Origin of the sequence: Bradyrhizobium semiaridum, from assembly GCF_020329505.1 — a bacterium.
Classification (GTDB): domain Bacteria; phylum Pseudomonadota; class Alphaproteobacteria; order Rhizobiales; family Xanthobacteraceae; genus Bradyrhizobium; species Bradyrhizobium semiaridum.
Window position 1 is genome coordinate 56,395 of the sequence record NZ_JAGKJJ010000012.1, and the last position, 56,123, is coordinate 112,517.

At 66.3% G+C, this 56,123-nt stretch carries 50 protein-coding genes, 2 tRNA genes and 1 pseudogene (2 of these 53 only partly in view); 27 read left to right on the forward strand and 26 right to left on the reverse strand.

Features of this window, described 5'->3' with window-relative positions; genetic code table 11:
* A protein-coding gene (locus tag J6500_RS16080) for a glutathione S-transferase family protein (RefSeq protein ID WP_225713674.1) crosses the window boundary here: on the forward strand, positions 1–115 show its 3' portion. 551 nt of this gene lie to the left of the window's left edge; the window shows 115 of its 666 coding nt (coding positions 552–666); its start codon lies beyond the left edge, outside the window; the stop codon is at positions 113–115.
* Between the two features lie 2 nt (positions 116–117).
* On the opposite strand, the gene J6500_RS16085 is transcribed toward J6500_RS16080, so the two are convergent.
* Complete coding sequence (locus J6500_RS16085) at positions 118–315, reverse strand: hypothetical protein (protein WP_225713675.1); 198 nt, start codon at positions 313–315, stop codon at positions 118–120.
* A gap of 116 nt (positions 316–431) precedes the next feature.
* On the opposite strand from J6500_RS16085, the gene J6500_RS16090 reads away from it, so the two are divergent.
* Positions 432–767, forward strand: coding sequence for a GIY-YIG nuclease family protein (locus tag J6500_RS16090; RefSeq protein WP_225713676.1), 336 nt, complete (start codon positions 432–434; stop codon positions 765–767).
* Between the two features lie 201 nt (positions 768–968).
* On the opposite strand, the gene J6500_RS16095 is transcribed toward J6500_RS16090, so the two are convergent.
* Positions 969–2,267 carry an MFS transporter gene (locus J6500_RS16095; protein ID WP_225713677.1) on the reverse strand — a complete coding sequence of 433 codons (1,299 nt, stop codon included), beginning with the start codon at positions 2,265–2,267 and terminating at the stop codon, positions 969–971.
* 145 nt (positions 2,268–2,412) lie between these two features.
* Positions 2,413–4,158, reverse strand: a complete 1,746-nt coding sequence (gene ggt / locus J6500_RS16100; RefSeq protein WP_225713678.1) for a gamma-glutamyltransferase — start codon at positions 4,156–4,158, stop codon at positions 2,413–2,415.
* A gap of 149 nt (positions 4,159–4,307) precedes the next feature.
* Between ggt and J6500_RS16105 the strand changes: the two genes are divergently transcribed.
* Positions 4,308–5,675: an MFS transporter gene (locus tag J6500_RS16105; RefSeq protein WP_225713679.1), complete on the forward strand. Its 1,368-nt coding sequence runs from the start codon at positions 4,308–4,310 to the stop codon at positions 5,673–5,675.
* Positions 5,676–5,723: 48 nt separating this feature from the next.
* On the opposite strand, the gene purH is transcribed toward J6500_RS16105, so the two are convergent.
* The 3 genes from purH to J6500_RS16120 form a co-directional block, all read right to left on the reverse strand.
* Entirely contained in the window at positions 5,724–7,316 is a 1,593-nt protein-coding gene (purH, locus tag J6500_RS16110) for a bifunctional phosphoribosylaminoimidazolecarboxamide formyltransferase/IMP cyclohydrolase (RefSeq protein WP_225713680.1), read from the reverse strand.
* A gap of 388 nt (positions 7,317–7,704) precedes the next feature.
* Positions 7,705–9,399, reverse strand: coding sequence for a heparinase II/III family protein (locus tag J6500_RS16115; RefSeq protein WP_225713809.1), 1,695 nt, complete (start codon positions 9,397–9,399; stop codon positions 7,705–7,707).
* Between the two features lie 177 nt (positions 9,400–9,576).
* Entirely contained in the window at positions 9,577–10,923 is a 1,347-nt protein-coding gene (locus J6500_RS16120) for an RsmB/NOP family class I SAM-dependent RNA methyltransferase (RefSeq protein ID WP_225713681.1), read from the reverse strand.
* Positions 10,924–11,101: 178 nt separating this feature from the next.
* Here J6500_RS16120 and J6500_RS16125 point away from each other — a divergent pair, with 178 nt between their 5' ends.
* The 3 genes from J6500_RS16125 (at position 11,102) to J6500_RS16135 (ending at position 13,551) form a co-directional block, all read left to right on the forward strand.
* Positions 11,102–11,323: a DUF1674 domain-containing protein gene (locus J6500_RS16125; protein ID WP_225713682.1), complete on the forward strand. Its 222-nt coding sequence runs from the start codon at positions 11,102–11,104 to the stop codon at positions 11,321–11,323.
* 70 nt (positions 11,324–11,393) lie between these two features.
* A complete protein-coding gene (locus J6500_RS16130; protein ID WP_225713683.1) occupies positions 11,394–12,002 on the forward strand; it encodes a thermonuclease family protein in 609 nt (202 codons plus the stop codon).
* A gap of 334 nt (positions 12,003–12,336) precedes the next feature.
* On the forward strand, positions 12,337–13,551 hold the full coding sequence (locus J6500_RS16135) for a PepSY-associated TM helix domain-containing protein (protein ID WP_225713684.1): 1,215 nt from the start codon (positions 12,337–12,339) through the stop codon (positions 13,549–13,551).
* A 14-nt stretch (positions 13,552–13,565) separates the two neighbouring features.
* On the opposite strand, the gene J6500_RS16140 is transcribed toward J6500_RS16135, so the two are convergent.
* Together J6500_RS16140 and acs are read right to left on the reverse strand one after the other, a co-directional pair.
* A complete protein-coding gene (locus J6500_RS16140; protein ID WP_225713685.1) occupies positions 13,566–14,081 on the reverse strand; it encodes a L,D-transpeptidase in 516 nt (171 codons plus the stop codon).
* Between the two features lie 322 nt (positions 14,082–14,403).
* Positions 14,404–16,356 (reverse strand): acetate--CoA ligase, encoded by a 1,953-nt coding sequence (gene acs, locus J6500_RS16145; protein ID WP_225713686.1) that lies wholly within the window; start codon positions 16,354–16,356, stop codon positions 14,404–14,406.
* 242 nt (positions 16,357–16,598) lie between these two features.
* On the opposite strand from acs, the gene J6500_RS32300 reads away from it, so the two are divergent.
* Together J6500_RS32300 and J6500_RS16155 are read left to right on the forward strand one after the other, a co-directional pair.
* Entirely contained in the window at positions 16,599–16,967 is a 369-nt protein-coding gene (locus J6500_RS32300) for a DUF2059 domain-containing protein (protein WP_249781518.1), read from the forward strand.
* 397 nt (positions 16,968–17,364) lie between these two features.
* Entirely contained in the window at positions 17,365–18,531 is a 1,167-nt protein-coding gene (locus J6500_RS16155; RefSeq protein ID WP_225713688.1) for a DNA topoisomerase IB, read from the forward strand.
* A gap of 135 nt (positions 18,532–18,666) precedes the next feature.
* Here the strand turns inward: J6500_RS16155 and J6500_RS16160 are convergent, their stop codons facing one another.
* The 3 genes from J6500_RS16160 to tsaD form a co-directional block, all read right to left on the reverse strand.
* A complete protein-coding gene (locus J6500_RS16160; protein WP_225713689.1) occupies positions 18,667–19,080 on the reverse strand; it encodes an EVE domain-containing protein in 414 nt (137 codons plus the stop codon).
* Positions 19,081–19,082: 2 nt separating this feature from the next.
* Complete coding sequence (locus J6500_RS16165; RefSeq protein WP_225713690.1) at positions 19,083–20,063, reverse strand: NAD(P)H-dependent glycerol-3-phosphate dehydrogenase; 981 nt, start codon at positions 20,061–20,063, stop codon at positions 19,083–19,085.
* 183 nt (positions 20,064–20,246) lie between these two features.
* Entirely contained in the window at positions 20,247–21,320 is a 1,074-nt protein-coding gene (gene tsaD, locus J6500_RS16170; protein ID WP_225713691.1) for a tRNA (adenosine(37)-N6)-threonylcarbamoyltransferase complex transferase subunit TsaD, read from the reverse strand.
* Positions 21,321–21,492: 172 nt separating this feature from the next.
* Between tsaD and J6500_RS16175 the strand changes: the two genes are divergently transcribed.
* The 4 genes from J6500_RS16175 to J6500_RS16190 all read left to right on the forward strand — a co-directional run bounded on the left by J6500_RS16175 (position 21,493) and on the right by J6500_RS16190 (position 25,533).
* Positions 21,493–22,236: a uroporphyrinogen-III synthase gene (locus J6500_RS16175; protein ID WP_225713692.1), complete on the forward strand. Its 744-nt coding sequence runs from the start codon at positions 21,493–21,495 to the stop codon at positions 22,234–22,236.
* Between the two features lie 115 nt (positions 22,237–22,351).
* Positions 22,352–23,590, forward strand: a complete 1,239-nt coding sequence (locus J6500_RS16180) for a COG4223 family protein (protein WP_225713693.1) — start codon at positions 22,352–22,354, stop codon at positions 23,588–23,590.
* A gap of 20 nt (positions 23,591–23,610) precedes the next feature.
* On the forward strand, positions 23,611–25,365 hold the full coding sequence (locus J6500_RS16185) for a heme biosynthesis protein HemY (RefSeq protein ID WP_225713694.1): 1,755 nt from the start codon (positions 23,611–23,613) through the stop codon (positions 25,363–25,365).
* 92 nt (positions 25,366–25,457) lie between these two features.
* Positions 25,458–25,533: transfer RNA gene (locus J6500_RS16190), tRNA-Thr, on the forward strand.
* A 169-nt stretch (positions 25,534–25,702) separates the two neighbouring features.
* Here the strand turns inward: J6500_RS16190 and J6500_RS16195 are convergent.
* Positions 25,703–26,767, reverse strand: a complete 1,065-nt coding sequence (locus J6500_RS16195) for a polysaccharide deacetylase family protein (protein ID WP_225713695.1) — start codon at positions 26,765–26,767, stop codon at positions 25,703–25,705.
* A 285-nt stretch (positions 26,768–27,052) separates the two neighbouring features.
* Here J6500_RS16195 and J6500_RS16200 point away from each other — a divergent pair, with 285 nt between their 5' ends.
* A complete protein-coding gene (locus J6500_RS16200) occupies positions 27,053–27,268 on the forward strand; it encodes a hypothetical protein (RefSeq protein WP_225713696.1) in 216 nt (71 codons plus the stop codon).
* Positions 27,269–27,293: 25 nt separating this feature from the next.
* Here the strand turns inward: J6500_RS16200 and J6500_RS16205 are convergent, their stop codons facing one another.
* Complete coding sequence (locus J6500_RS16205) at positions 27,294–28,982, reverse strand: MFS transporter (protein WP_225713697.1); 1,689 nt, start codon at positions 28,980–28,982, stop codon at positions 27,294–27,296.
* A 151-nt stretch (positions 28,983–29,133) separates the two neighbouring features.
* Between J6500_RS16205 and J6500_RS16210 the strand changes: the two genes are divergently transcribed.
* The 7 genes from J6500_RS16210 to J6500_RS16240 all read left to right on the forward strand — a co-directional run bounded on the left by J6500_RS16210 (position 29,134) and on the right by J6500_RS16240 (position 36,869).
* Positions 29,134–30,492: a hydrolase gene (locus tag J6500_RS16210; RefSeq protein WP_225713698.1), complete on the forward strand. Its 1,359-nt coding sequence runs from the start codon at positions 29,134–29,136 to the stop codon at positions 30,490–30,492.
* Between the two features lie 81 nt (positions 30,493–30,573).
* Positions 30,574–31,818: a cytochrome P450 gene (locus J6500_RS16215; protein WP_225713699.1), complete on the forward strand. Its 1,245-nt coding sequence runs from the start codon at positions 30,574–30,576 to the stop codon at positions 31,816–31,818.
* A 38-nt stretch (positions 31,819–31,856) separates the two neighbouring features.
* Positions 31,857–33,266, forward strand: a complete 1,410-nt coding sequence (locus J6500_RS16220; protein ID WP_225713700.1) for an adenylate/guanylate cyclase domain-containing protein — start codon at positions 31,857–31,859, stop codon at positions 33,264–33,266.
* A 130-nt stretch (positions 33,267–33,396) separates the two neighbouring features.
* Entirely contained in the window at positions 33,397–33,900 is a 504-nt protein-coding gene (locus J6500_RS16225; RefSeq protein ID WP_225713701.1) for a tellurite resistance TerB family protein, read from the forward strand.
* Between the two features lie 236 nt (positions 33,901–34,136).
* Complete coding sequence (locus J6500_RS16230; protein WP_225713702.1) at positions 34,137–34,916, forward strand: SDR family NAD(P)-dependent oxidoreductase; 780 nt, start codon at positions 34,137–34,139, stop codon at positions 34,914–34,916.
* 134 nt (positions 34,917–35,050) lie between these two features.
* A complete protein-coding gene (locus J6500_RS16235) occupies positions 35,051–35,842 on the forward strand; it encodes a glutamine amidotransferase (protein WP_225713703.1) in 792 nt (263 codons plus the stop codon).
* 217 nt (positions 35,843–36,059) lie between these two features.
* On the forward strand, positions 36,060–36,869 hold the full coding sequence (locus J6500_RS16240; protein WP_225713704.1) for an enoyl-CoA hydratase: 810 nt from the start codon (positions 36,060–36,062) through the stop codon (positions 36,867–36,869).
* A 136-nt stretch (positions 36,870–37,005) separates the two neighbouring features.
* Here the strand turns inward: J6500_RS16240 and J6500_RS16245 are convergent.
* Positions 37,006–37,081: transfer RNA gene (locus J6500_RS16245), tRNA-Ala, on the reverse strand.
* Between the two features lie 268 nt (positions 37,082–37,349).
* On the opposite strand from J6500_RS16245, the gene J6500_RS16250 reads away from it, so the two are divergent.
* From J6500_RS16250 to folD, 3 genes are read left to right on the forward strand one after another with little or no spacing between them, the layout of a single operon-like run.
* Positions 37,350–37,640, forward strand: coding sequence for a YggT family protein (locus tag J6500_RS16250; protein ID WP_225713705.1), 291 nt, complete (start codon positions 37,350–37,352; stop codon positions 37,638–37,640).
* 22 nt (positions 37,641–37,662) lie between these two features.
* The gene (locus J6500_RS16255; protein WP_225713706.1) at positions 37,663–37,989 is read left to right on the forward strand and encodes a DUF167 domain-containing protein; all 327 of its coding nucleotides are present in this window, start codon (positions 37,663–37,665) and stop codon (positions 37,987–37,989) included.
* A gap of 1 nt (position 37,990) precedes the next feature.
* On the forward strand, positions 37,991–38,875 hold the full coding sequence (folD, locus tag J6500_RS16260) for a bifunctional methylenetetrahydrofolate dehydrogenase/methenyltetrahydrofolate cyclohydrolase FolD (protein ID WP_225713707.1): 885 nt from the start codon (positions 37,991–37,993) through the stop codon (positions 38,873–38,875).
* Positions 38,876–39,117: 242 nt separating this feature from the next.
* Here the strand turns inward: folD and ppa are convergent, their stop codons facing one another.
* A complete protein-coding gene (gene ppa / locus J6500_RS16265) occupies positions 39,118–39,651 on the reverse strand; it encodes an inorganic diphosphatase (protein ID WP_225713708.1) in 534 nt (177 codons plus the stop codon).
* Between the two features lie 167 nt (positions 39,652–39,818).
* Positions 39,819–40,328, reverse strand: a complete 510-nt coding sequence (locus J6500_RS16270; protein WP_225713709.1) for a GNAT family N-acetyltransferase — start codon at positions 40,326–40,328, stop codon at positions 39,819–39,821.
* A gap of 373 nt (positions 40,329–40,701) precedes the next feature.
* On the opposite strand from J6500_RS16270, the gene J6500_RS16275 reads away from it, so the two are divergent.
* From J6500_RS16275 to J6500_RS16285, 3 genes and pseudogenes are all read left to right on the forward strand, one after another.
* Positions 40,702–41,169 (forward strand): DUF2269 family protein, encoded by a 468-nt coding sequence (locus J6500_RS16275; protein WP_225713710.1) that lies wholly within the window; start codon positions 40,702–40,704, stop codon positions 41,167–41,169.
* 7 nt (positions 41,170–41,176) lie between these two features.
* A pseudogene (locus J6500_RS16280) lies at positions 41,177–42,507 on the forward strand (SDR family oxidoreductase).
* Positions 42,508–42,554: 47 nt separating this feature from the next.
* On the forward strand, positions 42,555–42,962 hold the full coding sequence (locus J6500_RS16285; protein WP_225713711.1) for a thiol-disulfide oxidoreductase DCC family protein: 408 nt from the start codon (positions 42,555–42,557) through the stop codon (positions 42,960–42,962).
* 20 nt (positions 42,963–42,982) lie between these two features.
* Here the strand turns inward: J6500_RS16285 and J6500_RS16290 are convergent, their stop codons facing one another.
* The 10 genes from J6500_RS16290 to J6500_RS16335 form a co-directional block, all read right to left on the reverse strand.
* The gene (locus J6500_RS16290) at positions 42,983–44,227 is read right to left on the reverse strand and encodes a flavin monoamine oxidase family protein (protein ID WP_225713712.1); all 1,245 of its coding nucleotides are present in this window, start codon (positions 44,225–44,227) and stop codon (positions 42,983–42,985) included.
* Positions 44,228–44,328: 101 nt separating this feature from the next.
* A complete protein-coding gene (typA, locus tag J6500_RS16295; RefSeq protein WP_225713713.1) occupies positions 44,329–46,155 on the reverse strand; it encodes a translational GTPase TypA in 1,827 nt (608 codons plus the stop codon).
* Positions 46,156–46,446: 291 nt separating this feature from the next.
* The gene (locus tag J6500_RS16300; protein ID WP_225713714.1) at positions 46,447–46,608 is read right to left on the reverse strand and encodes a hypothetical protein; all 162 of its coding nucleotides are present in this window, start codon (positions 46,606–46,608) and stop codon (positions 46,447–46,449) included.
* Between the two features lie 94 nt (positions 46,609–46,702).
* Positions 46,703–46,954 carry a hypothetical protein gene (locus J6500_RS16305; RefSeq protein ID WP_225713715.1) on the reverse strand — a complete coding sequence of 84 codons (252 nt, stop codon included), beginning with the start codon at positions 46,952–46,954 and terminating at the stop codon, positions 46,703–46,705.
* Between the two features lie 19 nt (positions 46,955–46,973).
* Positions 46,974–47,255 carry a hypothetical protein gene (locus J6500_RS16310; protein WP_225713716.1) on the reverse strand — a complete coding sequence of 94 codons (282 nt, stop codon included), beginning with the start codon at positions 47,253–47,255 and terminating at the stop codon, positions 46,974–46,976.
* Positions 47,252–48,697: a radical SAM protein gene (locus tag J6500_RS16315; protein ID WP_225713717.1), complete on the reverse strand. Its 1,446-nt coding sequence runs from the start codon at positions 48,695–48,697 to the stop codon at positions 47,252–47,254. The genes J6500_RS16310 and J6500_RS16315 overlap by 4 nt, the downstream gene beginning before the upstream one ends.
* The gene (locus tag J6500_RS16320; RefSeq protein WP_225713718.1) at positions 48,678–49,397 is read right to left on the reverse strand and encodes a prolipoprotein diacylglyceryl transferase; all 720 of its coding nucleotides are present in this window, start codon (positions 49,395–49,397) and stop codon (positions 48,678–48,680) included. Before J6500_RS16320 ends, J6500_RS16315 begins: the two co-directional genes overlap by 20 nt.
* 198 nt (positions 49,398–49,595) lie before the next feature.
* Complete coding sequence (gene fdhF / locus J6500_RS16325; RefSeq protein WP_225713810.1) at positions 49,596–52,355, reverse strand: formate dehydrogenase subunit alpha; 2,760 nt, start codon at positions 52,353–52,355, stop codon at positions 49,596–49,598.
* A gap of 183 nt (positions 52,356–52,538) precedes the next feature.
* The gene (locus J6500_RS16330; protein ID WP_225713719.1) at positions 52,539–54,257 is read right to left on the reverse strand and encodes an NAD(P)H-dependent oxidoreductase subunit E; all 1,719 of its coding nucleotides are present in this window, start codon (positions 54,255–54,257) and stop codon (positions 52,539–52,541) included.
* A 209-nt stretch (positions 54,258–54,466) separates the two neighbouring features.
* Positions 54,467–55,720: a molybdopterin molybdotransferase MoeA gene (locus J6500_RS16335; RefSeq protein WP_225713720.1), complete on the reverse strand. Its 1,254-nt coding sequence runs from the start codon at positions 55,718–55,720 to the stop codon at positions 54,467–54,469.
* 172 nt (positions 55,721–55,892) lie between these two features.
* Between J6500_RS16335 and J6500_RS16340 the strand changes: the two genes are divergently transcribed.
* Positions 55,893–56,123 carry the 5' portion of a formate dehydrogenase accessory sulfurtransferase FdhD gene (locus J6500_RS16340; protein ID WP_225713721.1) on the forward strand. The gene runs 654 nt beyond the window's last position, so the window shows 231 of its 885 coding nt (coding positions 1–231); its start codon is at positions 55,893–55,895; the stop codon falls past the right edge of the window.

Here is a 56,123-nt window from a genome sequence, read left to right on the forward strand (position 1 = left end):
CGGCGGGCTCGAGGACGGCCATCCCAGATGCATCGCGTTCCTCGAACGGATTCACGCCCGCCCGGCCTATGCGCGGGCGCTGGAGAAGGGGGGACCGTACCAGGTCGGCCGGTAGGATCATCGCGGCAGCTCGACCAGCGGCAGCAGCCGCGAATCCGCCAGCGCCGCGGTGCGATGTCCGATGCCGGCGAGATAGGCCTCCGCCACCGCGAAGGCGAGGAACGCGCCGCGGCTCTTCTGCCGGATCAGCATTGCGCGGTCCCAGCGCTCGCCCTGCGGCCCGATCAGGAATGGGCCGCCTTCGCCCATGAACATGAGGTCGCCGCCGCTCCGCCGCAGCAAATCGGCAAGTGATGCAGCTTTTTACCCGGGTCTAATTGCTCTGTCAATAATACCTGGATATAAATGGCGACACACGAAAGGAAGCCGCCATGAAGACCGAAAGCCGCAGGCTTGCCATCGCCGACTACAAGAAGCGCCCGAGCGTCGCCGGCGTGTTCGCGATCCGCTGCCGCGCGAGCGGCGAGGTCTGGGTCGGGACGGCGCTCGACCTTGACAAGATCCAGAACCGCATCTGGTTCACGCTGCGGATGGGCGATCATCGCAACGCCGAGCTGCAGCACGCGTGGTCGGCGCATGGGGCGGCGAGCTTCACGCTCGAAACCCTCGAGCGCATCGAGGACGAGGAGCTCGCCTACGTCCGCGACACGCTGCTCAAGGAGCGCGTGCAGCACTGGCGCGCGGCGTTGAAGGCGGCGGCGGTGTAGTCGCGCTCTGCGCGATGTTGCGCGCCAGGGACCGCAACTGCCGGGCCCCCTCTCCCTTGTGGGAGAGGGTTGGGGATGAGGGTATCTCGGCGCGTCGTGCGGAGAGATACGCCTCACCCGGATCGCATTTCGCTTCGCTTCATGCGCTCCGGCCTCTCCCACAAGGGGGGAGGCGAGGTGGAGCAAGTGGCGCAGTTTTAACTACCCATCCGCATGCAGGACGCGGCCGCGCGTCTCCGGTAGCGCGTAGGCGGCGAGGAAGAACACGCCGTAGGCCGCCACCGCGAAGATCGCGATCGCATTCGCCAGCGACGTCGTGGTCGAGAGCGCGCCGACCAGGAACGGAAACAGCGCGCCGATGCCGCGGCCGAAATTGTAGCAGAAGCCCTGGCCGGAGCCGCGCAACCGGGTCGGGTAGAGCTCGGTCAGGAACGCGCCCATGCCGGAGAAATAGCCGGAGGCGAAGAAGCCGAGCGGGAAGCCCAGCACCCACAGCACCTCATTGGAAATCGGCAGCTGCGTGTAGAGCAGGACGACTGCGATGGCGCCGAGCGAGAAGATCAGGAACAGGTTGCGGCGGCCGATGCGGTCGGCGAGCCAGGCGCCGACCAGATAGCCGATGAACGAGCCGATGATCAGCGTCGCGAGATAGCCGGTCGAGCCGACCACCGACAGCTTGCGCTCGGTGGTGAGGAAGCGCGGCACCCAGAAGGTGACGGCGTAATAGCCGCCCTGCATGCCGGTGCCGACCAGCGAGGCAAGCAGCGTGGTCTTCAGGATCGGCCCCTGAAAGATCTCCCACAGCGCGGCGGGGCCGCTGCCCGAGCTCTGCTGCTTCGCCATGGTCGCGGCGGAAATTTCGGGCTCGGTGACGTAGCGGCGGAGATAGAACACCAAGAGCGCCGGCAGCGCGCCGATCACGAACATCCAGCGCCACGCGCTTTCCGCGGGCAGGATCGAGAACAGCACCGCCTGCGCCAACACCGCAAGGCCCCAGCCGACCGCCCATCCGGACTGCACCGAGCCGACCGCGCGGCCCCGATATTGCGGCCGGATCGCTTCGCCGATCAGCACCGCGCCGGCCGCCCATTCGCCGCCGAAGCCGAGCCCGAGCAGTGCGCGGGCGATCAAGAGCTGGTCGAAATTCTGCACCACGGCGCAGACCAGCGAGAAGAACGAGAACCAGATGATGGTGATCTGCAGCGTCTTCACCCGCCCGATGCGGTCGGAAAAATAGCCGCCGAGCCAGCCGCCGACGGCGGACGCCAGCAGCGTCACCGTGCCCGCAAGGCCCGCGGTGCCGGCATCGACCTTCCACAATGTGATGATGGTGCCGATGACGAGCGGATAGATCATGAAATCCATGCCGTCGAGCGTCCAGCCCGAGGCGCAGGCCCAGAAGGTGTGCCGCTCCTTGTTGTTCATGTCGCGATAGAAGGCGAGGAGGCTGGTGTCCTCGATCTCGGCGACTTCGATCGGTTTGGATTCGGTCGTGCTCATGCGCGTTCCCGGTGATTTCGTCACCAGCTCTTGAAACACGCGGCCGGCTGTGCGCGAAGGCCGGCAACTTAGCGCGATGCACGGGGAGGGCAAAGGCGCAATCGCGCCGTGCCCACCCCGCGGGCGTTCATTCGGCAAACTGCACTTATTGCCCGGCGGCTTGCGAGCCGCGCGTGCGCGGATCGGGCGCGCCGAGCAGGCCGTTCGGCGTGACGAGGATCGAGTTGGCCGAGGAGTAGCCGAGCGGCTCGACCAGCTTGTGGCCCTTCTCCTTCAACTCGGTGAGCACCTCGTCGGGAAAGCCGCGTTCGATGCGGACCTCGTCGGGCAGCCATTGGTGATGCACCCGCGGCGCCGCCACGGCGGCGGCGATGTCCATCTTGTAGTCGATCATGTCGACGACGATCTGGGTCACCGCCGAGATGATGCGGCTGCCGCCGGGCGAGCCCGTCACCAGCACGACCTTGCCGTCCTTGAGCACGATGGTCGGCGACATCGACGACAGCGGACGCTTGCCGGGGCCCGGCAGGTTGGCCTCGAAGCCGACCAGGCCGAAGGCGTTGGCGGCGCCCGGTGCGGCGGTGAAATCGTCGAGCTCGTTGTTGAGCAGCACGCCGGTGCCCTCGGCCACCAGGCCGACGCCGTAGGGGAAGTTCAGCGTGTAGGTGTTGCTGACCGCGTTGCCCATGGCATCGACCACGGAATAGTGCGTGGTGTTGTCGCCCTCGCGCGGCGGCTTCGCGTTCTGCACGTCGGTCCACGGCGTGGCGCGGGCCAGATCGATGGTCGCGCGCTGCTTGGCGGCGTAATCCTTCGCGATCAAGAGCTGCGTCGGCGCATCGACGAAAGCGGGGTCGCCGAGATAGCGCGCGCGATCGGCATAGGCGCGCTTCATCGCCTCGAGCATCACATGCAGCGAAGCCGCCGAGCCCTGCTTGTAGTCCGACATCGGAAATCCCTCGAGGATGTTGAGGATCTCCAGCAGCACGACGCCGCCGGAGGACGGCTGCGGCATCGAGACGACGTCATAGCCGCGGTAGCTGCCGCGGATCGGCGTGCGGATCACCGGCTGATAGGCTTTCAGATCGTCCGACGTGATGATGCCGCCGGCGTTGCCGATGCCCTTGACCAGCTTGTCGGCGACCGCGCCCTCATAGAAGCCGCGCGGACCCTGCTCGGCGATCGCCGTCAGCACGGCTGCGAGATCCCCCTGGATCAGCCGGTCGCCCTCGCGCAGCGGCGCGCCGTCGGCACGGGAGAAGCTCTTGGCGGAATTCGGCCAGCGCGACATGCGGCGGTACATGTCGCCCAGCGTATCCGATATGTCGTCGGTGACGATGAAGCCGTCGCGCGCCAGTTCGATCGCAGGCTTGAGAATTTCCGCCAGGGTGAAATGTCCGGAACCGTATTTCTGCAGCGCCAGCGCGAGGCCCGCGACCGTGCCGGGCACGCCGATGGCGAGCGCGGAATTGCGCGACTTGTCGGGATCGGGCTTGCCCTCGGCGCCGAGGAACATGTCGCGCGTCGCGGCCTGCGGCGCGGTCTCACGATAGTCGATCGCGATGTCCTCATTGCTCTTGGCCAGATGAATCACCATGAAGCCGCCGCCGCCGATATTGCCGGCGCGCGGATAGGTCACCGCCATCGCAAAGCCGGTGGCGACCGCAGCGTCGACCGCGTTGCCGCCCTGCCGCAGGATGTCGGCGCCGACCTCAGCGGCGAGCCGCTCCTGCGCCACCACCATGCCGTTTTCGGCAAAGACGCTGCGCAGCGCATCGGCAGCGGGCGGCGCGTAGAAGCGGCGCTGTTCCTGGCTGAACGCCGGTACGGACAGACCAGTCAGAAGCAGCGCGGCAAACAGCCGCCGCGATATCATTGCCGTCAGCGCCATCGAAAGTCCGCCTTGTCTGGGAGTCCTGCCCTGTTCATCACCGGTGTGACATTTGCAAAACAAGCTCATGCTATATGGGAACGAGTCGGACAGGCAAAACGCCTGTTTGTGAGACGGCTTGGGGACTTTCCTTGGCAATGACAGCGACAATGCAAGCCGATACCGGTCACGCGAAGGCCTATCCGGGCCGCGCCGCCGTCGTCAGCTGGATCTTCTTCGATTGGGCCGCACAGCCATACTTCACGCTGATCACGACCTTCGTCTTCGCGCCCTATTTCGCGGCGTTCGTCGCGCCGGATCCGGCGAGCGGGCAGGCGCTATGGGGCTTTGCCACCGCCGCCGCGGGGCTTGCGATCGCGCTGCTGTCGCCGGTGCTGGGTGCGATCGCCGATGCCAGCGGCCGGCGCAAGCCGTGGATCGCGGGCTTCGGTGCGCTGCTGGTGATCGGTGCCAGTGCGATGTGGATCGGCAAGCCGGGCAATCCCGATGTCATCCCGGCGCTGCTGCTCGCCTATGCGATCGCCAGCGTCGGCGTCGAGTTCGCCACCGTATTCAACAATGCGATGATGCCGACGCTGGTGCCGCCGGACAAGATCGGGCGCCTGTCCGGCACTGGCTGGGCCACGGGCTATGTCGGCGGCATCTTGAGTCTCGTCCTGGTGCTCGGCTTCCTCGCCGCCAATGCCGCGACCGGCCGCACCCTGTTTGGCCTGACGCCGCTGTTCGGGCTCGATCCCGTCACGCATGCCGGCGACCGCATCACCGGACCGCTGACCGGGCTGTGGTTCGTGATCTTCGTGGCGCCGCTGTTCCTGTTCACGCCGGATTATCCGGCCAAGCGGCCGATCCGCGAGGCGCTCGGCGAGGGGCTGCGCGAATTGCGCGGGTCGCTCGCGAGCCTGCCGCAGCAGAAATCGATGGCGCGGTTTCTCTTGGCCAACATGATCTACACCGACGGGCTGATCTCGCTGTTCGCGTTCGGCGGCATCTATGCCGCCGGCACCTTCGGCTGGGACACCATCCGCATCGGCAGCTTCGGCATCATCCTTGCAATCGCCGGCACGTTCGGTGCCTGGCTCGGCGGCAAGCTCGACGATGCGCTGGGGCCGAAGCGCGTGATCGCCGGAAGTCTCTCGATCCTGTTGCTTGCGGTCATCGTGATCCTGACGGTGAACAAGGATTCCATCCTGTTCATTCCGGTCGCGCCGCCGGTACCGGGCGGTCCGCTGTTCGCCGGCGCTGCCGAACGCGCCTACATCGTATTGGGCTGCCTGATCGGCGCTGCCGGCGGACCGATGCAGGCGGCCTCGCGCACGCTCCTCATTCGCCTGGCGCCGAAGGATCGCATCGGACAGTATTTCGGCCTGTTCGCGCTGACCGGAAAAGTGACGTCGTTCATTGGTCCGCTGCTGATCGGCGCGATCACGGCCGCCACCGCGAGCCAAAAGGCCGGCATGGCGGTGCTGGTGGTGTTCTTCCTGCTCGGGCTGGCGCTGCTGGCCCGGGTGCGGGCGTAACCACGACCTCGTCGTCCCGGCCTTCGCCGGGACGACGATGTTGAGACGTCAGTGCCGGAAATGCCTGGTGCCGGTGAACACCATGGCGATGCCGTGCTCGTCGGCGGCCTTGATCACCTCGTCGTCGCGCATCGAGCCGCCGGGCTGGATCACCGCGGTGGCGCCGGCCTCGATGCAGGCCAGCATGCCGTCGGCGAACGGGAAGAACGCATCGGAAGCGACTACCGAGCCCTTGGTCAGCGGCTCGGCGAGCTTCAGCTCGGCCGCCGCATCCAGCGCCTTGCGCGCGGCGATGCGCGCCGAATCGACCCGGCTCATCTGACCGGCGCCGATGCCGACGGTGGCGAGGTCCTTGGCGTAGATGATGGTGTTCGACTTGACGTGTTTTGCAACCCGGAAGGCGAATTTCAGGTCGCGCAGCTCGGCATCGGTCGGAGCGCGCTTGGTCGCGACCTTGATGTCCATGTCGTCGACCACGGCATTGTCGCGGCTCTGCACCAGCAGGCCGCCGGCGACGGTCTTGGCGGTGAGCCCGACCGCGCGCGGATTCGGCAGACCGCCGGCCAGCAGAAGCCGCAGATTGCGCCGGCCGGCGATGATCGCGATCGCCTCCTCCGTCGCGTCGGGCGCGATGATCACCTCGGTGAAGATGCCGATCATGGCGCGTGCCGCTTCCGCGTCGAGCGTGCGGTTGACGGCGATGATGCCGCCATAGGCCGAGGTGGAATCGCAGGCCAGCGCGCTGCGGTAGGCGGTGGCGAGATCGGGCCCCTCGGCGACGCCGCAGGGGTTGGCGTGCTTGACGATGACGCAGGCCGCAGTGCGCTGCGGATCGAACTCGCCGACGCATTCATAGGCGGCGTCGGTGTCGTTGATGTTGTTGTAGGACAGTTCCTTGCCCTGCAGCTGGCGCGCGGTGGCGACGCCCGGCCGCTTCTCCGGCGTGGCGTAGAATGCCGCGGTCTGGTGCGGGTTCTCGCCGTAGCGTAGCGACTGGATCAGCTTGCCGCCGAAAGCGCGGAAGTCCGGCGCCGTGGTGTCGAGCTGCACGGCAAACCAGTTCGAGATCGCGGCGTCATAGGCCGCGGTGCGCGCATAGGCCTTCGCGGCGAGCCGCCGGCGCAGCCCGAGCGAGGTCGCGCCCTTGTGCGCGGTGAGCTCCTCGAGCACGGCGGAATAGTCGCTCGCCTCGACCACGACGGCGACGTCGTCATGGTTCTTGGCCGCGGCGCGGATCATCGCGGGGCCGCCGATGTCGATGTTCTCGATGCACTCCTCGAAGGGCGCGCCTTTGTCGACGGTAGCCTCGAACGGGTAGAGATTGACGACCAGGAGATCGATCGGCGCGATGCCGTGCGCGGCCATCGCCGATGCATGCTCCTTGTTGTCGCGGATCGCGAGCAGGCCGCCATGCACCTTCGGATGCAGCGTCTTGACCCGGCCGTCCATCATCTCGGGAAAGCCGGTCAGTTCGGAGACGTCCTTCACCTTCAGCCCGGCCGCCGCGATCGCCTTGGCGGTGCCGCCGGTCGAGACCAGCTCGACGCCATGGTCGGACAGCGCCTTGGCGAAATCGAGCAGTCCGGTCTTGTCGGAAACGGACAACAGAGCGCGGGTCACGCGGCGAAGCTGTTCGGTCATCTTGGAAAATCCCTGGCTGTTAAGGCAGCCGGGTAGCATGGTTTGGCGGGGACCGAAACCGGTTCCGGACGCCGATTCGCCGGAAATTACTCGGTAATTCTGCCCAAATTTCTGCGCGCCACACCCCTCGCCGTCATCCGAGAGGGCGTGAAGCTTTGTCCTCACCCACCGCTGTCATCGCCCGGCCTGTGCGCAATTGGGCACATGGACCGGGCGACCCAGTACGCCGCGGCCTATCGGCTGAATAACGACTGTCTCTGGAATACTGGCGCCCGGTCAAGCCGGGCGACGACACCGAGCAAGTTGAGCAAGCCAACCCCGGCCGCGCCGCCGGCTCCTTTGCATGGGGTTGTTTTCGCCATTTTGGCCGCGCCCCTGGGCGCCGTCGCTACAGCGGCAGTTCCGGCTCGCGGCGGGCGTTGCGGCGGGCGTTGGTGGCGGCGGCGGAGGTCGAGGAGCGCACAAAACTCCAGCGGACGGTGGAGGCCTGGCGTGCGTCCTGCCGGATCACGATCTGGGAGGTGCGGCGCGGGCCGTCATTGCCGGCGAGGAACACGCTGTCTTCGAGCTCGACCTTGTCGTCCATCGCCTCGAAGGTCCAGACGTCGCGGTTCGGCAGCACCAGCATGACGCCGCGTGCGTCCGACAGCCGACTCGCCTTGACCGACGGATGCAAATGGAAGCGCAGCGCGAAATCGGCGTCGCCGCCCTTGATCCGGCCGCTCGCGGCGGCCGGCGCCAGCGTGTCCTCGCCCTCGAGATGCATGCCGTCGCGCGACAGCACCAGCGCGCGGCGATGGATCACGCCGAAGCGGGACAGATAGCCGTCATGCGAGGCGGTCAGCATGTCGCCGTCGCTGATCGCCTCGCGATAGCTCTCGACCTTGCCGGGCCCGCTGGTGATCGGCGCGCCGCGCAGCAGGCGCTTCATCGCCGACAGCTCGACAAACTGGCACGACGAGGTATCGTGATAGGTCAGCGTCGAATGCGCCGCCGTCGAGCGCGCGAACGGCCGCCAATTGTCGCGGCCCGTCGACGGCATGCCGCAATTGACCACGATGCGGCTGGTGCCGGAGGAGAACTCGAACGACAGGCAGCCGGCATGCGCGTCCGTGCTGACGCTCGGCGGCGGCGGCGGGCCGGTGTCGACGATCAGCGTACTCGCGCCGGCGTCGAGCCGTTGGAAGCCGGTGTGCGGCATGCTCGCCATCGGCACGCCGCGGGTGTCGTCATAGGCGAGCAGCGTCGCGACGAGGTCGGACGGCGCCGTGCTCATGCCGTTGAACAGCGCGAAGCTGCCGTCGCCATGCCGGAAGAAGCGCAGCATCGGCATCATGCGGTCGATCGCGTTGAGCAGCGCCGGCGGCGGCGCGATGTTGCGCGCGGCAAAGGTCTGCCGCAGCGGCAACAGATCGCTGAGCAGCTCGACCAGCGCGCCGGGATTGCGCGAGATGTGGCCGCCATCGGGCAGGATCTGGCGCTGCAGCTCGTCCGACAGGCGGCGCGTGGCCGTCTTGATGTTGCGGGCCTGATTGGCGAGGCAGAGCGAGGCGTAGCACAGCGCGATCAGCACCTGCAGGCGCGGCACGCCGTCATTGTCGAGCGTGGAGTAGCGCAGATATTTGATCTCGCGCGCCAGCCCGCGCAGATATTTGCGGTAGAATTTTCCGTCGGTGTCGCCGAGCACCAGGGGTGCCTGCGACAGCAGCGAGATCACGCGGCGCGCGCGGACGTCGGCGCGGCGCTCGAGCGGCCGGCGGCGCGCCTGATTGGAGATCCAGTCGTCGACCAGCGAGCGGGCGTTGGCGCGGGTCAGCGCGGTGTCGGCGGCGCGCAGATGGCGCAGCCAGCCGAAGCCGAGCAGGGCGGCTTCCCAATCCTCCGAGGGCGGCTCCAGATCGAAGATCGAGCGGCCATGGCAGGTGACGATCTTGCCGGCGAAGACGAATCGCCCGGCATAGATCTCGGCAGCCCGGGTGGCGTCGGCGGTCCTGAGGTCGTGCGGGGCGATGATCAGCCGGTCGGTGCGCCCCGGCCACAGCCGCGACAGCGCCATCGTGCTGCCGCTAGCGCGCGCGATCATGCTGCGCGCGAAGCGGCCAGCAATCAGCGTCGAGATGCGTCTGCTCTGAGCGACCGACACGCCAAACCTTGCGGGGAGGAGATTTTCAACGAATCCTTATTTAATCCGGAAACGCGCCCAAGACACCCTCTTGAAACGCCGCGAATCACTCTGAGCGTACAAGACGCAAGTTTAAAATCAGGATTTAACCAGTCTCGCGGCGTAAAATCCATCCAGCCCGCCCAGCCGCGGGTCGGCGTGGGGCAAATGGCTGGGCAGGGTGCGCAGGTCACCATCGGCGGTGATGATCTCGTCGAGGCCGGCGACCTCGCCTTTCTCGACCGGCGCACGGCGCAGGCCTGGCTCGGTGGCCAGCAGCGCCGAGATCGCCTGCTCGCCTTCCTCCGGCTCGAGCGAGCAGGTGCAGTAGACCAGCGTGCCGCCGGGCTTGAGCAACTCGGTGGCCTTCTGCAGCAGCCGCTTCTGCAGCGCCGACAGCGCCGCGATGTCGGCCTCGTGGCGCAGCCAGGCCACGTCGGGGTGACGGCGGATGGTGCCGGTCGAGGTGCAGGGCGCGTCGACCAGGATACCGTCGAAGCCCTCGGCCGGTGCGGGCCATTCGGCCGCATCGGCAACTACGGCTTCGGCCTGCAGCGACAGGCGGGTGAGGTTGTCGCGCAGCCGCGCCATCCGCGCCGGCGAGCGGTCGATGGCGGTGACGCGCGCACCGGCGAGCGCAAGCTGCGCGGTCTTGCCGCCCGGCGCCGCGCAGAGATCGGCGACCGCCTTGTCCTTGATGTCGCCGAGCAGCCGCGCCGGCAGCGCCGCGGCGGCGTCCTGCACCCACCATTGGCCTTCGGCGAAGCCCGGCAGCATGGTCACGGAACCCTGCAGCAGCGTGCGCACGGTTCCCGTCGGCAGCGTCTCGCCATGCAGCCGGCTCGCCCATTGCGGCGCATCCGACTTCACCGTGAGGTCGAGAGACGGTTCGTGGCCGAGCGCGAGCGCCATCTCGCGCGCGGTCGCCTCGCCGTAATGCGCGATCCAGCGCGCCAGCATCCATTGCGGCAGGTCGAGCGTCTGCTGCTTGATCTCTTCCACCAGACCATGGCCCTCGCGCGCACAGCGGCGCAGCACCGCGTTGACCAGCCCGGCATATTTCGCCGCGCGCCGGTCCGACTGCACCAGCCGCACCGAGAGATCGACCGCGGCATGGTCGGGCACGTCCATCCAGAGGATCTGCGCCGCGCCGATCAACAGCGCGCTCTGCGCGCGCGGCGCATCGGTCGGGATGCCGCGATCGAGCAGCCGTGACAGCAGATGGCCGAGCGTGCCGAGCCGGCGCAGGATGGTCGACACCAGCCGCCGCATCAACGCGCGGTCGCGATCGGGAAGCGATTTCAATCCGGGATGCGCGCCGGCGCCGTCGAGCTGGTCGTCGAGCGTGCGATGCTTGTGCAGCACGCCGTCGAGGATGTCGGCCGCAATGCGTCGTGCCGCGAGACCGGGCACTTCGGATGGAACTGCAAATCTTGAAGGAGGCATGAAGCGGAGATATCTCGAAAGGTGCTGAGTTACATTCGGCTCATGCCCGTGACTGAAAAACACCTCTGGCACGCGAATATGCCAAATGTAAGAATCGCTCTGTGATATCGTGTGATTGTGATGCCGCCCGTTGCGCGCCCACATCGAGATACGTAAAGCGCAGCCGGAAAGTTTTGCCATGAGCGACAAATCTTCATCGCCGCCTGATCCCGCTCCGCGCAAGCCGCTGACGCCGGCCGCGCAGCGCGCGCTCGCCGAGGCCGACGAACGGCGCAAGGCCGCCGAGGCGGCAGCCGCGCAGAACGCCGCCGAGCGGCCCAAGGAATATCAAGGTCCGAAAGGGCCGGAACCGACGCGCTACGGCGATTGGGAAACCAAGGGGATCGCGTCGGACTTCTGAGGCCTTGTTTCTGAAGCCCAATTTCCGGGGCCTTGCCTGACGGCGCGACTCAGGGCCCTATTCGGGGAATATGTCCCCATACGAGAGAACAAATGCCTATCGTCCGCCGCGACGTCCGCCCTTCGGGCGGTCGTCGTTTCGCGGCTCGATCTGGGGCCGGCGTTTCTCGTCGGCGCTGCCATGGGTGTTCGTGCTCGGGATCGCCGCCCGCAGCATGCTGCCGATCCGGCAATGGGTGCATTGGCCGTCGCACTGGCCCGGTGGCCGGTCTCAAGATACCGATGTGATCTGGCAGCGCGCGGGCACGTCCAACGCCCGGCTCCCCATCGACGTGATCAGGACGATCGACGGCGACACGTTCGATGCGCGCGTGCATCTGCCTCAGGGCGAGGATGTGACGGCGCGCGTCCGGCTGCGCGGCATCGATGCGCCGGAGCTGAAGGCATCCTGTGCGCGCGAGCTGCGGATGGCCGAGGCGGCGACATCGGCGTTGCGCGATCTGCTCCGCCAGGGCGATGTCGCGATCTACAATATCGGTCCCGACAAATACGGCCGCGTCCTTGCCGACGTCGCGACGAAGCGGACCGACAGCGTCTCGGCCGCGATGCTCGCCGCGGGCCAGGCGCGCGCCTACAACGGCGGTCACCGCTTCGGCTGGTGCACGAACGCCGGACGGTAAGTGGGCCGTGGATTCTGAAGCCGGAGTTGGAAGAAGGCGAAGCTTGCCCGCCGGCGTCGCATTACCTCGTGTGTCGAGATAGGTTCTTCGACGTATTCCAGCACAGGGCTGCTGGCGGCGGACAGCCGCTGAGCTAAAGCATGATCCGGAAAAGTGCGACGCGGTTTTCCGGAAGGATCATGCTCAAACAAAGAGCCAAACATCTCGGCCGGCAGGCGCAGGTTTTTGACGGCTCGGGCTGTGGGGTGCGGCATTCCGCATCGGCACCGCGAGGCGTCCAGAACCGCCGCAATATGATAGCGACGCTGCGCTATCGCTGGTGAATGAGGTTGGAATGACGCGTGCGGCGCTGCGACGTTGGTTCTGGGTGCACAAATGGTCGAGCCTGGTGTGCACGCTGTTTCTGCTGCTGGTCTGCGTCACCGGCCTGCCGCTGGTGGTTCGTGACGAATTGTCCGACCTGTTCGACAACGGGCTGCCCTACGCCGAGGTGGCCCCGGGCACGCCCCGGATCAGCTTCGACAAGATCGTGGCCGCGAGCCGCCAGATGTATCCTGGCGAGGTCATCACCTCGATGTTCGAGGATGAGCACGAGCCGAACATAACGGTGCTGATGGCCTCGTCCTGGGAGGCGTTCAAGGCCAATCCGCGCATCATGCATTCGATCAGGTTCGACGCGCATACCGGCAAGGTGCTCAAGGAGGCGAAGCCGTTCGACCAGGACAACGGCTTCTTCACGCTGATGCTGCGGCTTCATAAGGACATGTTCGCCGGGCTTCCCGGCGAACTGTTCCTCGGATTGATGACGACGCTGTTCGTCGCCGCCCTGGTGTCGGGGACCGTGATCTACAGCCCGTTCATGCGGCGGCTCGACTTCGGCACGGTGCGGTCAGGCCGATCTCCACGCCTCAAATGGCTCGATCTGCACAATCTGCTCGGTGTCGTCGCGCTGGGCTGGATGCTGGTGGTCGGCGTCACCGGCATCATCAACGATCTGTCGACGCCGCTGTTCGCGCTGTGGCAGAAGACCGACGTCAAGGCGATGCTCGACAAGGTGCAGGACCGGCCGATCACCGACGTGTCGGAGCTGAGCTCGCAGCAGGCCGCGCTCGATACCGCCAGGGCGGCGCTGCCCGACAAGCTCGCCGGCGGCGTGGTGTTTCCCGGCTCGCCGTTCGGCACGCCCTATCACTACGTGATCTGGACCAGGGGCAAGGAGCCGCTGACCTCCCGGCTGTTCAGTCCTGCGCTGGTCGATGCGCGCACCGGCGCGTTCGTCGCCGAGGTCGAGATGCCCTGGTACCTGCAGGCGCTCGAGCTGTCGCGGCCGCTGCATTTCGGTGATTACGGCGGCATGCCGCTCAAGATCATCTGGATTCTGCTCGATCTCGTGACCATCGTGGTGCTGGTCAGCGGCCTGTATCTGTGGCTGTCGCGCCGCTCGTCGCCGATTGGGGCCGCCGAGCAGGACCTGATCGCAAGCCACGCCGCGCGCGTGCAGGCTGGCAAAACAAAAGCCGCGCACGGGCGCGGCCTTTTCATCGCATGATGTTCCGCGTGTGATCAGCGGGTGACGATGACGGTCGTGCCGACCGGGACGCGCTGGTAGAGATCGGTGATGTCGGAGTTCAGCATGCGGATGCAGCCGTAGGAGACGAAGCCGCCGACCGATCCCGGAACATTGGTGCCGTGGATCGCGTACTCGCCGCCGGCCAGCGTCATCGCGGCGACGCCCATCGGGTTGCGCGGCGAACCGCCGGGGATCACGTCCGGCATGCTCGGCTTGTCGCGCTTCACTTCGGCGGGCGGCGACCAGGCCGGGTTGAGGTATTTGCCGTCGATTTTGGTGGTGCCGGCCCACTGCTTGCCGGCCTTGCCGACGCCGACCGGGTAACGCATCGCATGGCCGGAATCGAGAATGAGATAGAGCCGCCGTTCGGTGGTCTTCACCACGATGGTGCCGGGCGAGTAGGTCTCGCCGCGCAGTCCCACCATTTCCGGCCGCGCCTCGGCCGCCGACGACATCAAGATACCTGCGCCGATGGTGGCAGCCAGTGCCACCGCAGTCCTCACCGACATCAATCTACTCCACTGCCCAACAGCTCCCGCAAGGGAGCCAAAAACGAAGCTCCAGAGCCCTGAAAAACCGGGCCTGCCGGTCTCGCCTACGCAATATTAACTGCATGGCCTAACGGGATGGTTGCCACGCAGTCGGCGAGAGACGTTGTGATGCCGGGAAGAAAGGAAATGCTCGGATTAAAGTAAATGACTTGAAAACAACACTTCGCCGGAAACGCGCCGCGGCCGCGCGATGCCTCTGACAATCCCGTGAAAAGCATCAGGGCCGCGGCGATTGTCGCGCGCGGCCCTGTCCTGCAATCCGATATTGATCGGCCCGCCGTTACGCCGGTGCGCCCTTCTTGTTCTGCCGGTTGTGCACGAGGTCGTCGACCACGGCCGGGTCGGCCAGCGTCGAGGTATCGCCGAGGCTGGACGGATCGTCCTCGGCGATCTTGCGCAGGATGCGGCGCATGATCTTGCCGGAGCGGGTCTTCGGCAGGCCGGGCGCGAACTGGATCAGGTCCGGCGAAGCGATCGGGCCGATGTCCTTGCGAACCCAGGCGACCAGTTCCTTGCGCAGCGCCTCGGTCGGCTCGGTGCCCTTCATCAGCGTCACGTAAGCATAGATGCCCTGGCCCTTGATGTCGTGCGGGTAGCCGACCACGGCGGCTTCCGATACCGCCTCATGCGCCACCAGCGAGCTTTCGACCTCGGCGGTACCCATGCGGTGGCCGGAGACGTTGATGACGTCGTCGACGCGGCCAGTGATCCAGTAATAGCCGTCGGCGTCGCGCCGGCAGCCGTCGCCGGTGAAGTACTTGTTCTTGTAGGTCGAGAAATAGGTCTGCTCGAAGCGGGCATGGTCGCCGTAGACCGTGCGCATCTGGCCCGGCCAGGAGCGCGTCAGGCAGAGATTGCCCGAGGTCTCGCCGTCCAGCGTCTTGCCGTCGGCGTCGACGATCTCAGGCACCACGCCGAAGAACGGCCGCGTCGCCGATCCCGGCTTGAGTTTTGTGGCGCCGGGCAGCGGCGTGATCAGAATGCCGCCGGTCTCGGTCTGCCACCAGGTGTCGACGATCGGGCAGCGGTCATCGCCGACCACGCGGTGATACCACTCCCAGGCCTCCGGATTGATCGGCTCGCCGACCGAGCCGAGCAGCCGCAGCGACGCGCGCGAGGTCTTCTTCACCGGCTCGTCGCCCGATTGCATCAGCGCGCGGATCGCGGTCGGCGCGGTGTAGAAGATGTTGACCTTGTGCTTGTCGATGACCTGCCAGAAGCGGGAGTTGTCCGGGTAGTTCGGCACGCCCTCGAACATCAGCGTGGTCGCGCCGTTGGCGAGCGGCCCATAGAGGATGTAGCTGTGGCCGGTGACCCAGCCGACGTCGGCGGTGCACCAGTAGATGTCGCCGTCGTGATAGTCGAAGACGTATTGGTGCGTCATCGACGCGAACACGAGGTAGCCGCCCGAGGTGTGCAGCACGCCCTTCGGCGTGCCGGTCGAGCCCGAGGTGTAGAGGATGAACAGCGGATCTTCCGCGTTCATCGGCTCGCACGGGCATTCAGTGGTCACCATCTCGGCCGCGTCGTGATACCAGAGGTCGCGCGTCGGGTTCATGTCGACCTTGCCGCCGGTGCGCTTCACCACCACGACCCAATCGACGCCGCCGGTTTTGGCGATGGCAGCATCGACATTGGCCTTCAGCGGCACCTTCTTGCCGCCGCGCAGGCCCTCGTCGGCGGTGATGACCACCTTGGAGTCGCAGTCCTTAATGCGCTGGGCGAGGCTGTCGGGCGAAAAGCCGCCGAACACCACCGAGTGGATCGCGCCGATCCGCGCGCAGGCCAGCATCGCGTACGCGGCTTCCGGGATCATCGGCAGATAGATCGTGACGCGGTCGCCCTTCTTGACGTTCCGCGTGCGCAGGATGTTGGCCATCTTGCAGACTTCGTCGTGCAGCTGCCGGTAGGTGATGTGGCGGGATTCGGAGGGATCGTCGCCCTCCCAGATGATCGCGGTCTGGTCGCCGCGTTTGTCGAGGTGGCGGTCGATGCAGTTCCAGGCGACGTTCAGCTCGCCGTCCTCGAACCATTTGATCGAGACGTTGCCGGGCGCATAGGAGACGTTCTCGATCTTGGTGAAGGGCTTGATCCAGTCGATCCGCTTGCCATGCTCGGCCCAGAAGCCATTGGGGTCCTTGACCGAGCGCGCGTACATCTCGCGATATTTGGCGTCATCGATATAGGCGCGCTTGGCCCAATCGGCCGACACGTCATAGATCTTCTCGGACATCGTTTCCTCCACTCATTGCCGATCGCACGCAGCGCGCCGGCAAGCTCTCTTGATCATTGGCGAATTATGCGTTGCCGCGTTCCGGCCCGGCAAGGAAAAAGGACTGTCACTTTCGTCGCGTAGAGACTGCCGGTTCGTCGCACCGGCGTCAGCATGTGATAAGACGGCTTACCGCAACGCATCGACCAGAGAAACCTATGCGCCATCGCCTTGCCCGGGTCACTCGTCTCTTGGTCGTAGTCATGTCGCTGTCGGCGCCATTCGCCCGTGCCCAGACCGCGGCACCGGCGCCTTCACCGGAGGCGCTGGCCGTCGCGAAGGAATTTGTCACCACCATGCACCTCGTCGACCAGTTCAAGGCGCTGATGCCGTCGATCATGAACAGCCTGAAGCCGGCGATCGTCCAGGGCCGCAACAATGTCGAGCAGGACTACGATGCCCTGATACCGGCGCTGCTCAATGGCTTCCAGGCGCGGTTCAGCGAATTGTCCCGAGGCCATCGCCATCGTCTACGCCAACAACTTCACCCCGGACGATTTGCGCGGCCTGATCACCTTCTACAAGAGCCCGGTCGGCAGAAACTGCTCGAGAAGACGCCCGCGGTGACGTAGCAATCGCTGCTGGCGGGCAGAAGTTCGGCCAGTCGGTGGCCGTGGAACTGCGGCAGCGGATCATCGAGGAACTGCGCAAGAAAGGCCACAATATCTGACCGGACCCTGCTGGCTCCCTAGCCGGTCGCGGCGTGAAATCGCCGCAGGGAAGGCCCGCTGGGTTGGTCATCGGAAGCGGCGCCAGCCGTCAATTTCCCGTGTCGGAGAGGCCAGCTTCAAAAGGTTAGCGGGCGAATGGCACCCATGAAAGGTAATTAGAAACCTTTAATGACTGATTCGCGACTCGCAATATCGGACGAGACCCCCTAAATCGCCTCCCCGAGGGCACGGCCCCGCCGGAACGAAGCCCAACTCAGAGGCATTACCCGGAGAAACAGGAACAAGGCGTCTTGCGGAGATGATGGATCAGCAGAACATCGCGGCTGTGCGGCCCGAGTCCGCCGATCCTTCTGTCGCTTTGGCAAAGGCGCTCGGCCAATGGCCCCCGAAGCGGCCGCGGTCGCCCGCAGCGATCAAGCTCGACGCGCCCGCCGCCATCAAAACTTCCGTCGAAGAGCTCGCGCGCGACCTCGGCCTGCGGCTCGGCGACCAGAACGAGCTGACGATCCGCCGCGTCAAGCGTGGCAAGACATATTCATTCGTTCGCGCCAACGGCTCGCGGATCCGCGATGCCCGCACCATCCGCCGGCTGCATGCGATGGCGATGCCGCCGGCCTATCGCCGGGTACGTTACTCCACCGATCCGAACACGCATCTGCAGGCGGTCGGCCTCGATGCCGCCGGCCGTTTGCAATATCGCTACCACGCCGACTGGGAGAAGGTCCGCGAGCAACGCAAGGCGCATCGTCTTGCCAAGCTGGTGGCCGCGCTGCCGAAGATCCGGCGCAAGGTCTCGGCCTTCCTGTCGGGCGACGAGCCGACGCGCGAATTCGCGCTGTCGGCGGTGATCGAATTGATCGCTCGCACCGCGATCCGCCCCGGCAATGAATCCTACGCTCGCCTCAACGGCACCCGCGGCGCCACCACGCTCTTGAAGTCCAACGTCACGCTGGAAGACGACTCTCTGGTGCTGACCTTCAAGGCGAAAGGCGGCAAGGCGGTGCGCAAGGAATGCGACGCCGCCAAGCTGGTGCGCGCGATCGGCATCCTGCGCGGCGTGCCGGGCAAGCGCATGTTCCAGTATTACGACCGCTCCGGCGTCGTGCGCGCCGCCTCGACCACCGCGGTGAACGCGTTCCTGCGTGAGATCGCCGGCATCAAGATCTCGCTGAAGGATTTCCGCACCCTGATGGCGTCTGCGGTCGTCGTGGAATCGCTGTCGCGGATCACGCCGGCGACCAGCCAGCGCGGCCGCAAGCGCCAGGTGCTGGACGCAATCCGCGCCGCCGCCGACCAGCTCTCCAACACCCCGGCGATCTGCCGCAAGAGCTACGTCCACGACACCATCGTCACCGCCTTCGAGGACGGCATCCTCGAACGTTTTGCCGCGACGATGGGCGGCTACCGCACGCAGTCCAAGCGCGAGCAATTGCTGGCGCAGGTGGTGATGGCGGCGGGAGCGTAAGAGCTGTCGTCCCGGCGAAGGCCGGGACCCATAACCACAGCCCTGCGTGATTAGAACTGGCCGTGGCCACAGCTTGTTTCAGCAATCGACATTTGGGGTAATGGGTCCCGGCCTTCGCCGGGACGACGGTGGACTCTACAGCCCGCCCATCTTGCAGACCGTCTTCCACTCGTCGGCCGTCACCGGCTGCACCGACAGCCGCGAATATTTCACCAGCGCCATGTCGGCGAGGTTCTTGTCGGCCTTGATCGCGGCCATCGTCACCGGCGTCTTCAGCGGCTTGTCGGCCTTGATGTCGACGCAGACGAACTTGCCGGTCTTGTCGGTCGGGTCGGGATAGGCCTCCTTGATGACCTCGGCGATGCCGACGATCTCCTTGCCCTCGTTAGAGTGATAGAAGAACGCCTTGTCGCCCTTCTTCATGTTGACGAGATTCTGCCGCGCCGTGAAGTTGCGCACGCCGGTCCAGGCTTCGCCCTTCGCGCCCTTGGCGACCTGCTGGTCCCACGACCAGACCGAAGGTTCGGATTTCACCAGCCAGTACGCCATCGTCATTCCTCCGCCTTGAACGGCCGCGTCAGCAGCCCCTCGATCGCGGCATCGATCGTCAGCCTGTTCGCCAGGATCGCCGCGACCGCGTTTGATACCGGCATATCGACGTTTTGCGAAGCGGCGAGCTCGCACAAGACCGGCGCCGTGAAGGCGCCCTCGGCGAGCTTGCCGACCGGCGCCGGCTCGCCGCGGCCGAGTGCGCGGCCGAGTGCGAAATTGCGCGATTGCGCGGTCGAACAGCTGAGCAGCAGATCGCCCAATCCCGACAGGCCGGCGAGGGTCTCGGCGCGGGCGCCGCAGGCGCGGCCGAGCCGGGCTAGCTCGCTGAAGCCGCGCGTGGTCAGCGCCGCCAGCGCCGAGGCGCCGAGGTCGCGGCCGACCACGATGCCGGCGGCGATCGCCAGCACGTTCTTCGCCGCGCCGCCGATCTCGACGCCGCGCACATCGGTCGAGTGATAGGGCCGAAAAGTCGCCGAGCCCAGCGCCTGCACCAGTTCACGCGCCAGTGCCTCGTCCTTGGTCGCCAGCGTCACGGCGGTCGGCAATCCGCGCGCGACGTCATCGGCAAAGCTCGGTCCCGACAGGATCGCGGCCACGGCGCGGGACGCGGCTTCGGCGATCACCTCGGTCATGAATTTGTGCGTGCCATGCTCGATGCCCTTGGCGCAGGCAATGACAGGCGTGCCCGGCTTGAGATGCGGTGCGAGGTGGCCGACCGCGGCGCGCAGATGCTGCGCCGGCGTCGCGGCAAGAATGATGTCGGCATGCGCGGCGGCCGCGATATCCGACGTCACGGTGATTGCAGCATCGAGCCGGACGCCGGCGAGCTTCGGATTGATCCGCGTCGCCTCGACCTGCGCCGCATGCGCGGCGTTGCGCGCGTAGAACGTGACGCTGCGTCCGGCGCGCGCCGCGACATCGGCCAGCGCCGTGCCCCAGGCGCCGGCTCCGATCACGCTGACGGAATTGTACGCGGGCATTGCGGGACTCTATCGGACTCCCTCGCCCCGCTTTTGCGGGGGGAGGATTGGGGCGAGGGGCTGTATCCGCGAGTACCGTCCGTGCGGTGAGTCCCCCTCACCCGGATTGCTGCGCAATCCGACCTCTCCCCGCAGGCGGGGCGAGGTGAGGCGGCGTCTGTGGCGCGCTCCGTAATGCATCGCTCAATATCCCGCGCGGCTATTGGCGTAGCCGGCCGGCGCCTTCGCGTTGGCATCGAGCAGCCAGCGGGCGCGCGGCGGGGCTTCCATCGTGTCGGTGAGGCCGAGGGCCATCCGTTCGGCGCCGGCCCACGCGATCATCGCGCCATTGTCGGTGCACAGCGCCGGCGGCGGGATGATCAGCGTGGTCTGCGCCTTTGCCGCGACATCCTGCAGCGCGCTGCGGATGGCGTGGTTGGCGGCGACGCCGCCGGCGGCGACCAGCGCGCGCGGCGTGCCGAACTGCTCCTGAAACAGCTTGAGCCCGACACTCAGCCGGTCGGCGGTCGATTCCAGCACCGCGGCCTGGAAGCTCGCGCAGAGATCGCTGATGTCCTGCGGCTCCAGCGGCGTCAGCCGGCTGGCTTCGTTGCGGACCGCCGTCTTCAATCCCGACAGCGAGAAGTTCGCGTCCGGACGGCCGAGCATCGGGCGCGGAAAGGCAAAGCGCTGGGCGTCGCCGCCCTCCGCCGCGCGCTCGACCTGCGGCCCGCCCGGATAGGGCAGCGACAGCATCTTGGCCACCTTGTCGAACGCTTCGCCCATCGCATCGTCGACCGTGGTGCCGAGCCGCACATATTGTCCGACACCGACCACGGCGACGATCTGGGTGTGGCCGCCCGAGGCGAGGAACAGGCAATAGGGAAACGCCAGCGCGCAGGTGAGGCGCGGCGTCAGCGCATGCGCCTCGAGATGGTTCACCGCGATCAACGGCGTGTCGTGCACCATCGCGATCGCCTTCGCGGTGGTCAGCCCGACGATCACGCCGCCGATCAGGCCGGGCCCTGCCGCGGCGGCGACCGCCGAGAGCTCGGCGTAACCGACGCCGGCCTCCTTCATCGCGCTGTCGACGATGCCGTCGAGCAGGTCGACATGAGCGCGCGCCGCGATCTCCGGCACCACGCCGCCGAAGCGGGCGTGCTCGGCGGTCTGCGAGCGCACGACATTGGAGAGGATCTTGCCCGAGCCGTCGGCCTGGCGCTCGACCACCGCCGCTGCGGTTTCATCGCAGGTGGTCTCGATCCCCAATACCAGCATCGATGCTTCGTTACCCAATATCGGCCCTTGTGCTACCAGCATGATCCCCGGAACCGATTTCCGACACGATCGTGCTCAATGACAGAGAAGTGTCCCTTCCGGGGTAGCATTGCGAGGTCGCAAAGTGCAATCGGTAGCGAATCTCCGTTTCGCACGGCTGGAGTTCTGACCGTTGCCCGTCCTCGTCACGCGCCCGCATCCCGATAATGAGGCGACGCTCGCGGCCTTGCGCGCGCGGGGCATCGAGGCGTTGTCGGCGCCAGTGCTGCGCTTCGAACCCCTGCCGTTCCACGACGACGACGCCGATGCCGATTATGACGCGGTCATCCTGACCAGCGCCAATGCGCTGCGCGCGGGTGACCTCGCGGGCAGCCGGCTATTGCGATTGCCGCTGTTCGCAGTCGGCGGCCACACCGCCGATGCCGCGCGCGCCGCCGGGTTCGGCGAGGTGATCGTGGGCACGGGCGACGCGGTCGCGCTGCGTGACCTCGTGCTGGCCCGCGTCGAGGCGGGCAAACTGAACAAGGCCGCGACGCTGCTCTATCTCGCCGGCGCCGACCTTTCGCGCGACCTCGCCGGCGAGCTCGGCGCCAAAGGCTTGACCGTGGTCACCCACACCACCTACCGGATGGTCCCAATCGCCAGCCTGCCGGGCGAGATCAGCGACGCCTTCATGGCCAACCGGATCACGGCGGTGCTGCATTATTCTCGCCGGAGCGCGCGGGCGTTCCTCGATGCCATCCGGGCCGGGGGACTGGAGATCTCGGCGCTGGCGCTGCCGCAATGCTGCATCTCGGCCGCCGTCGCCGCCGTGCTGCATGACGCCGGCGCCACCCAGGTGGTGGTGGCGGCGCAGCCGGACGAAACGGCCCTGCTGGATGCGCTGCTCCGCGCCCTGCGGCCGCCATCGGCATGATTCTTTCGTTTGAACATGATGTTAGCCAATGCCCTGTTTTTCGGAACGTGCTCTAAGAACGCGGGCCGATTCTGCTAGGATGTGCGCGTGCCAATGGTTTTGAGGACTTCCCGCGATGGCTGAAGAAGGGCCCGAGAACAAAGGACCGCTGCCGGATTCCCGGCCCAAGCGCGCGCCGCCGACCATCGACCTCGAGGCGACCACGGTCTCCACGGAGGCTGCGAAGGCAGACGAGCCCACAGAAGCGGCGGAGCCATCCGCGGACACCGCGGCCGCGGGCGCGCCCGAGGCCGCGCCTCAGGCCGAGGCCGAGCCGCAAAGGGAACCGCAGCCCGAAACCGTTTCCGCCACACCGGAATTCGAGCCGACGCGGCCGGTGTCGCCCTGGGTGATTGCGCCGGTATCCGGTGCGGTGGCGGCAGCGCTGGTGATCGGGGTCGGCTGGCTGCTCGGCTGGCCCGCGGTGCAGCCTGTGACCGCGCCGCAGAGCAATGCCGCCGCGATCGACGAACTCACCGGCCGGATCGCCGGCCTCGAAGCCAGGCTCGCCAGGCCGCCGGGCGATCCGGCGGCTGCGCGGCTGGAGGCGGTGGACAAGGCGGTCGCAACGCTGCGCAGCGAGCTTGCGGCGACGCGCGCGCAAACCGACAAGCTCGCCGCCGCTGCCAATGCGCCACGCGACGGTACGGCCGCGCCCGACCTCTCCGGCATCACCACGCGCATCGACCGGATCGAAGCCGCGGTGAAGGCGCAGAACGCCGAGATCGCCAAGCAGAACGGCAGGATTGCGGATGCCAAGGCTGATGTGAAGGCCGCTGATGCGAAGGCCGACGATGTGCCGCTGCGCCGCGTCGTCGCCGCATCGCTGCTCGACGTCGCGGTCCGCCATGGCGATCCCTTCGCCTCCACGCTCGCGGCCGCGAAGGCGCTCGCCGACAATCCCGATGCGCTGAAGCCGCTCGATGCTTTCGCGGCGTCCGGCGTGCCGAATGCGAATGCGCTGTGCCGCGAGCTGATCGAGATCGTTCCGAAGCTGATGCCGCCGGCGCAGGATCCGGCGACCACCGGCGCGGGGCTGGTCGATCGGTTGCAGGCCGGCGCGTCAAAACTGATCCGGATCGAGCGCATCGACGGCAGCGGCACCGATCGCGGCAGCGTCGTCGCGCGCGTGACATCGGCGGCCGTGCATAATGATCTCGCGTTGACCGAGCGCGAATTGAAGTCGCTGCCGCCGGCCGATCGCACGGCGGCGCAGCCCTGGCTCGACAAGGTGGATGCGCGCCGTGCGGCGCTCGGCGCCTCCAGGACATTCGCCGACAACGCGATGGCGGCGCTCGCCGCGGTCAATCAGTAGGTTCTCGCAGTAGGTCGTTGATGATCCGGATCGTTCTGTTTCTGCTGTTGATCGCGCTGGTTGGCGGAGGCGCGGCCTGGCTGGCCGATCAGCCCGGGGATCTCGTGCTGGCATGGGGCGACCTGCGCCTGACCTCCAAGCAGCCGCTGTTCCTGCTCGCCCTTGTCCTCGTGGTGGCGATCCTTGCCGGGGCGATCCTGCACGCGCTGTGGAAGGTGCCGGGCTATATCCGCCGTAACAGGCGCGAGCGGCTGCACGCCCGCGGCCGCCGCGCCATCACGCAAGGCCTGCTCGCGATCGGCCACGGCGATTCCACCTCCGCGCGCGCGCATGCCGAGACGGCGCGGCGTCACGCCGGCAGCGATCCGCTGACCCTGCTGCTGCACGCGCAATCGGCGCAGCTCGACGGCGACCGCGAGGCGGCGCAGCGCGCCTTCCGCGCCATGGCCGAGCGCGAGGACACGCGGCTGCTCGGCCTGCGCGGCCTGTTCATCGAGGCCCAGCGCGCCGACGATCCGGTCACCGCCGTGATGGTTGCCGAGGAAGCGCTGCGGCTGGCGCCGTCCTCGACCTGGGCCTCGCATGCGGTGCTCGGCTTCTGCTGCGCCAAGGGCGACTGGGCCGGCGCGCTGTCGATCATCGACAACAACCATTCGTCGGGACTGATCGACAAGGCGGCCTATCGCCGCCAGCGCGGCGTGCTGCTCGCGGCGCGCGCGCTGGAGCTGGAAACCGTCGACCGCGATCTGTCGCGCGAGAGCGCGATGGAGGCGGTCAAGCTGGCGCCGACGCTGATTCCGGCCGCAGTGCTCGCATCGAAGTTCGAGAGCGAGGCGCATCAGGTGCGCCGCGCGATGCGCATCGTCGAGACCGCGTGGCTGGCGCAGCCGCATCCCGATCTCGCCGACGCCTACGCTCATGTGCGGCTCGGCGACTCGGCGCGGCAGCGCCTGGTGCGGGTCGAGACGTTGGCAGCCAAGACGCCGGGCCATATCGAGGGCGCGCTGGCGATCGCGCGCGCGGCGATCGACGCCTCGGACTTCGCCAAGGCACGCGCGGCGCTGGAGCCGTTCATCGCCGCGCCGACCCAGCGCGTCGCGCTCTTGATGGCCGAGATCGAGCGCACCGAGCATGGCGACAGCGGCCGGGCGCGGGCGTGGACCTTGCGCGCGGTGCGCGCGCTGCACGATCCGGCCTGGACCGCCGACGGCTACGTCTCCGACCGCTGGCGGCCGGTGTCGCCGGTCTCCGGCCGGCTCGACGCCTTCCAGTGGCAGACCCCGGTCGCGGCCTTGCCGTCCGACAAGGCCAGCGCGATCGAGCCGTCGCCTTTCGAGGAGGCGATGCTGGCCCCGCGCCGCGTCGAGCCGCCCAAGGAGGAGGTTACCGGCGCGCCGCCGGTCCCGGCGCCACAGCCGGTTGAGCCGGTGGTCGAGGCGAAGCCGGCCGAGCCCGCAGTGGCCGTTCAGGACAATGCCCCGGCGCCCACCGCCTTCGACGCCGAGCCGGTCCCGGCCGAACCGGTCGCCCCGCCCGAGCCCGCTCCGCCGCGGTCCGAATCCGCGCCCCGGCCGGCGGCCCCGCTGTTCCGCTCCCGCACCGACCTGCCCAAAGCCGCGCCGGCGCCGATCCCCGCCGTGATCCCCATCGTCCGCGCCCCCGACGACCCCGGCGTCGACGAGGACGGCCCGCCGGACGAATTCGCGGAACAAATCGGCCCGCCGAAGGCCCAGATGGGCGGCTGGCGCGGATTCCTGTCACGTTTGGGGAGTTGAATCCAGGCTCGTCCGGGCCGGCTTTTCCTTGCCAATCGGGCCCACGCCCGATATCAGGTGGCGCGCGTGACCAGGCACGCGCCGAACGGTTCGCCGCAATAGCTCAGTTGGTAGAGCACGTCATTCGTAATGACGGGGTCGGGGGTTCGAGTCCCTCTTGCGGCACCAGTTTGTGATCGAATTGAACTCAAGCATCGCTGACGGTCTTCTCGCGACTTCATACCTGTCGCGAAGCGCTTCGTTGAAGTCCCACTCCTCACAGGCACGAGAAAAAGCGCCCCTGGACTTAATCCAGAGGCGCTCGCTCATTGATCAGTGATGTAGCGAAACTGCCGCCCTAATCCGCCACCGTCTGGATCACGCTCCCCACCGGCCGCGCCGCGGCGGTCGGTACCTTCTCGTTCTTCACCATCATCGCGTCGTATTCGGGCAGCGTCTCCAGCTGGGTCTTCGCTTTCATCCAGACCACCTTGTAGCCGCCGGCCTTCAGCTTGCGCAGCAGGGTCGGCAGGGCTTGCGCGGTGTGCTTTTGCAGGTCGTGCATCAGGATGATGCCCTTGTGCTCCTTGTCGAGCTTGGTCATCACGTTGTTGATCACCTCGTCCGCGTTCTTCGACTTGAAGTCGTTGGAATCGACGTCGACCGAGAACATCGCGATGTTGCGGCTGCCGAGATAGGCGGTGGTGGCCGGCGTGTGCGCCAGCGCCGGGAAGCGGAAGAACGGCGCGGGGTTGGCGCCGAGGGCGAGTTTGACCGCGCTAAAACCCTTCTCGATCTCGTCCTTGGCCTGCTGCTCGGTGATCTTCTTGCCGGCGAGGTGGGCGTGCGACCAGGTGTGGGCGCCGATGGTGTGGCCGGCGGCTGCTACCTGGCGCAGGATGTCCGGGTGATAGGTGGTGTGCAGGCCGATCGGGAAGAACACCGCCTTGGTGCATTCGTCGGCCAGCGCCTTCAGCACGGCGGGGGTGGTCGGCCACGGACCGTCGTCGAAGGTCAGCACGACCTCCTTCTCGGTCAGGAAGTCATACTGCTTGTACTGCAGGAAGCCGAAGCCGGGGCCGCCATTGGTGTCGACTACGACGGTGCGGCTGATGCCGAGCGCATCGGGATTGTTGCAGGCCGCTTTCGGCGCCGCCGCGATCGGGGCGGGTGCCGGAACCGGGGCTGCCGCAGGGGCCGGAGCCGCTGCCGCGGTGTTCTCGGCGCGCTTCGACGACAGCGCGGCCGTGACCTCGACATCAGCCGGCTTGGCCGCCGTGGCGGGAAGCTGATCGGCCGCACGAGCCGCCGTGGTCTGGGGAGGCGCCGCGTCGGCACGCGGGGACGAGGTCCAGTACCACACTCCGGCGATCATGACCGCCGCAACAACACTGGCCAGCATCAGGCCCAACGCATTACGCATCGCTACACACTCTCTCCGGAAACCTAGGGATACGCCACAGCCGTAACGACTGATTAGTGCCAACAAGGTCTTAACGTGGTCCCAACAAGTCGCCGGAACGACCAAGAAAAAGCGCATTGCAGCACCATGTCGGCATGCATCTGCGACGACGAGCCGCAGAGCCGTCCCAGCCTGGGAGATCGGCGGGAACCTTGCCGGCCATTGCGCGGTTTCAAGCATTCTTCAACGCGCTGAAACGCTATAGAACCGGCGGCGTATTCATTAGAGGCTGTTAGAGGTTTTGCGATGACCCGATTCCTGCTTGCCGTCATTCCCCTCGTCCTGGTGGCGTCGGCCGCCTCAGCGCAGCAGCAGGGGCGCGATGCCTGCACCCGTGACGCGTCGCGGTTCTGCCGCCCCGTCCTCAATAACGGCGATCAGGCTGTGCTGGCCTGCCTGCAGCAGCATCGCGGCCGCCTCAGCAAGGGTTGCCAGAAGACGCTGGCCGATAACGGGCAGTAAATCCCACCCCCAAGTCGTTCCGGGTTTAGTGCGACGCGCCGGAGTGACCTGCTGCGGACGCGACCACCGGGATCACCTCCTTGGCGGCGCGGTCCGGGGTCTCGTCCTTCCAGCGCACCGATCCGAACGGCCGCTCCAGCATCCGGCGCACCCGCACCGGCTCGGTGCCGATGTGGAAGGCGATCGCCTTCTGGTGCAGCTCGCGCTCGGACTGGGTGGCGCGGTTGCGCTGGCGCAGGAAGTCGAGCCAGGTCGGGCAGTGATAGCGCTCCGTCCATAGTTCGGGATCGGCGATGTCGCGCGCGATCGACCAGCCATAGGCGCCGTTGCGCTGCCGGGAGAGCTGCACGTCCTGCATCACATTGTGAAAGGCGCGGGCATTGTCCTGCGCGACACGGTATTCGATCTCGACGACCAGCGGGCCGCTGCGCGCCGTCAGCTGCAACTGCACTTCGGGATCGGCCAGATCCTCGGTCGCATCCTCGTTGCGGGCACCGATCCGCGGCATGCGGAGCCAGACGCCGAGCAGCGGCAACAGCAGCATCAGGCCCGCGGAGATCAACAGCGCGACCTCGACGCCGGCGAGGTCGGTGATGCGGCCCCAGCCCCAGCTGCCGATCGCGATGCCGCCGGCGATCGCGGCCTGGAACGCAGCGAGCGAGCGGCCTGCGACCCAGCGCGGCGCCGACAGCTGCACGCCGATATTGAACAGCGCGATCGCCAGCATCCAGGCCGCGCCGGCGACGACCAGCGCGGCCGCGGTGATGACCGGTTCCTTGCTGACGGCAACCGCCGCGATCGCGGCGCCCATCGCCAGCGCGCAGGCCCGCACCGCGGCCTCGCCGCTGAGCCGGCTCCTGATCTCGCTGATATTGAGCGCGCCGACCACCGCGCCCATGCCGAACGCGCCCAGCATGATGCCGTAGGTCTGCGCGCCGCCATGCAAGAGATCGCGCGCCACCAGTGGCATCAGCGCCGAGACCGAGCCGCCGATGATGCCGGTCACCATGGTGCGGGTCAGCACGATCTTGATCGACGGCGAATTGGCGATGTAGCGCACGCCGGAGACGATGGCGCGATTAAGCCGCTCGCGGGGCAGTCGCGACGGTTCGGTGACCCGGTTCCACAGGAACAGCACGACCAGAAGCGGCAGATACAGCACGGCATTGGCCGCGAACGCCGCCACCGCGCCGGCGGATGCGACCACGATGCCGCCGATCGCCGGCCCGAAACTGCGCGCGATGTTGTAGCTGATGCCGTTGAGCGCGACCGCGGCGGGCAGCGTCTCGGCCGGCACCTGCTCGCTGACCGAGGACTGCCAGGCCGGGCCGAACAGCGCCATGCCGCTGCCGACGACGAAGCACAGGGCTAGCAGGAGATTCGGCGTCACCAGGTTGAACCAGGCCAGCACCGTCAGCACGGTGGCGCCGGTCAGCGCGATCACCAGCGATACCATCGAGACCACGCGGCGGTCATGCATGTCGGCGATCGCGCCGCCCGGCATCGAGATCAGCATCACCGGCAGCATCAGGGCGGTCTGCACCAGCGCGACCTTGTCGGCCTCCGACGTCATCTGCGTCATCGCCCAGGCGGCGCCGACGCCCTGGATCAGGATGCCGAGGTTGGAGAGCAGGCTGGCCAGCCAGATCCGTCTGAAGATTGAGTGCCGCAACGGTGCAGTGATACTGTCGGTGCGTTTCCGCGGTTCGGTCATATCCGGTTCCGTTTGGCCTGCTATGGCTTTGGTCATGCTTCCGGCCGAAACAACTGATGCCCGCGAAACGCGTGCCCTGTCCAGCAATTACGGTATTGTTTGCCGCGGTAGGACACAGCTAAAGCACTGAAAGGCTTGGGGAAGGGGACCAATGGCGCTGACGCGGCGGAGAATCTTGCAAGGCGCGGGTGCGCTGTCCTTGGTCGCTGGCCGCCTTGCGGCTCCGGCGCTGGCGCAGACGCCGGCCGGCGAGGTTCCGCCGATCCTGTTCGTGCACGGCAATGGCGACCATGCGGCGCTCTGGATCACGACACTCTGGCGGATGGAATCCTGCGGCGTGCCGCGCGAGCGGATGTTTGCGATCAATTTCACCGACCCGCTGGCGCGGACCGACGACAGGGTCGCGCAGGCCAACCGTTCCTCGACCGAGGATGCGCGCCGCGAGCTTGGCGAGGCGATCAGGGAGCTGAAGCAGAAGACCGGCGCCGCGCGCGTCGCGCTGGTCGGCAATTCACGCGGCGGCAACGCGATACGCAATGTGATCAGGAACGGCGGCGGCGGTGACGTCAGCCACGCCGTGTTGTGCGGCACGCCGAACCACGGCATCTATGCCTGGGACGATGGGCTCGGCAACGAATTCAACGGCCGCGGCCCGTTCCTGCACGGCCTCAACGCGGGAGACAGCGAGGTGACCGCGGGCACCGCGTTCCTGACGCTGCGCAGCGACGGGCTCGACAAATTCGCGCAAGGTGACGGCCGCTTCGTCGGCAAGCCCGGCGTGCCGACCAACGTCACCGCGGAAGGCCCGGCGTTGAAGGGCGCCACCAATTTGGTGCTCGGCGCGGTCGACCATCGCGAGACCGCATTCCATCCGCGCGCCTTCCGCGAGATCTACAAGTTCATCGTCGGCCGCGAGCCGCCGCGGATCGACATCGTGCCGGAGGCGGCGGTGAGGCTGAGCGGCCTCGTCACCGGCCTGCCCGAGGGCGTGCCGACCAATCGCCCGGTCTCCGGCGCCACCGTCGACGTCTATTACCTGTCCGCCGAGACTGGCGAACGCCTGGGCGGGCCGCTGCACTCCTCGCAGACCGGCGCCGATGGCCGCTGGGGGCCGGCGCAGGTCGATCCGTCCTGGCCGCTCGAATTCGTGCTCACGTCGCCCGGCGCGGTGACGACGCACATCTATCGCTCGCCGTTCCCGCGCTCGTCCGACATTGTGCACCTGCGTCCGGCGCGGCCGCTCGGGCAGGCCGATGCCGGTGCGGGCGCCGTGTTGCTGATGTCGCGGCCGCGCGGCTATTTCGGCCTGCCACGCGATATCGTGCTGTTCGACGGCAAGGAGCCCACCGACGTGAAGACGGGTGTGCCGACCGATTCGATGACGACGCTGCGGCTTGCCGCGGCCGAAGCCGGCCGTCCGGTGGCCGCGATCTTCAACCAGGAGCGCATCGTGATGCGGGCCTGGCCGGCCGCGGAAAACCGGATTGCGATCGCGGAGTTGACCTACTAGCTGTTGTAAGGGTCCGCGCGCCCTTTTGGCGCCGGGATCGCGTGGTCGGATCGGCCGTCGCGTGAGCTGGAAGCGAGGACCATGAGCATAGCCGAAGTCTACGACATCACGGTCACGCGGCGCCCACTGGTGCCGCCGACTCCGCCGCGCGCGCCCGACAATTACGAGAACTACACGCGTACGCCGGCCGGCCTCCGCGTGCTGCGGCCGATGCTGGGCGAGGGGCTATTGATCGCCGAGGGCCGCGCCTGGAAGCATCAGCGCCGCACCCTGGCGCCGGCCTTCACGCCGCGCGCGGTGACGACGCTCGAGCCTTACATGATCGCGGCGATCGACGAGACGATCGCGAAGCTGAAGGCCACAGGCGGCGGCGCGGTCGATCTGCGCGAGGCGATGCAGCGCATGACGCTCGAGATCGCCGCCCGCACCATGTTCTCGTTCGGCATGGATCGCCATGGCGCCGCGCTGCGCGACTTCGTGATGGAGTATGGCGAGACGCTGGCGCGGCCGCATATGCTCGACCTGCTGCTGCCGCTGAACTGGCCGACCCCGCAGGATTTCAGGCGCGCCCGCTTCCGCAAGCGCTGGACCGCGTTCGTCGGGAAGCTGATGGCGGAGCGCCGCGCCGCCGGCAAGGACGACAACGCCCCGGCCCGCGACCTGTTCGACCTGATGGGCGCGGCGCATGATCCCGAAACCGGCGAGGCCTTCACCGACGCGCAACTCGGCGACCAGGTCGCGACCATGATCCTGGCCGGCCATGAGACGACGGCGACCGCGCTGTTTTGGGCGCTCTATCTGCTGGCGCTGGATCCCGCGACGCAGGAGCAATTGGCGGCGGAGGTCAGGGGCGTGGCAACGTCCGGCGCGCTCGAGGCAGCTGGCGCGCTAGACATCGAGCGGCTGAAATTCACCCGCGCCGTGATCGACGAGACCATGCGGCTCTATCCGCCCGCGTTCCTGATCGCGCGCGCGGCCGCAGGCCCGGACACCATCGCAGGCCGTTCGGTCCGCAAGGGCGACGTCATCCTGATCGCGCCGTGGCTGCTGCATCGGCATGAAAAACTGTGGCGGGAGCCCAACGCCTTCGTGCCGGCGCGCTTCATGACGGGAGCGCCGCCGGACCGCTTCGCCTATCTGCCGTTCGGCGTCGGACCGCGCATCTGCATCGGCGCGCACTTCGCGCTGGTCGAGGCTACGCTGGCGCTGGCGAAGATCATCGGAGCTTTTCGCGTCGCGCTGGCGGACAAGGAGCCGGTGATCCCGATCGGCGTCGTCACCACGCAGCCGAACCGTTCGCCGGTGTTCACGATCAAGCCGAGGTAAGCGAGACCTGCTTCCATGCCTCTCACGCCAGGTGCTTCATGAGCGACATTCAGGCCCAGTTTTCGGTGTTGCGGCAGACCGCGGATCCCGCCGTCGCCGACGCCATCGCACATCTGATGGAGAAGGGCGAGGACCACGAGCTGAACCGGGTCAACGTGCTCGATTTCGCCAAGCACAAGGGACTCGACGAGGAGCGGGTGATCTCCGGCTTCCTGCATGCCTCGAGGCTCGGCCTGTTCGACCTGACCTGGAATGTGCTGTGTCCCGGTTGCGGTGGCGTGCTCGATGCGCATGCGACGCTGAAATCGCTGCGCAATGACGATTATCAATGCGGCCTCTGCGCCTGCGGCTATGAAGCCTCAGTCGACGAGCAGGTCGAGGTGGCCTTCACGGTGAGCCCGCGGGTCCGCCGCATCGCCGCGCACGATCCGCACACGCTGCCGATCTGGGACTACTACAAGCAGATCTTCTGGAGCTCCGGCATCGACTTCAACAAGGAGTCCTTCGACGAACTGTCGCAGGAGGTGGTGCTCGACGCGCTCGAACTGCCGGCCGGCGAGAAGGCGGTGCTGTCGCTGAACCTGCCGAAGGAATTCATCATCGTGTTCGAGCCGGTGACGCATTCGGCGCAATTCATCGACGTGCAGGGCGAGCCGACCAAGGAGCGCCAGCATCTGTCGCTGATGTACAACAAGGTGCATGCGCCGGTCGGCAACATGACGTTGCGTCCGGGCCCCTTGAGGCTGTCGCTCGACAACCAGGCCGGGGTGCGCGCGCTGCCGTCGGTGTTCATCGCCGCCGATGCGCTGCATCATCTGATCGGCAAGCGAAAGCCGTTCCTCACCGCTAAGCGCATCCTGAGCAACCAGACTTTCCGCGACGTCTACAAGGCCGACAATCTCAATCTCGACCAGCGGCTCAAGATCACCTCGCTGACCTTCCTGTTCACCGACCTCAAGGGATCGACCGCGCTCTATGAACGGGTCGGCGATCTCGCCGCGTTCGATCTGGTGCGTGCGCATTTCCACGCGCTGCTCGACATCATCGCCTCCGAGCGCGGCGCCGTGGTGAAGACGATCGGCGACGCCGTGATGGCGACGTTCGTCCGTCCCGAACATGCGCTGGCCGCGGGCTTGCGCATGCGTGCGGCGATGAAGACGCTCAACGACGAGCGCGGCAAGCAGGACCTGATCGTCAAGATCGGCATCCACGAAGGTCCCTGCCTCGCGGTGATGCTGAACGAGCGGCAGGACTATTTCGGCCAGACCGTGAATATCGCAGCACGGGTGCAGAGCCTGTCGACCTCGCAGGAGATCCACCTCACCCAGCCGGTGATCGCCTCGCCCGAAGTCACCGGCATCCTGGAGCGGGCCTCGATCAAGCCGATCCAGAAGGAAGCGGCGCTGCGCGGCATCGCCGACAAGATGGTGGTGTACGAAATACCGTGATTGCGGCGAGAGTGGCTAGATTGCCGCAGATTGCCGAAACGTAATGCAGCTGCGGCAACTAGCGCCGATTGCGCCGGTTCTGCTTCCACGCCATATAGATTTGCATCAGGCCCACTGCATAGAGACACCAATGCTCGACGGACTGCGCCAATTCATTGCCGATATCGTCTCCCCGGATCCGCAGACCGACCGGGCGTTCGACGACAACGATTACCGGCTGGCGGCGACCGCGCTGCTGGTCCATGTCGTGTCGCTGGACGGCGAGCCGACGCCTGCGGAGAAGCTCAAGCTGCACAGCCTGATCGAAAGCCGTTTCCAGCTCGATCGCGGCACCGCCGACAAATTGATCGCGTCCGCCATGCGGGTCGAGGGCGAGGCGGTCGATCTCTATCACTTTACCAGCGTGATCATGCGCTCCGTGAATGAGGAGGGCCGGCTGCGTATCGTCGAGATGATGTGGGAGTTGGTCTTTGCCGACGGCCAGGTCAGTGAGTTCGAGGACAATGTGGTCTGGCGCGCCGCCGATCTGCTCGGCATTTCCTCGCGCGACCGCATCGATCTCAAGCATCGCGTCGCCGAGAAACAGGCGGCACTGCCGAAAGGTCCGTGGGGCACGGCCGACGCGGCGATCTGACACGCCAGGTCGCGCCCACGCGCCGCGGTCGTGCCACCATCAGATATGAAGAAACTTTAATATCCGGCATCACTTGCCGCGATTGTGGGCGATCGGCCTGAAAATCCGGCGTTTCACCTCGAAATCCGCGCGGCCGCGGCTGTCGACAAGCTTACGGACGGCTTGCGTCCCACCGCATGCCTATGCTCTCGTCGCGGCCGTTGGGACCTCTCCGGAATTTGAACAAGAGCTTGGACGTGAGCGAGCGTGTGACGCTGATAACTGGGGCATCGGCGGGCATCGGCGCCGAGCTGGTACGCGTGTTCGCATCGCATGGTCATCGTGTGGCGCTGGTGGCGCGGCGCGCCGATCGCCTCAAGGCGCTGGCGGACGAGCTGAGCGGCAAGGGCAGTGCGTCGCCGATCGTGATCCCCTGCGATCTCCAAGAGCCGGACGCCGGCGAAAGAATCGCACAAGCCCTGACCGAGGCCGGGGTCGAGGTCGAATACCTCGTCAACAATGCCGGCTTCGGCCTGTTCGGCCTCGCCGTCACGCGCGACCGCGCCGAGCAGCTCAACATCATCACGGTCAATATCCGCGCACTGACCGACCTGACGCTGCGCTTCGCCGACCAGCTGATCCGTCATCGCGGCGGCATCCTCAATCTCGGCTCGATCGCCGGCTTTCTGCCAGGACCCGGCATGGCGGTTTATTATGCCAGCAAGGCCTATGTGCTGTCGTTCTCCGAAGCGATGCGCTGCGAGCTGGCGCCGCAGGGCGTGCGCGTCACTGTGGTGTGCCCGGGCCCGGTGCCGTCCGAGTTCCAGGAGCGCGCCGGCTTTGCGCCCGGGTTCGATTCCGCGATCCTCAACGTCGCGGCCGATGAGATCGCCCGCCAGGCCTATCGCGGGCTGATGGCCAACAAGCGTGCTGTGCTGCCTGGGCCGTTCATCAAGCTGGTGCCGTTCCTGCTCCGCTTCTTTCCGCGCTCCTTCATCCTGCATGCGGTCGGCGGCTTCCAGCTCCGCAAGCGCTGACCATCATCCGGCGCGACCTTCACGCGGCTTCTGGCCTGCGATTTGCTTCGTGGCCTGTGTGCGCAAACTCACACGATGTTAACGACCACTTAGCTATGATCGCCCGTTACGTGCCGAATCCCTAAGCAGAGACGATGTCGTTCCGGTCGGACCAAGCCCGTGTCGTGGTGCCCTTCGCAAGCCGAAGGCCGGCCGCGGTCACGCCGGAGCCGCGACGGCCGGTCCTGATCGTGCTGCACCAGGAGACCTCGACCCCGGGCCGGATCGGCAACGCCCTGCGGGCGCTCGGCTATCCCCTCGACATCCGCCGGCCGCGCTTCGGCGACCCGCTGCCGGAAACGCTCGATGGCCATGCCGGCGCCGTGATCTTCGGCGGCCCGATGAGCGCCAACGATCCCGATGATTATGTGAAGCGCGAGATCGACTGGATCGCGGTGCCGCTGCGCGAGCAACGGCCGTTCCTGGGTATCTGCCTCGGCGCCCAGATGCTGGCGCGGCAGCTCGGTGCGGCGGTGGCGCCGCATGCGCAGGGTCGCGTCGAGGTCGGCTACTATCCGATCCGGCCGACGGAGGCGGGGCGTGCGCTCTGTCCGGACTGGCCGGCCCGTGTCTATCACTGGCACGGCGAAGGTTTTACATTGCCCGATGGCGCCGAGTTGCTCGCGACGGGCGAGGATTTTCCGGTGCAGGCGTTCCAACTCGGTAACGCCTTCGGCCTGCAATTCCATCCCGATGTGACCTACGCGATGATGCATCGCTGGACCACGCGCGGTTGCGTGCGGATGGAACAGCCGGGCGCGCAGCCGCGCCATCTGCATTTCGCCGCGCGTGCCGTCTACGACGCCGCCGAGCGCGCGTGGCTGACGCATTTCATCGAAGGCTGGATTGCGCAGACACCGCGCGCACTGCTGCAGGCCGCGGAATAGCCGCCACGCGGAATTTTCTGCGCAGCTTTTCATTGTCATGGATGTGCTAAAGCGCGATGAGGTTTGGTTGAATCGTCATCGCGCTTTAGCTCTTTGTTTGAGCATGATCTCTTCGGAAAACCGCTTCGCACTTTTCCGGATCATGCTTTAGTCTGCCCTGCCGCGCGCGGCCGCATGATCGCGCGTATCGATAACAACAAGGTACAGGGAGATCGCCGTGAGCTACGAGCAAATCCTCTATGAGGTCAGCGAGCGGATCGCGACCATCACGCTCAACCGTCCCGACCGCATGAATGCGTGGACGGCGATCATGGAGCGCGACGTACGCCGCGCGATGGAGGCGGCCGCCGCCGACGACAATGTCCGCGTCATCGTGCTGACCGGCGCGGGCCGCGGCTTCTGCGCCGGCGCCGACATGGAGGCGCTGCAGGACATCGACCCCAACGAGGTCAGGCGCGGCGACAACATTCCGTTCGACATGAACCGCCGCGCCGACTGGCAGACGCGCTACGCCTATTATCCCGCGATCAAGAAGCCGATCATCGCGATGCTCAACGGCGCCACGGCCGGCATCGGCCTCGTCCACGCGCTGTATTGCGATTTGCGCTTCGCCGCCGACACCGCTGTTTTCACCACCGCCTTCGCGCGGCGCGGCCTGATTGCCGAGCACGGCATCAGCTGGATGCTGCCGCGCATCGTCGGCCACGCCAACGCGCTCGATCTTCTGATGTCGGCGCGGCGTGTGTCGGCAGCGGAGGCGCTGCGCATCGGCCTCGTCAACCGGCTCTCGACGCCTGAGACCCTGCGCGAGGAAACCTACGCCTATGCACGCGACCTCGCCGATTTCGTCTCGCCGAGCGCCATCGCGGTGATCAAGCGGCAAGTCTACGACGTTCCGTTCCAGACGCTGGCCGAGGCCACCATCGACGCCAACCGCGAGATGCAGATCGCGCTGAAGGGCAATGATTTCAGGGAGGGCGTGGCGAGCTTCGTGGAGAAGCGGCCGCCGAGGTTTACGGGGACGTGAGGGGGCAGGACAGAGCCTTAGTCTAGAAGAGAATCCTTGAGGCAGTCCGTCTTCGCCCTTCGGGCTACGCCGGACACCACGCTTCGCCCCTCAGGCTCCGCGCGGCTGCGCCACGCGTAGCCCGAAGGGCGAAGCGTGGTGGAGCCAGGCGGGATCGAACCGCCGACCTCGTCATTGCGAACGACGCGCTCTCCCAGCTGAGCTATGGCCCCGTCACGGCCGGGTGATGCTGAGTATCCCGGCCGGCAGCAGGGCGCCATTTACAGTGCCGCCCAAGGCCAAGTCAAGAACACTGAAACTGCGGTTTTCGGCCCCAGCGGCCGGGAACTTCCCTTGTTTGCCGGGGGGTGAACCGATATCTAGGGCATGATCCGGAAAGGTCTGAAGCGGTTTTCCGAAAAGATCATGCTCAAATGAGAAGCTAGAGCGCGCCGATCTCAGCGCGCTTTAGGGACTGTCCCACCTGCGAGCCCCCATCATATGCGCGCCGTTCTCGACATCGTCATCATCATCCTCGACCTCTATGTCTGGCTCCTGATCGCCTCCGCCATCCTGTCCTGGCTGATCGCGTTCAATGTCGTGAATACGCGCAACCAGTTCGTCTCCGCGGTGGCCGAGTTCCTGTACCGGATCACCGAGCCGGTGCTGCGGCCGATCCGCAACGTGATGCCGAACCTCGGTGGGCTCGATATCTCGCCGATCATCGTGATCCTGATCATCATGTTCATCCAGCGCGTGATCGCCTATTACATCTATCCCAACGTGATCTGACCGGGCCTTTGATGGACGCTTGATGGATCCTTGGCGCTATTCTACCGAGGGCATCAGCATCGCCCTGCGCGTGACGCCGCGTGGCGGCCGCGACGACATCGACGGCATCGAGACGCTGGCCAACGGCCGTTCGGTGGTGAAAGTCAGGGTGCGCGCCATCGCCGAGGGCGGCGAGGCCAACCGCTCCGTGAGCGAGTTATTGGCCAAGGTGCTCGGGGTACCCAAGGCCAGGGTGAGGTTGTTGTCCGGGGCCACCTCGCGGCTCAAACAGGTGGCGGTGGATGGCGATCCGAGGCAGCTTGGCGAGACCTTGAAACGGCTGACCGCCACGGGAAAGATTGAGAACTGACATGACCGCCCGCATCATCGACGGAAAAGCCATCGCCGCCGAGCTCCGCGCCCGCGTCGCCGCCGAGGTTGTCAGGGTCAAGCGCGATCACGGCCTGACGCCCGGGCTCGCCGTGGTGCTGGTCGGCAATGATCCCGCCAGCGAGGTCTATGTCCGCAGCAAGCACACCCAGACCCAGGCCGCCGGCATGGCCTCGTTCGAGCACAAATTACCCGCCGATGTGTCGCAGGCCGATCTGCTGGCGCTGATCGCGCGGCTGAACCGCGATTCGCTGGTGCACGGCATCTTGGTGCAGCTGCCGCTGCCGAAAGCGCTGCACACCGAGACCATCATCAATGCGATCGATCCGGCCAAGGATGTCGACGGCCTGCATCCGAACAATGCCGGCCGGCTCGCCGGCGGCGTTGCCGCGCTGTCGCCCTGCACGCCGCTCGGCTGCATCATCCTGAGCAAGAGCGTGCACGCCTCGCTCGAGGGCATGAACGCGATCGTGATCGGCCGCTCCAATCTGGTCGGCCGTCCGTTGGTGCAGCTGCTGCTGAACGAGAATGCGACGGTGACGATCGCGCATTCGCGCTCGCGCGACCTGCCGAAGCTCTGTGCGCAGGCCGATCTGGTCTATGCCGCGGTCGGCAGGCCGGAGATGGTGCGCGGCGACTGGCTGAAACCGGGCGCGACCGTGATCGATGTCGGCATCAACCGCATCCCGGTCGCGGGCGGCAAGCCGAAGCTGGTCGGCGACGTCGCCTTTCAGGAAGCGGTCGAGGTCGCCGGCGCGATCACCCCGGTGCCCGGCGGTGTCGGGCAGATGACGGTCGCGTGCCTGCTGGTGAACACGCTGCGCGCCGCCTGCGCGATCCAGGGCCTGCCGGCGCCGGCGGTGTGAGTCTTTTCTTGCCTCGTCTTACCTCGCCCCGCTTGCGGGGAAAGGTCGACGTTCAAGCTAAGCTTGAACGTCGGGTGAGGGGGAATCTCCACGGATTCATCTCGGCGTTGGAGTTCGCCGAGAGAAGCCCCTCACCCCCAACCCTCTCCCCACATCCGCCTTCGCAGGAAGGCGGGCTTCGGCGGACAAGAGAGCGGGGCGAGGGAGTCTGGGCGGCGTGCCCCGAATGACGGGCTACACCGTCACTTCTTCGCCTTGGCGCGCTCGATCCCTTCCAGGATCAGCTTGCAGGCTTCCTCGGCGTCGCCCCAGCGCAGCACCTTCACCCATTTGCCTTTCTCCAGATCTTTGTAGTGCTCGAAGAAGTGCTGGATCTGGTCCAGCGTGATCTGGGGAAGATCGCTGTAGTTCTTCACCTTGTCGTAGCGCTGGGTCAGCTTCGAGGAGGGCACCGCGATGATCTTCTCGTCGCCGCCGGCCTCGTCCTCCATCAACAGCACGCCGACCGGTCGCACGCTCATCACCGCGCCGGGCACGATCGCGCGGGTGTTGATGATCAGCACGTCGCAAGGGTCGCCGTCGCCGGACAAAGTGTGCGGGATGAAGCCGTAATTGCCGGGATAGCGCATCGGCGTATAGAGGAAGCGGTCGACGACCAGCGTGCCGGCCTCCTTGTCCATCTCGTATTTGATCGGTTCGCCGCCGACGGGCACCTCGATGATGACGTTGACGTCGTGGGGCGGGTTCTTTCCGGTCGATATGGCGTCGATACGCATGGATTGCTCCGCGTGGCCTCTGGAAGTTGAGCAGGGTGTGATTTTCTTGTGTGGCGTCGCCAAGGCGCGCGGCCGGATCCCGGCCCGAAACTGTTCGCCGGGCAGGCCGCCGCGTGCAGCGCTCAGGCTGGTCTAGCCTTGCTGCAGCCGCGAGAGAAGCGGGATTTTCAGTTGGACCAGGCGAAAGCGACCTTGTCGAGCGACTTCGGCCCGAATCGCTCCGACGAGCGTGCCACCATGCGGCCGCCCAGCGCGCGGTAGAACTCGGTCGCTCCCTCATTGTCGGAGAGCGCCCAGATCACCATGGTCTTGAGGCCGCTCTGGACGAGGTCGCGGCGCGCCGCGTTGAACAGCCGCCGGCCGAAGCCGAGGCCCTGGAATTCCGGCCGCAGATAGAGCTCGTAGATCTCGCCTTCGAAGTGCAGGCTGCGGGCGCGGTTGCGGCCGTAATTGGCATAGCCGGCGATCCTGTCGCCGAACACCAGCACGCTGACGCGGCTGCCCTTGCGGATCGCGCTGTCCCACCATTGCGGGCCGCGGCGGTTGATCAGCTTTTCGAGTTCGGCGCCGGGGATGATGCCCTGATACGCCGAGCGCCAGGCTTCGTCATGGGTAGACGCCACCGCGGCTGCGTCAGCAGCTTTGGCCGGCCGGACCTCGATCAGCGTTGTGCTCATGCGCATCATCAAAGCAAGTCGGACGGCGGCCTTCAAGGTCTATCGTTAACAAACGATTAAGCTGTGGATTTTCTGCATCAGTGCCATGAAAACTTGTACCGAAAAAGGACAGACAGAGATCGCAAGCGAGCGCTTGCCGCTTCCCGCAGCAGGCAAGGTGCACGGTGACGATTTGCGACAATGCTCACGCCGGGCAATCCTCGTCTGCATCTGATTCGTGGCCGGTACTTTGTCGCGTTCGATCGCAGTAGCCATCGGGGCCTGCCGGCGCGGCAGCGCAGTGGATTTTCACTTGCGTCCGGCCTAATGGAGCCGGGCCGGCCGGCTGCCACCTGGGCGCATCCGCAAAGGCGCCAAACGCGAGCGGAAGGCAATGACGCTCTATTTCCTGGTCAAATATCTGCATGTGCTCGGGGCCATCGTGATCCTCGGCACCGGGACCGGCATCGCCTTCTTCATGCTGACGGCGCATCGGAGCGGCGATGTCGCCTTCGTCGCGCGCACTGCGGCGACCGTGGTGATCGCGGACATGATCTTCACGCTGACAGCCGTGCTGCTGCAGCCGGTAAGCGGCGCGGTGCTGATGCTGTTGTCGGCGACGAGCTTGTCCGAGGGTTGGCTGCTGGCCTCGCTCGCGCTCTACGCGCTCGCCGGCGCGTTCTGGATTCCGGTCATCTTCATGCAGATGGAGATGCGCGATCTTGCGCGAGCGGCGGCTGCGAAGGGCCATGCATTGCCGCCGCGCTATCTTGCACTTTTCCGTCGCTGGTTCCTGTTCGGTATTCCCGGCTTTGGCGCGGTGATGATCATCCTGTGGCTGATGATCGCAAAACCGTTTTAGGATTGCGATGACGGACGAAACAGGATCGCCCACCATCCTCGTGCTCGGCGCGTCCGGCCTGATCGGTCGCTGCGTGACCGACGATTTGCGGTCACGCGGCTTTGATGTCGTCGGGGTCGCGCGGCATTTCACGCCGGCGCAGATGGTGAGCGCGCGCGACCTCGAATTGCCGCTGATGGCGATGGATACAGCGGCCTTGGCGCAGCTTTTCGCACCCACGATGTCGGCATCGTCGTGAATTGCCTCGGCGTCTTGCAGGACGGGCCGGGTAGCGACACGCGCGCCGTGCACCGCGATTTTGTCGCCCGTCTGCTGGCGGCGATCCGCGCTAGCGGGCGCGCCATCCGTCTCGTCCACATCTCGATCCCCGGTGCGGCCGACGAGGATCGCACCGCCTTCAGCACGACCAAGCGCGAGGCTGAGCGGCTGATCGCGGCCTCCGGCATCGCCTACGCGATCCTGCGCCCGGGTTTCGTCATCGCGCCGGCGGCCTATGGCGGCAGCGCGATGCTGCGCGCATTGGCGGCGCTTCCGATCGATCTGCCGGCCGTCGAGGCGGCGACGCCATTTCAGCCGGTGGCCGTGGGCGATATTGCCGCAACCATCGCGTGGCTGGCCGCGCGCGACGTCGCCGATGAGAGCGTGCGCGCCGTGACGTGGGATCTGATGCAGCCGCAGAAAGTTTCGCTCGGCGGCGTCATCGCCCAGTTCCGCCGCGCGTTCGGCGCCAGCAAGCAGGCGCGCATCCCGTCGCCGTCCTTCCTGATCGATCTCGGCGCACGCCTCGGCGATTTCGTCAGCCGTCTCGGCTGGATGCCACCGCTGCGCTCCACCGCGATCGCCGAGCTGCGCCGCGGCGTGACCGGCGATCCCGCCGCGTGGATGGCAGCGACCGGCATTGTGCCGAAGACGATCGCACAGGTCGTCGGCGCGCCTCCCGCGACCATCCAGGACACATGGTTCGCGCGGCTGTTCCTGTTCAAGGCGCTGATCTTCGCAAGCCTTGTGCTGTTCTGGGTCGCCTCCGGCTTCATCGCGCTGGTGGTCTCCTATGACGCCGCCGCCGGCATCCTGCGCGCGCACAATCTCCCGCCGGCGCTGGTCGGGCCCATCACCGTGCTGACCAGCCTGATGGACATGACCATCGGTATCCTGATCGCCTTCCGCCGCACGGCGGCGTTCGGCCTGGTGGCGGGCATCGTGGCGTCGCTGGGCTACATGGCGGGATCGGCGATCCTGACGCCGGCTCTCTGGATCGAGCCGCTCGGGGCGCTGGTAAAAACCGGTCCCGCCATCGTGCTAATGCTGGTCGCACTGCTTATATTGGACAACAGGTAGTGCCTTGTCCGAACTGGACAGCACTAAGCGTGCGTCGAGGGAACGAGATGACGAACTGGCCCGACAATGACGTGATCCTCTACGACGGCGTCTGCATCTTCTGCTCGCGCTGGGTCCGCTTCGTGATGGCCCGCGACACGGCCCGCCGTTTCCGCTTCACGCCGATCCAGTCGGACTACGGCACACGGCTGGCAAACACCTTCGGCATCGATCCGAACGATCCCCACACCAACGCCGTGATCCACGATGGCGTCGCGCATCTGAAATCCGACGCGGCGCTGACGGTGCTGGGCCTGCTGCCGGGCTGGCGCTGGACCCGCGCGCTGTTCGCGATCCCCAAGCCGCTGCGCGACGCGGTCTACAGCCTGATCGCGCGCAACCGGTACAAGATCTTCGGCAAGTACAAGACGTGCTTCATCCCCGACGCCGACATGCGGGCGCGGGTGGTGGAGTAGCCACCGCCGCAATGACGGGGCTACTTACGGAGTTCAGCCGCCAGCACTTCCTTCGCCGCCCTCTCTCCGCTGTCCCTTGCCCCATGCGCGGTCGAGAAGAAATGCGGCGACGTTGCCTCGCCCGCGAAGAACAGCCGGCCGTCCACCGGCGCGGCCAGCACCTCGCGCTTGTCGGCGTGGCCGGGGAGGGCATGGGAGTAGGAACCGCGGGCGAACTTGTCGTGCGCCCAGCGCGACTCGCTGAGCGGCTTGAGCTTGCGGCGGAAGTCGTTGCCGAGGAAGCCGACGATCTCGTCGATGCTGTGGGCGGCGATGGCGCCGTCGCCGGCGTCCTCGAGCGCTTGCGCAAAACGCCCGCCGAAGAAGCCTTCGATGCAGGGCTGGCCGAACGGGCGGATATGATAGGTACCCATCTCGGTGCGCATGGTGGCGCCACGCAGATTGCCCTCCTTCGGCATCGTCTCCGGCTCGGCAAGCGCCAGCGTCACCTTGTCGGCGAGACCGAGCGGCAGGCCGCGCGCGGCGTCGAGCTTGTCGGATAAAGCGGGCGTAAACCGGATCGCCTCGTCGGCGATCAGGTTGGTCGGCACGGTGACGATCACCTTGTCCGCGTCTAGCGTGCCGCGCGAGGTCTCGATGCGCACGCGCTTGCCGGAGTGATCGATGAGCTTCACCTCGCAGTTCAGCGCCACCGGCACATCTTCGCCATAGGCCGCGATCAGCGCGCCGTAGCCGCGCCGCACCCGCCAGTTGATGTTGGTGTCCTCATAGGCGTCGATGTCGAGGATCGAGGCCTGGTCGAGCTCGCAACCGTTCACATAGGTCGAGATCGCGTCGATCATCGGGTTCCAGCGATTGCCGGGCTCGAGATAGAGATGTGCCGGCGCATCCTTGCCGCTTGCCGCGGCCGCTTCGATGCGATCGTAGAACTGGTCCAGCGCGGTGACGAACTCGTCGCGATCGGCTTGCGGGAACACGTTGCCATAGGCGCGCTCGCGCCACGGCGGCAGGTCCTTGTTGATCTCGAAATTGAGCCGCTCGGCAATGGGGACAAAGCTGTTCATGTCCGCCGAATGCAGCCAGCCGCAGCCGACATCGAACACGACGTCAGGCGCCGCCATGATCGTATGCGCGCGGCCGCCGAGCCGGTCGCGGGCTTCCAGCACGACCATGGAGAGGCCGGAATCCTTCAGCGCGTTCGCAGCGCCAAGGCCTGCGGCGCCGGCGCCGATGATGGCGACATCGACTGTGGAGGGGAGGGACATGAGGAGCGCGAATAGTGAGTGGCGAATGGCGAATAGGGTATAGGAAACCCCGCCAGAGGCCAAACGCCCTATTCGCTACTCCCTATTCGCCATTCGCCGGCTTACGCCACCGCTTCCTTGGCCTTTTCCGCGCGCTTGCGGTCGTTCGGGTCGAGGTGCTTCTTGCGCAGCCGGATCGACTTCGGCGTCACCTCGACGAGCTCGTCGTCCTCGATATAGGCGAGCGCCTTTTCCAGGGTCATGCGGATCGGCGGGGTCAGGCGCACCGCCTCGTCCTTCGAGGTGGTGCGGATGTTGGTGAGCTGCTTGCCCTTGAGCACGTTGATCTCGAGATCATTGTCGCGGGTGTGCTCGCCGACGATCATGCCCTTGTAGACCTTCCAGCCCGGCTCGATCATCATCGGGCCGCGGTCTTCCAGCTTGAACATCGCATAGGCCACCGCTTCGCCCTGATCGTTGGAGATCAGCACGCCGTTGCGGCGGCCCTGGATTTCGCCCTTGTAGGCGGCGTAGCCGTGGAAGATGCGGTTCATGATCGCGGTGCCGCGGGTGTCGGTGAGCAGTTCGCCCTGGTAGCCAATCAGGCCGCGGGTCGGCGCGTGGAACACCAGCCGCAGGCGGTTGCCGCCGGAGGGGCGCATCTCGATCATCTCGGCCTTGCGCTCGCTCATCTTCTGCACGACGACGCCGGAATGTTCCTCGTCGACGTCGATCACGACCTCCTCGATCGGCTCCTGCAATTGGCCGGTGGCCTCGTCCTTCTGCAGCACGACGCGCGGACGCGACACCGAGAGCTCGAAACCCTCGCGGCGCATGGTCTCGATCAGGATCGCGAGCTGCAATTCGCCGCGGCCCGACACTTCCATCGAGTCCTTGTCGGCGGCCTCGACGACGCGCAGCGCGACATTGCCCTCGGCCTCGCGCAGCAGGCGGTCGCGGATCATGCGGCTCGTCACCTTGTCGCCTTCGGTGCCGGCGAGCGGCGAGTTGTTGACGATGAACGACATCGAGACCGTCGGCGGATCGATCGGCTGCGCCGGCAGCGGCGTCTCGACCGAGGGGTCGCAGAAGGTGTCGGCGACCGTGCCCTTGGTGAGGCCCGCGATCGCGACGATGTCGCCGGCCTCGGCTTCGTCAAGCGGGGTACGCTCGAGGCCGCGGAAGGCCAGAATCTTGGTCAGGCGGCCGGTTTCGATCAGCTTGCCGTCTGCGGCGAGCACCTTGACCTGCTGGTTCGGCTTGATCGAGCCGGAGGAGATGCGGCCGGTGATGATGCGGCCGAGATAGGGGTTGGCTTCGAGGATGGTGCCGATCATGCGGAACGGACCTTCCTCGACCTTCGGCGGCTCGACATGGCGCACGATCAGGTCGAACAGTGGCTGCATCCCGAGGTCTTTCGGACCTTCCGGGCTGTCGGCCATCCAGCCCTGCTTGGCTGAACCATAGAGAATCGGGAAGTCGAGCTGCTCCTCGGAGGCGTCGAGCGCCGCGAACAGGTCGAACACCTCGTTGATAACCTCGGTCGGGCGCGCGTCGGGGCGGTCGACCTTGTTGATGACGACGATCGGCTTCAGGCCGATCTTGAGCGCCTTCGACACCACGAACTTGGTCTGCGGCAGCGGGCCCTCGGCAGCATCGACCAGCACCAGCGCGCCATCCACCATGTTGAGGATGCGCTCGACCTCGCCGCCGAAATCGGCGTGGCCGGGGGTGTCGACGATGTTGATCCGAATGTCCTTCCACTGCACCGAGGCGGCTTTCGCCAGAATGGTGATGCCGCGTTCGCGCTCCAGATCGTTGGAGTCCATGGCGCGTTCGGTGACCTTCTGGTTCTCGCGGAAGGTGCCGGATTGCTGCAGCAGGCGGTCGACGAGGGTGGTCTTGCCGTGGTCGACGTGGGCGATAATGGCGACGTTACGAAGGTTCATGGCTCTTCTTCTGGTCGTGCAAAGGGTCTGAGCGCGATCTTGCCGGACAACTAGGCCGGCCGCTCGCTCACGCGGCCCGCGAGGGCCCGGATCACGCTCTCTTACCCAAGAAATTTGACGGGGACGCATCGCCCCAAAAAGGAAGCCCGGTCGTCAGAACCGGGCACCTCAGCGCGTTGCGGCGCAATATAGTCAGAAATCGCCAAAAAACAATGATTTATTGGCGGTTTGGAGCGCCGATTTTCGGCCGGAAGCTGGGTTTTGACGGGCTTTTCCGGGTGCGAGCCGGTGCTATTTCCGCGTCAGCGCGAACACGATCAGCCCGAGCCCACCTAAGGCAATCAGCATCACGATCATGGTGATGGGGCTGCCGCCGCCTCCGCCGCCCATCTTGGCGTTGAGGATGGCGCAGAGGACGCCCGGGATCAGCAAGATGATGCCCACGACCAGCATGAAGGCGGTCAGGCAGCCGCTGCGCTGATGCGGGACCTGCCATGACGGGGCCCGGCGGCGGGTCCGGCGGGATCTGGTCGATGTTGCTCATGGATCAGCCCTTTCGCGGTCTCACCCCCAGCCAGATCAGCCAGGCGCCCGCCAGGCCGACCGCGAAGATCACCAGCAAGATCTTCATGGTGTCAGCGTTGACCGACAGGCCGGACTTGCCGCTCGCCATCAGCGTGCAGATCGCGGGAAGTAGCAGCACGGCCCCGCCAAGGAACATCAGCATCGACAGGCAGCCTTCCGCTGCGGAGGCAGGCTTCGCCGGCGGGTCCGGGGGCGTGTGTCCGGCGTCGGTCATGGGATTGCTGGTTCGTCCGTCAGCCTTGCGGACCCTTGATCGCGGCGCGGATCAGGATCACGCCGCCGAGGCCGACGAACAGGCCGAGCAGGACCAGCGCGGCGAACGCGGGGTCGAAACGGGTCTCACTGATCATGGTGACACCAAAGATCAGCGCGCAGAGGCCCGGCAGCAGCAGAATGATCCCGAACAGCACCATGAAGGCCGTCGCGCAGCCGTGGCGCTGTCGCGGTGCAGGCAACGGCGGTGTGGCTCCGGCTGGCGGCGATGGCGGCAGGGTGGGCGGGCTGGTCTCGCTCATCGCGGTACCTCCTCACGCTGGCGCATCTCGCGATAAGTCTGGCCGGCCAGGCTGGCGCGGATGCTGTCGATCTTGCCGTCGCGGTAGAACAGATTGTAGGTGTCGAACGGGATGATCGCGCCGCTCTCGGTGACGAAGTGGATGCAGCTGCGCTTGACGTTGCCGACGCAGAAATTGAAGCGATCGAGAAACTGCACGATGGTGACGCGGAAGACGTTCTCGTAAGTGAGGCCCTGCGGCACCTCGAAACTCGGCAGGCAGCACAGCAGCTCGCAGACCCGCTCGGAGGTGTTGAGCGGCCCCGACGACAGCGAGAACAGATCGACGAATTTCTCCCGCAGCACCGGATACTTCTCAGGGCTGATCGTGTTCGGCATCACCGCAATGAGCTGTTCCTGCGGGATCAGCGACGTCAGCGGCAGCACGTTCTCGCCGTTGCGCAGCCCGTAGCCGATCGAGATGCTCTCGGGGTTGCAGGGCAGCGGGATCATGTCCTTGTCGCCGAACACGCCGGTCTCGATCACGCGCTGGCGGATCTCCGACAGCATGATGCGGTCGGTATTCTTGTCGAAATTCTCGTTGCGGCCGGTATCCTGCACTGGCTGCAGCGTAACGCCGCGGACGCATTTCCATCTCAGGGCATGGCGGACGATGTCGCCGATCTCGGCATCGTTGACACCGCGCTTGATGGTCGCGACCAGCGTCGTCGAGACGCCGTGGCGCTCGAGATTTTCCAGCGCCTGCTGGCGGATCTTGCGCAGATCCGCGCCGCGCAGATTGACCAGCGCGTCGCGCTTCAGCGAATCGAACTGCAGATAGACTTCCAGCCCGCGTCTGTTCTCGGCGAGTTTTGCAACGAACTCCGGCTCGCGCGCGATGCGCAGGCCATTGGTGTTGACCATGACATGGCGGATCGGGCGGGCGCGCACCGCGTCGAGGATGGCGAAGAAATCCGGATGCAGCGTCGGCTCGCCGCCGGAGATCTGCACGAGATCAGGCTCGCCCTCGCTTGCAACCAGCGCGTCGAGCATCTTCTCGATCTTGGCCAGCGGCGTGAATTTCGTGCGCGCCGGCGAGGAATCGGCAAAGCACACCGGACAGGTCAGGTTGCAGTGCTCGGTGATCTCGATCAGCGTCAGGCAGGAATGCTGCTCGTGATCGGGGCACAGGCCGCAGTCGTAGGGACAGCCGAATTCGGTGTGGCGCTGGAAGGCGAGCGGTCGGTCGGCGGGCTTGATGAAATCCTTGCACAGCCGCCAATAGGCCGAATCGGTCGACACCAGCGTTGATTGCACGCCGTGCTGCTTGCAGCGCTTCTCGTACCAGACCTCGTTGCCTGATATCTGGATCTTGGTCGGCACCAGGGTCAGGCAGGCCTCGCAGAGCGATTGGGTCTGACCCCAGAAGATGTAGGGGCGGGCCTTACGCAGCGGCGCGTTCATGCTTCAAACTCACATTTGGCGCCGTCGCCAGCATGACGGCGGCGTAGACCATGACAAACAGCGACAGCAGGTGGAACAGCGAGAACGGCCCGATCAGCGCACCATAGGGCTTGATGAATTCCCAGATGAAGCGCTGCAGCCCGTAGAACAACAGGACGAGGTAGAATCCATTGGTTACGATGGCGGCGTTGCGGTTCAACACCGCCCAGACGTAGAAGACGGCGAATGCCGCCATCGCCAGGCTTTCGTAGAGCTGCACCGGATGGCGCAGGATGCCGTCGCCGAAATCGTGGCCCCAGGGCAATGCGGTCGGCGTGCCGTAGGTGAAGTCGTCGAGCCCGGCGAAGTAGCAGCCGAGCCGGCCGACCGCGACGCCGAGGGCAAGCGGCAGCGCAAACCGCGCGCCGGTGCGCAGCGAAATGCCGTGCAGCCATTTGTAGAGCTCGATCGCGATGATGCCGCCGGCCAGCGCGCCCTCCACCGAGCGGGCGATGCCTGATATGCCCGACAGCCACAGGTTCAGCGTGCCGAAGATGTAAGCCCCGATCCCGGCGCCGAACACCAGCGCGGCGATGTAGGAGAGTTCGAACGATTGCTTGGGGAATTGCAGGGAACGCACCCGCGACAGCCACCACATGGCAGCTCCCGCGGCGCACCATGCAGCGACGTCGAAGACGGCGTGAAGTTCAGCCCCGCTCATGAGGCGAGTGTAGCGTGGATTTCGCGGAGCGCGATAATTTCTCCCTCTTGCCTTTCTTACGGGGAGAGGGGCTCTATCCGCAAAAACTGCAAGCAGTGAGTCGGCGGAGACTTCCCCTCACCCGGATTGCATCTGCGATACAATCCGACCTCTCCCCGCAGGCGGGGAGAGGTGAAGCTGGCAGCCCGCCTGCAGCCGTTACTCCGCCGCCGAGCGGAATTCGGCCTTCTCGGCGCGGACAGCGCAGAACTTGAATTCCGGAATCTTGCCGAACGGATCGAGCGCCGGATTGGTCAGGAGGTTCGCGGCGGCCTCGGCGTAGCAGAACGGCATGAACACCATGTTCTCGGGGACGTCGCGGTCGGCGCGTACCTTGACCTCGACCGCGCCGCGGCGGGTCTCGAGGCGGATGAAGTCGCCGGGGGCGAGGCCCTTCTTGCGCATGTCCTTCGGCGTCATGAACGCGACCGCCTCGGGCTCGATCTGGTCGAGCACCTGCGCACGCCGCGTCATCGAGCCGGTGTGCCAATGTTCGAGCACGCGCCCGGTCGACAGCACCATCGGATACTCATCGTCGGGCAGCTCGTCCGGCGGGATCACCTTGGCCGGCACGATCTTGCCGCGGCCGCTCGCGGTCGGGAAGCCGGTGGTGAAGATGATCTCGTTGCCCGGCTTGTCCGGATCGTCGACCGGGTAGGTCACCGCGCCCTCGCGCACCAGCCGCTCCCACGTGATGTTCTTCAACGACGGCATCAACTCGGCCATCTCGGTGAAGACCTCGCCGGGCCCGGCATAATTCCAGGGCAGTCCCATCCGCTTGCCGATCTCCTGAATGATCCAGAGATCCTGCCGTGCATCGCCCGGCGGCTTGATCACCTCGCGCGCCAGCTGGACGCGGCGGTCGGTGTTGGTGAACGAGCCGGACTTTTCCGCGAACGCCGAGGCCGGCAGGATGACGTCGGCATGGAACGCGGTCTCGGTGACGAACAGGTCCTGCACGACGAGATGATCCAGCTTGGCCAGCGCCTCGCGGGCGTGCTGCAGATCCGGGTCGGACATCGCGGGATTCTCGCCCTCGACATACATGCCGTGGATATCGCCGGCGTGGATCGCGTTCATGATCTCGACCACCGTCAGCCCGCGCACCGGATCGAGCTCCTGGCCCCACAGTTTCTCAAAGGCGCCGCGCATGTCGTCGCGGCCGACCGGCTGATAGTCCGGCAGGAACATCGGGATCAGGCCGGCGTCGGAGGCGCCCTGCACGTTGTTCTGGCCGCGCAGCGGATGCAGCCCGGTGCCGGGACGGCCGACCTGGCCGGTGATCAGCGCCAGCGCGATCAGGCAGCGCGCATTGTCGGTGCCGTGGACATGCTGGCTGATGCCCATGCCCCAGAAGATGATCGACGATTTCGCCCGCGCATAGGTTCGCGCGACCTCGCGCAGGGTTTCCGCCGGGACGCCGCAGATCGCCGCCATCTTCTCCGGCGGGAATTCCTTGATCTTTTCCTTCAGCTCCTCGTAGCCCTCGGTATAGCCGGCGATGTACTGCTCGTCGGTCAGGCCTTCGGTGATGATGGTGTGGATCATCGCGTTCAGCATCGCGACGTCAGAGCCGGGCTTGAACTGCAGATGCGCCGTCGCGTGGCGAGATAGCGTCTGCTTGCGCGGGTCCATCACGAAGAGCTTGGCGCCGCGCTTGGCGGCGTTCTTGATGAAGGTCGCGGCGACCGGATGGTTCACGGTTGGATTGGCGCCGATCACCCAGATCACTTCCGCGTCGGCCGCGGCCGCGAACGGCGCCGACACCGCGCCGGAACTCAAGCCTTCGAACAGCGCCGCCACCGACGAGGCGTGGCACAGCCGCGTGCAATGGTCGACATTGTTGGAGCCGAAGCCGGTGCGCACCAGCTTCTGGAACAGATAGGCTTCCTCGTTGGAGCCCTTGGCCGAACCGAAGCCGGCCAGCGCCTTGGCGCCCTTCTCGTCGCGGATCTTCTTCAGGCCGTTGGCCGCGAGATCCAGCGCCTCGTCCCACGTCGCCTCGCGGAAATGGGTGTAGGGATTGGCCGGATCGACCTGGTCGTTGGCATCCTTCTTGACGCCGGGCAGCCGCACCAGCGGCTTGGTCAGGCGGTTGGGGTGATGAATGTAGTCGAAGCCGAAGCGGCCCTTGACGCAGAGGCGGTTGTGGTTGGCGGGGCCATCGCGGCCTTCCGCATAGATCACCTTCTCGTCCTTGACCTCATAGGTGACCTGGCAGCCGACGCCGCAATACGGGCACAGCGAGTCCACCTTGCGGTCGGGATAGGTGACGCGGGTCTGCTGGTCGTCGAGCATCACCGCCGGCATCAGCGCGCCGGTCGGGCAGGCCTGCACGCATTCGCCGCAGGCAACGCAGGTCGACTCGCCCATCGGGTCGTCGAAGTCGAACACGATCTTGGCGCCGTGATTCCGGTAGGCCATGCCGATGACGTCGTTGACCTGCACCTCGCGGCAGGCCCGCACGCACAGGCCGCACTGGATGCAGGCGTCGAGATTGACGCGCATCGCCGGGTGGCTGGCGTCGGTTTCCCAGCGTTGGGCTGCGGGGAAGCGGCTTTCGGTGACACCGGTCTTCTCGGCCCAGTGCCAGAATTTCGAATCCGGATCGTGCGAGGTCTCGCGCGCCGGCTGATCGGCGACGAGCAGCTCCATCACCATCTTCTGCGCCGCGACCGCGCGCTGGCTGGCCGATTTCACCTTCATGCCGACCGTTGGCGTTCGCTTGCAGGACGCCGCCAGCACGCGCTCGCCTTCGATCTCGACCATGCAGGCGCGGCAATTGCCGTCCGGCCGGTAGTCCGGCGCGGGTGAGTAGCAGAGATGCGGGATTTCGGTGCCCTGGCGCTTGGCGACCTGCCAGATGGTTTCGCCGGCGCGCGCTGCGACCTGCTGCCCGTCGAGCTCGAACTGAATCATCTGGGGCCCGCCGCCGGTCCCGCCGACCTTGCCGATCGGCTCGCTGTGCGTGACGGTGACACGGCCGTCGGGGACGTTGTTTCCTCCGGCCGCGCCCTTGGCGTCGTGGCCGTAGCCCTGCGGCGGAGAGTTCTGCTCGTTGCTCATACCGATCCTCGTCGAAATTCGTCCTGCCCGGTCCGCCTATTCGGCGGCTTGCTGCGGACGAAATCCGTCCGGAAAATATTTGATCACGGAGGTCAGCGGATTGGAGGCCGCCTGGCCAAGGCCACAGATCGACGCGTCGCGCATCGCCTGGCTCAATTGGTCGAGCAATTCCTTGTTCCAAACCGGCTGCTGCATCAGCAGCGCCGCCTTTTCGGTTCCGGCGCGGCAGGGCGTGCATTGCCCGCAGCTCTCGTCCTCGAAGAACTTCATCAAGTTTAGCGCGGCATCCCTGACGTCGTCGGCCTGCGAGAGAATGACGACGGCAGCGGAACCGATGAAGCAGCCGTATTTCTCCAGCGTGCCGAAATCGAGCGGGATGTCGTCCATCGATGCCGGCAGGATGCCGCCGGATGCGCCGCCCGGCAGATAGGCCTGCATCGTATGGCCATCGGCCATGCCGCCGCAGTACTCGTCGATCAGCTCGCGCACGGTGATGCCGGCCGGCGCGAGCTTGACGCCCGGATTCTTGACCCGTCCCGACACCGAGAAGCTGCGCAAGCCCTGGCGTTCGTTGCGGCCGTGGCTCTTCCACCAGCCGGCGCCCTTCTCGACGATGTCGCGAACCCACCACAGCGTTTCGATGTTGTTGATCAGCGTCGGCAGGCCGAATAGTCCGACCTGAAACGGATAGGGTGGCTTGTGCCGCGGCAGGCCGCGCTTGCCCTCGATCGATTCGAGCAGCGAGGATTCCTCGCCGCAGATATAGGCGCCGGCGCCGCGCCGCAGATGCAGCTTCGGACCGCCGGGCGGCAGCTTTGCGATCTCGCGGGCGAGGATCTCGCGGCAGGCCGGGTATTCGTCGCGGATATAGATGTAGACCTCCGGCGCCTCGACCGCGTGCGCGCCGATCAGCATGCCTTCGAGGAAGCGATGCGGATCGGTCTCGAGGTAGTAGCGATCCTTGAACGTGCCCGGCTCGCCTTCGTCGCCGTTCACCGCCATCAGCCGGGGGCCGGGTTCGCCGAGCACGGCGCGCCACTTGCGGCCAGTCGGAAAACCGGCGCCGCCAAGACCGCGCAGCGACGCATCGTCGAGCGCCTTCAGCAGGTCCTCCCGCGGCAGATCGCCCGAGCGCAGCCGCGTCAGCAGCTTGTAGCCGCCGTCGGCCACATAGGCGTCGTAGTCGACGTAAGCGGGAAGATGCACATGGGTGTCGCCGCTCTTTGCCGCGGCGAGAACGTTGGCGACGGTCGCGTGATCGACGAAGTTGTGGCCGACTTCCGCGGCAGGTGCCGTGTCGCAACGGCCGACACAAGGCGCGCGCACAACGCGGATGCCGGGGCCGGCCTGGTTCTGGAGATCCTTCAGCAGCTTCTCGCCGCCGAGCATCGCGCAGGTCAGCGAGTCGCAGACGCGCACGGTCAGCGGCGCAACGTTCGGCTCGCCTTCCTTCACGATATCGAAATGCGCATAGAAGGTGGCGGTCTCGAACACCTCGGCGAATGACAGCTTCATCTCGTCGGCGAGCGCGGCAAGATGCGCCGCCGAGATCTGATGATACTTGTCCTGGATCAAATGGAGATATTCGATCAGCAGGTCGCGCTGTCGCGGCCGGTCACCGAGCAGCGTCTCGATTTCATGAGCAGCGGTCGGATCGACCTGGCGTCCCTTCGGCGTCGCCTTCGCCCGCTTCCTGCCTTGTCCTGGATGCTCGAAGGCGCGGACCTTGTGCACGTCATGAACGTCTCGACTCATGAAACCCCGCTTCGCGCGAATTGCGCTGTTCGGCGGACTGTAATCCCTGGCATGCCACACGCAAGCAGATTTAGAACGCCTCCAGCAGCGTCGGGTTGCCGCGTTAGCTGTTGTTCATGTTTGCCTATCAGTCGATCTGAATCTTCTATCGTGCAGCGATGGTTTGATGACTGGGCGATCTCGATCGCATATCGAGACTCGGATTGGGCCTACAGCAGCTCGGCGTAGCCGAGAAAGCCAACGGCATCTCCAGGTACGACTTGCACGACGGCTTCGGCGAGTTCGATCAGCCCGTCAGTCTCGATCAGCGACGACAGCAGCCCGGCACCTTCGCGCGGAAACTTGATCGCCTCGAGCGATCCATCCGCCGCGCGCCGCAGCGAAGCGCGGACATATTCGCGCCGTCCGCTCTTCTTCTTGTAGCTGAACGCTGAGCGCACCGGCATCGGTTGCAAGGGAGCTGGTGTGGCTCCCGAGAGCGCGAGCACGGTCGGCCGCACGACGTGGACGAAGGTGACGAAGCTCGCAACCGGATTGCCGGGCAGGCCGATCAGCGGCGTGCCGTCGACGATACCCATTGCCACCGGACGGCCCGGCTTGATCGCCATCCGCCACAGCACCAGCGAGCCGGCCTGTTCGATGCCCGCCTTGACGTGGTCCTCTTCGCCGGTCGAGACGCCGCCGGTGGTCAGGATCAAGTCGTAGCGTCGGGCGGCCTGCTTCAGCGCCGCGGCGAGCGCGGCCTGTTCGTCGCGCAGGATGCCGAGATCGCCGACCTCGCAGCCGAGCCTGCGCAACATCGCCATCAGCATGAAGCGGTTGGAATCGAACAGCTGGGCTTCACTGCGCGCCGCCCCGGGTGCGGCCAGTTCGTCGCCGGTGGAGAACACGCCGACGCGAACGCGCCGCACGACGTCGAGCGTCGTCAGCCCGAAGGCGGCGGCGACCGCGACATCCTGCGGGCGCAGCCGCCGGCCCGACGCCAGCGCGACATGACCGCGTGCGATGTCTTCGCCGGCCGGACGCACATTGGCGCCCAGCTTCAGGCCGGACGGCAGGATCACATTGCCCGCATCGTCGATCCGGACGTCCTCCTGCATGAACACGGTGTCGGTGCCTGATGGCATCGGCGCGCCGGTGAAGATGCGGACGGCATGGCCTGGCGCGACGGGCTGCGCGGATGCGCCCGCCTGCACGCGGCCGGCGACCGGGAATGCGCGATCGCCGTTTTGCGGCAGGTCGGCGCCAGAGACAGCGTAGCCGTCGACCGCCGAATTCATGAAGGGCGGCAGCGGCAGCGGTGCGGCAACATCGCCGGCAAGGATGCGTCCGTCGGCATCCAGCAGCGCAACCGTTTCCGACTCCCCGACTGGCCTGACGCGCGCGGCGATGATCGCGACGGCTTCGTCGACCGACATCATCGGTCCGCCGAACGCGAAGCAGTCGTCCGAAAGCTGCGCCATCGTGTTCCTCAGTCCTCGGCCATCGCCATCTATGTCCGGTCCGGATCGCGAACTGCGGCGTTATCGCGTTGGCCGGGCCACATCATGGTCGTTCCCGCTGTGGCCAGTCGGTCTCCGATCGTGCTTATATCCCCAGCTCTGCTGAATTGTGAACCCATCCGGACGTCGACCAGTGACCGAGAAAGCGACCGCTCCCATCATTGTTCCGGATCCGAACGATCCGCGGCTGACCGAGCGCGTCGTCGGCGTCGATCAGACCGGCGCGCGGACCGAGATCAGGGTACCCGTCGAACGGCCGCTGACGCTTTACCTCAACGCGCAGGAGATCGTCACGATGATGACGATCAACGACTATCCGGAATACCTCGCGCTCGGTTACCTCCTGAACCAGAACATGCTGAAA

Excerpts from the sequence above, each read along its gene's own strand:
- J6500_RS16210 (WP_225713698.1), top strand. The coding sequence starts at position 29,134 with ATGGCGCTGACGCGGCGGAGAATCTTGCAAGGCGCGGGTGCGCTGTCC.
- J6500_RS16215 (WP_225713699.1), top strand. The coding sequence starts at position 30,574 with ATGAGCATAGCCGAAGTCTACGACATCACGGTCACGCGGCGCCCACTG.
- J6500_RS16275 (WP_225713710.1), top strand. The coding sequence starts at position 40,702 with ATGACGCTCTATTTCCTGGTCAAATATCTGCATGTGCTCGGGGCCATC.
- J6500_RS16090 (WP_225713676.1), top strand. The coding sequence starts at position 432 with ATGAAGACCGAAAGCCGCAGGCTTGCCATCGCCGACTACAAGAAGCGC.
- J6500_RS16095 (WP_225713677.1), bottom strand. The coding sequence starts at position 2,267 with ATGAGCACGACCGAATCCAAACCGATCGAAGTCGCCGAGATCGAGGAC.
- J6500_RS16330 (WP_225713719.1), bottom strand. The coding sequence starts at position 54,257 with ATGAGTCGAGACGTTCATGACGTGCACAAGGTCCGCGCCTTCGAGCAT.
- J6500_RS16220 (WP_225713700.1), top strand. The coding sequence starts at position 31,857 with ATGAGCGACATTCAGGCCCAGTTTTCGGTGTTGCGGCAGACCGCGGAT.
- J6500_RS16185 (WP_225713694.1), top strand. The coding sequence starts at position 23,611 with ATGATCCGGATCGTTCTGTTTCTGCTGTTGATCGCGCTGGTTGGCGGA.
- ppa (WP_225713708.1), bottom strand. The coding sequence starts at position 39,651 with ATGCGTATCGACGCCATATCGACCGGAAAGAACCCGCCCCACGACGTC.
- J6500_RS16205 (WP_225713697.1), bottom strand. The coding sequence starts at position 28,982 with ATGACCGAACCGCGGAAACGCACCGACAGTATCACTGCACCGTTGCGG.
- J6500_RS16255 (WP_225713706.1), top strand. The coding sequence starts at position 37,663 with ATGGATCCTTGGCGCTATTCTACCGAGGGCATCAGCATCGCCCTGCGC.
- J6500_RS16335 (WP_225713720.1), bottom strand. The coding sequence starts at position 55,720 with ATGGCGCAGCTTTCGGACGACTGCTTCGCGTTCGGCGGACCGATGATG.
- J6500_RS16225 (WP_225713701.1), top strand. The coding sequence starts at position 33,397 with ATGCTCGACGGACTGCGCCAATTCATTGCCGATATCGTCTCCCCGGAT.
- J6500_RS16200 (WP_225713696.1), top strand. The coding sequence starts at position 27,053 with ATGACCCGATTCCTGCTTGCCGTCATTCCCCTCGTCCTGGTGGCGTCG.
- J6500_RS16130 (WP_225713683.1), top strand. The coding sequence starts at position 11,394 with ATGTCCCCATACGAGAGAACAAATGCCTATCGTCCGCCGCGACGTCCG.
- J6500_RS16120 (WP_225713681.1), bottom strand. The coding sequence starts at position 10,923 with ATGCCTCCTTCAAGATTTGCAGTTCCATCCGAAGTGCCCGGTCTCGCG.
- purH (WP_225713680.1), bottom strand. The coding sequence starts at position 7,316 with ATGACCGAACAGCTTCGCCGCGTGACCCGCGCTCTGTTGTCCGTTTCC.
- J6500_RS16235 (WP_225713703.1), top strand. The coding sequence starts at position 35,051 with ATGTCGTTCCGGTCGGACCAAGCCCGTGTCGTGGTGCCCTTCGCAAGC.
- J6500_RS16305 (WP_225713715.1), bottom strand. The coding sequence starts at position 46,954 with ATGACCGACGCCGGACACACGCCCCCGGACCCGCCGGCGAAGCCTGCC.
- J6500_RS16180 (WP_225713693.1), top strand. The coding sequence starts at position 22,352 with ATGGCTGAAGAAGGGCCCGAGAACAAAGGACCGCTGCCGGATTCCCGG.
- J6500_RS16105 (WP_225713679.1), top strand. The coding sequence starts at position 4,308 with ATGCAAGCCGATACCGGTCACGCGAAGGCCTATCCGGGCCGCGCCGCC.
- J6500_RS16165 (WP_225713690.1), bottom strand. The coding sequence starts at position 20,063 with ATGCCCGCGTACAATTCCGTCAGCGTGATCGGAGCCGGCGCCTGGGGC.
- J6500_RS16085 (WP_225713675.1), bottom strand. The coding sequence starts at position 315 with ATGTTCATGGGCGAAGGCGGCCCATTCCTGATCGGGCCGCAGGGCGAG.
- fdhF (WP_225713810.1), bottom strand. The coding sequence starts at position 52,355 with ATGATTCAGTTCGAGCTCGACGGGCAGCAGGTCGCAGCGCGCGCCGGC.
- J6500_RS16140 (WP_225713685.1), bottom strand. The coding sequence starts at position 14,081 with ATGTCGGTGAGGACTGCGGTGGCACTGGCTGCCACCATCGGCGCAGGT.
- typA (WP_225713713.1), bottom strand. The coding sequence starts at position 46,155 with ATGAACCTTCGTAACGTCGCCATTATCGCCCACGTCGACCACGGCAAG.
- J6500_RS16250 (WP_225713705.1), top strand. The coding sequence starts at position 37,350 with ATGCGCGCCGTTCTCGACATCGTCATCATCATCCTCGACCTCTATGTC.
- J6500_RS16115 (WP_225713809.1), bottom strand. The coding sequence starts at position 9,399 with ATGATCGCGCGCGCTAGCGGCAGCACGATGGCGCTGTCGCGGCTGTGG.
- J6500_RS16160 (WP_225713689.1), bottom strand. The coding sequence starts at position 19,080 with ATGGCGTACTGGCTGGTGAAATCCGAACCTTCGGTCTGGTCGTGGGAC.
- J6500_RS16195 (WP_225713695.1), bottom strand. The coding sequence starts at position 26,767 with ATGCGTAATGCGTTGGGCCTGATGCTGGCCAGTGTTGTTGCGGCGGTC.
- J6500_RS16285 (WP_225713711.1), top strand. The coding sequence starts at position 42,555 with ATGACGAACTGGCCCGACAATGACGTGATCCTCTACGACGGCGTCTGC.
- ggt (WP_225713678.1), bottom strand. The coding sequence starts at position 4,158 with ATGGCGCTGACGGCAATGATATCGCGGCGGCTGTTTGCCGCGCTGCTT.
- acs (WP_225713686.1), bottom strand. The coding sequence starts at position 16,356 with ATGTCCGAGAAGATCTATGACGTGTCGGCCGATTGGGCCAAGCGCGCC.
- J6500_RS16310 (WP_225713716.1), bottom strand. The coding sequence starts at position 47,255 with ATGAGCGAGACCAGCCCGCCCACCCTGCCGCCATCGCCGCCAGCCGGA.
- J6500_RS16125 (WP_225713682.1), top strand. The coding sequence starts at position 11,102 with ATGAGCGACAAATCTTCATCGCCGCCTGATCCCGCTCCGCGCAAGCCG.
- J6500_RS16155 (WP_225713688.1), top strand. The coding sequence starts at position 17,365 with ATGATGGATCAGCAGAACATCGCGGCTGTGCGGCCCGAGTCCGCCGAT.
- J6500_RS16270 (WP_225713709.1), bottom strand. The coding sequence starts at position 40,328 with ATGAGCACAACGCTGATCGAGGTCCGGCCGGCCAAAGCTGCTGACGCA.
- J6500_RS16300 (WP_225713714.1), bottom strand. The coding sequence starts at position 46,608 with ATGCTGGTCGTGGGCATCATCTTGCTGATCCCGGGCGTCCTCTGCGCC.
- tsaD (WP_225713691.1), bottom strand. The coding sequence starts at position 21,320 with ATGCTGGTATTGGGGATCGAGACCACCTGCGATGAAACCGCAGCGGCG.
- J6500_RS16320 (WP_225713718.1), bottom strand. The coding sequence starts at position 49,397 with ATGAGCGGGGCTGAACTTCACGCCGTCTTCGACGTCGCTGCATGGTGC.
- J6500_RS32300 (WP_249781518.1), top strand. The coding sequence starts at position 16,599 with ATGTCGCTGTCGGCGCCATTCGCCCGTGCCCAGACCGCGGCACCGGCG.
- J6500_RS16135 (WP_225713684.1), top strand. The coding sequence starts at position 12,337 with ATGACGCGTGCGGCGCTGCGACGTTGGTTCTGGGTGCACAAATGGTCG.
- folD (WP_225713707.1), top strand. The coding sequence starts at position 37,991 with ATGACCGCCCGCATCATCGACGGAAAAGCCATCGCCGCCGAGCTCCGC.
- J6500_RS16290 (WP_225713712.1), bottom strand. The coding sequence starts at position 44,227 with ATGTCCCTCCCCTCCACAGTCGATGTCGCCATCATCGGCGCCGGCGCC.
- J6500_RS16315 (WP_225713717.1), bottom strand. The coding sequence starts at position 48,697 with ATGAACGCGCCGCTGCGTAAGGCCCGCCCCTACATCTTCTGGGGTCAG.